At 68.5% G+C, this 57,671-nt stretch carries 45 protein-coding genes (2 of these 45 cut by a window edge); 26 read left to right on the top strand and 19 right to left on the bottom strand.

The annotated features are described in order from the left end of the window. Positions 1-2,737, top strand: the final stretch of a protein-coding gene (locus tag ACWEO7_RS01125) for a non-ribosomal peptide synthase/polyketide synthase (RefSeq protein ID WP_452419959.1). 22,628 nt of this gene lie to the left of the window's left edge; only the last 2,737 of its 25,365 coding nucleotides appear in the window; its start codon lies off the left edge, out of view; it ends in the stop codon at positions 2,735-2,737. Positions 2,738-2,776: 39 nt separating this feature from the next. Next, positions 2,777-2,995 (top strand): MbtH family protein, encoded by a 219-nt coding sequence (locus tag ACWEO7_RS01120; RefSeq protein WP_355074840.1) that lies wholly within the window; start codon positions 2,777-2,779, stop codon positions 2,993-2,995. Positions 2,996-3,066: 71 nt separating this feature from the next. Here ACWEO7_RS01120 and ACWEO7_RS01115 read toward each other — a convergent pair whose 3' ends face one another. Then, entirely contained in the window at positions 3,067-4,518 is a 1,452-nt protein-coding gene (locus tag ACWEO7_RS01115) for a helix-turn-helix domain-containing protein (RefSeq protein WP_452419958.1), read from the bottom strand. A gap of 151 nt (positions 4,519-4,669) precedes the next feature. On the opposite strand from ACWEO7_RS01115, the gene ACWEO7_RS01110 reads away from it, so the two are divergent. Continuing rightward, entirely contained in the window at positions 4,670-4,858 is a 189-nt protein-coding gene (locus ACWEO7_RS01110) for a hypothetical protein (protein WP_452419957.1), read from the top strand. Positions 4,859-4,864: 6 nt separating this feature from the next. Next, a complete protein-coding gene (locus ACWEO7_RS01105) occupies positions 4,865-5,131 on the top strand; it encodes a hypothetical protein (RefSeq protein ID WP_452419956.1) in 267 nt (88 codons plus the stop codon). A 211-nt stretch (positions 5,132-5,342) separates the two neighbouring features. On the opposite strand, the gene ACWEO7_RS01100 is transcribed toward ACWEO7_RS01105, so the two are convergent. The 4 genes from ACWEO7_RS01100 to ACWEO7_RS01085 all read right to left on the bottom strand — a co-directional run bounded on the left by ACWEO7_RS01100 (position 5,343) and on the right by ACWEO7_RS01085 (position 10,868). Beyond that, a complete protein-coding gene (locus tag ACWEO7_RS01100; RefSeq protein ID WP_452419955.1) occupies positions 5,343-6,230 on the bottom strand; it encodes an aldo/keto reductase in 888 nt (295 codons plus the stop codon). A 377-nt stretch (positions 6,231-6,607) separates the two neighbouring features. Next, complete coding sequence (locus ACWEO7_RS01095; RefSeq protein ID WP_452419954.1) at positions 6,608-7,852, bottom strand: TetR/AcrR family transcriptional regulator; 1,245 nt, start codon at positions 7,850-7,852, stop codon at positions 6,608-6,610. A 149-nt stretch (positions 7,853-8,001) separates the two neighbouring features. Continuing rightward, entirely contained in the window at positions 8,002-9,243 is a 1,242-nt protein-coding gene (locus ACWEO7_RS01090; RefSeq protein WP_452419953.1) for a TetR/AcrR family transcriptional regulator, read from the bottom strand. Between the two features lie 278 nt (positions 9,244-9,521). After that, positions 9,522-10,868 (bottom strand): cytochrome P450, encoded by a 1,347-nt coding sequence (locus ACWEO7_RS01085; protein WP_452419952.1) that lies wholly within the window; start codon positions 10,866-10,868, stop codon positions 9,522-9,524. 374 nt (positions 10,869-11,242) lie between these two features. On the opposite strand from ACWEO7_RS01085, the gene ACWEO7_RS01080 reads away from it, so the two are divergent. Further along, the gene (locus ACWEO7_RS01080; protein ID WP_355074821.1) at positions 11,243-11,452 is read left to right on the top strand and encodes a type II toxin-antitoxin system VapB family antitoxin; all 210 of its coding nucleotides are present in this window, start codon (positions 11,243-11,245) and stop codon (positions 11,450-11,452) included. Beyond that, positions 11,449-11,883 carry a PIN domain-containing protein gene (locus tag ACWEO7_RS01075; RefSeq protein ID WP_452419951.1) on the top strand — a complete coding sequence of 145 codons (435 nt, stop codon included), beginning with the start codon at positions 11,449-11,451 and terminating at the stop codon, positions 11,881-11,883. The genes ACWEO7_RS01080 and ACWEO7_RS01075 overlap by 4 nt, the downstream gene beginning before the upstream one ends. Positions 11,884-11,937: 54 nt before the next feature. Here ACWEO7_RS01075 and ACWEO7_RS01070 read toward each other — a convergent pair whose 3' ends face one another. From ACWEO7_RS01070 to ACWEO7_RS01045, 6 genes are read right to left on the bottom strand one after another with little or no spacing between them, the layout of a single operon-like run. After that, entirely contained in the window at positions 11,938-13,887 is a 1,950-nt protein-coding gene (locus ACWEO7_RS01070) for an acetoacetate--CoA ligase (RefSeq protein ID WP_452419950.1), read from the bottom strand. A gap of 31 nt (positions 13,888-13,918) precedes the next feature. Then, positions 13,919-14,731 (bottom strand): HpcH/HpaI aldolase/citrate lyase family protein, encoded by an 813-nt coding sequence (locus ACWEO7_RS01065; protein ID WP_452419949.1) that lies wholly within the window; start codon positions 14,729-14,731, stop codon positions 13,919-13,921. Positions 14,732-14,783: 52 nt separating this feature from the next. Further along, entirely contained in the window at positions 14,784-15,269 is a 486-nt protein-coding gene (locus ACWEO7_RS01060) for a MaoC family dehydratase (protein ID WP_450025554.1), read from the bottom strand. Continuing rightward, positions 15,266-16,426 (bottom strand): acyl-CoA dehydrogenase family protein, encoded by a 1,161-nt coding sequence (locus ACWEO7_RS01055; RefSeq protein ID WP_450025552.1) that lies wholly within the window; start codon positions 16,424-16,426, stop codon positions 15,266-15,268. Before ACWEO7_RS01055 ends, ACWEO7_RS01060 begins: the two co-directional genes overlap by 4 nt. Then, on the bottom strand, positions 16,423-18,471 hold the full coding sequence (locus tag ACWEO7_RS01050; protein WP_452419948.1) for an ATP-binding protein: 2,049 nt from the start codon (positions 18,469-18,471) through the stop codon (positions 16,423-16,425). Before ACWEO7_RS01050 ends, ACWEO7_RS01055 begins: the two co-directional genes overlap by 4 nt. Positions 18,472-18,476: 5 nt before the next feature. Further along, positions 18,477-20,075 carry a carboxyl transferase domain-containing protein gene (locus ACWEO7_RS01045; RefSeq protein WP_452419947.1) on the bottom strand — a complete coding sequence of 533 codons (1,599 nt, stop codon included), beginning with the start codon at positions 20,073-20,075 and terminating at the stop codon, positions 18,477-18,479. 93 nt (positions 20,076-20,168) lie between these two features. Here ACWEO7_RS01045 and ACWEO7_RS01040 point away from each other — a divergent pair, with 93 nt between their 5' ends. Beyond that, a complete protein-coding gene (locus tag ACWEO7_RS01040; RefSeq protein WP_450023420.1) occupies positions 20,169-20,762 on the top strand; it encodes an SACE_7040 family transcriptional regulator in 594 nt (197 codons plus the stop codon). Positions 20,763-20,770: 8 nt separating this feature from the next. On the opposite strand, the gene ACWEO7_RS01035 is transcribed toward ACWEO7_RS01040, so the two are convergent. Continuing rightward, positions 20,771-21,517, bottom strand: coding sequence for a 3-hydroxybutyrate dehydrogenase (locus tag ACWEO7_RS01035; protein WP_452419946.1), 747 nt, complete (start codon positions 21,515-21,517; stop codon positions 20,771-20,773). After that, complete coding sequence (locus ACWEO7_RS01030) at positions 21,514-22,890, bottom strand: MFS transporter (protein WP_452419945.1); 1,377 nt, start codon at positions 22,888-22,890, stop codon at positions 21,514-21,516. Before ACWEO7_RS01030 ends, ACWEO7_RS01035 begins: the two co-directional genes overlap by 4 nt. Before the next feature lie 141 nt (positions 22,891-23,031). On the opposite strand from ACWEO7_RS01030, the gene ACWEO7_RS01025 reads away from it, so the two are divergent. The 8 genes from ACWEO7_RS01025 (at position 23,032) to ACWEO7_RS00990 (ending at position 32,033) form a co-directional block, all read left to right on the top strand. Further along, entirely contained in the window at positions 23,032-23,946 is a 915-nt protein-coding gene (locus tag ACWEO7_RS01025) for a LysR family transcriptional regulator (RefSeq protein WP_450023426.1), read from the top strand. Between the two features lie 98 nt (positions 23,947-24,044). Then, on the top strand, positions 24,045-24,986 hold the full coding sequence (locus ACWEO7_RS01020) for an alpha/beta hydrolase (protein WP_452419944.1): 942 nt from the start codon (positions 24,045-24,047) through the stop codon (positions 24,984-24,986). Between the two features lie 31 nt (positions 24,987-25,017). Next, complete coding sequence (locus ACWEO7_RS01015) at positions 25,018-25,479, top strand: GbsR/MarR family transcriptional regulator (RefSeq protein WP_452419943.1); 462 nt, start codon at positions 25,018-25,020, stop codon at positions 25,477-25,479. Positions 25,480-25,489: 10 nt separating this feature from the next. Then, a complete protein-coding gene (locus tag ACWEO7_RS01010; protein WP_452419942.1) occupies positions 25,490-26,302 on the top strand; it encodes a class I SAM-dependent methyltransferase in 813 nt (270 codons plus the stop codon). Positions 26,303-26,911: 609 nt separating this feature from the next. Further along, positions 26,912-28,129 (top strand): ATP-grasp domain-containing protein, encoded by a 1,218-nt coding sequence (locus tag ACWEO7_RS01005; protein ID WP_452419941.1) that lies wholly within the window; start codon positions 26,912-26,914, stop codon positions 28,127-28,129. 63 nt (positions 28,130-28,192) lie between these two features. Next, positions 28,193-29,380, top strand: a complete 1,188-nt coding sequence (locus ACWEO7_RS01000; protein WP_452419940.1) for an MFS transporter — start codon at positions 28,193-28,195, stop codon at positions 29,378-29,380. A gap of 41 nt (positions 29,381-29,421) precedes the next feature. After that, positions 29,422-30,396, top strand: a complete 975-nt coding sequence (egtD, locus tag ACWEO7_RS00995; RefSeq protein ID WP_452420029.1) for an L-histidine N(alpha)-methyltransferase — start codon at positions 29,422-29,424, stop codon at positions 30,394-30,396. Next, positions 30,393-32,033, top strand: coding sequence for an MFS transporter (locus ACWEO7_RS00990; protein ID WP_452419939.1), 1,641 nt, complete (start codon positions 30,393-30,395; stop codon positions 32,031-32,033). The genes egtD and ACWEO7_RS00990 overlap by 4 nt, the downstream gene beginning before the upstream one ends. An 87-nt stretch (positions 32,034-32,120) precedes the next feature. Here ACWEO7_RS00990 and ACWEO7_RS00985 read toward each other — a convergent pair whose 3' ends face one another. Beyond that, the gene (locus tag ACWEO7_RS00985) at positions 32,121-33,521 is read right to left on the bottom strand and encodes an aminotransferase-like domain-containing protein (RefSeq protein WP_452419938.1); all 1,401 of its coding nucleotides are present in this window, start codon (positions 33,519-33,521) and stop codon (positions 32,121-32,123) included. Positions 33,522-33,726: 205 nt separating this feature from the next. On the opposite strand from ACWEO7_RS00985, the gene ACWEO7_RS00980 reads away from it, so the two are divergent. After that, positions 33,727-33,903 (top strand): cupin domain-containing protein, encoded by a 177-nt coding sequence (locus ACWEO7_RS00980; RefSeq protein ID WP_452419937.1) that lies wholly within the window; start codon positions 33,727-33,729, stop codon positions 33,901-33,903. 368 nt (positions 33,904-34,271) lie between these two features. Here ACWEO7_RS00980 and ACWEO7_RS00975 read toward each other — a convergent pair whose 3' ends face one another. Both ACWEO7_RS00975 and ACWEO7_RS00970 read right to left on the bottom strand, forming a co-directional pair. Continuing rightward, positions 34,272-34,931, bottom strand: a complete 660-nt coding sequence (locus ACWEO7_RS00975) for a QsdR family transcriptional regulator (protein ID WP_452419936.1) — start codon at positions 34,929-34,931, stop codon at positions 34,272-34,274. 264 nt (positions 34,932-35,195) lie between these two features. Further along, positions 35,196-36,590, bottom strand: coding sequence for a helix-turn-helix domain-containing protein (locus tag ACWEO7_RS00970; RefSeq protein ID WP_452419935.1), 1,395 nt, complete (start codon positions 36,588-36,590; stop codon positions 35,196-35,198). A 167-nt stretch (positions 36,591-36,757) separates the two neighbouring features. Here ACWEO7_RS00970 and ACWEO7_RS00965 point away from each other — a divergent pair, with 167 nt between their 5' ends. The 3 genes from ACWEO7_RS00965 to ACWEO7_RS00955 all read left to right on the top strand — a co-directional run bounded on the left by ACWEO7_RS00965 (position 36,758) and on the right by ACWEO7_RS00955 (position 38,658). Beyond that, entirely contained in the window at positions 36,758-37,129 is a 372-nt protein-coding gene (locus ACWEO7_RS00965) for a hypothetical protein (protein ID WP_452419934.1), read from the top strand. Between the two features lie 192 nt (positions 37,130-37,321). Continuing rightward, positions 37,322-37,684: a hypothetical protein gene (locus ACWEO7_RS00960; protein ID WP_379250625.1), complete on the top strand. Its 363-nt coding sequence runs from the start codon at positions 37,322-37,324 to the stop codon at positions 37,682-37,684. Positions 37,685-37,725: 41 nt separating this feature from the next. Then, positions 37,726-38,658, top strand: coding sequence for a hypothetical protein (locus tag ACWEO7_RS00955; RefSeq protein ID WP_452419933.1), 933 nt, complete (start codon positions 37,726-37,728; stop codon positions 38,656-38,658). 930 nt (positions 38,659-39,588) lie between these two features. Here ACWEO7_RS00955 and ACWEO7_RS00950 read toward each other — a convergent pair. Both ACWEO7_RS00950 and ACWEO7_RS00945 read right to left on the bottom strand, forming a co-directional pair. Continuing rightward, positions 39,589-40,332: an ABC transporter ATP-binding protein gene (locus ACWEO7_RS00950; RefSeq protein ID WP_452419932.1), complete on the bottom strand. Its 744-nt coding sequence runs from the start codon at positions 40,330-40,332 to the stop codon at positions 39,589-39,591. Positions 40,333-40,428: 96 nt separating this feature from the next. After that, positions 40,429-41,475, bottom strand: coding sequence for an ABC transporter permease (locus tag ACWEO7_RS00945; RefSeq protein WP_452419931.1), 1,047 nt, complete (start codon positions 41,473-41,475; stop codon positions 40,429-40,431). 130 nt (positions 41,476-41,605) lie between these two features. Here ACWEO7_RS00945 and ACWEO7_RS00940 point away from each other — a divergent pair, with 130 nt between their 5' ends. After that, complete coding sequence (locus ACWEO7_RS00940) at positions 41,606-42,982, top strand: sensor histidine kinase (protein ID WP_452419930.1); 1,377 nt, start codon at positions 41,606-41,608, stop codon at positions 42,980-42,982. After that, positions 42,979-43,596, top strand: a complete 618-nt coding sequence (locus ACWEO7_RS00935) for a response regulator transcription factor (protein WP_355074768.1) — start codon at positions 42,979-42,981, stop codon at positions 43,594-43,596. The genes ACWEO7_RS00940 and ACWEO7_RS00935 overlap by 4 nt, the downstream gene beginning before the upstream one ends. Positions 43,597-43,727: 131 nt before the next feature. On the opposite strand, the gene ACWEO7_RS00930 is transcribed toward ACWEO7_RS00935, so the two are convergent. Continuing rightward, positions 43,728-43,889 (bottom strand): hypothetical protein, encoded by a 162-nt coding sequence (locus ACWEO7_RS00930; protein WP_452419929.1) that lies wholly within the window; start codon positions 43,887-43,889, stop codon positions 43,728-43,730. Between the two features lie 348 nt (positions 43,890-44,237). On the opposite strand from ACWEO7_RS00930, the gene ACWEO7_RS00925 reads away from it, so the two are divergent. The 5 genes from ACWEO7_RS00925 to ACWEO7_RS00905 all read left to right on the top strand — a co-directional run. After that, complete coding sequence (locus ACWEO7_RS00925) at positions 44,238-44,663, top strand: PPOX class F420-dependent oxidoreductase (protein WP_452419928.1); 426 nt, start codon at positions 44,238-44,240, stop codon at positions 44,661-44,663. 132 nt (positions 44,664-44,795) lie between these two features. After that, entirely contained in the window at positions 44,796-46,169 is a 1,374-nt protein-coding gene (locus ACWEO7_RS00920; RefSeq protein ID WP_452419927.1) for an AAA family ATPase, read from the top strand. Further along, entirely contained in the window at positions 46,169-46,651 is a 483-nt protein-coding gene (locus ACWEO7_RS00915; RefSeq protein WP_452419926.1) for a hypothetical protein, read from the top strand. The genes ACWEO7_RS00920 and ACWEO7_RS00915 overlap by 1 nt, the downstream gene beginning before the upstream one ends. Before the next feature lie 86 nt (positions 46,652-46,737). Next, a complete protein-coding gene (gene cobM, locus ACWEO7_RS00910; RefSeq protein ID WP_452419925.1) occupies positions 46,738-47,487 on the top strand; it encodes a precorrin-4 C(11)-methyltransferase in 750 nt (249 codons plus the stop codon). Positions 47,488-47,896: 409 nt separating this feature from the next. Next, a protein-coding gene (locus ACWEO7_RS00905) for a non-ribosomal peptide synthase/polyketide synthase (protein ID WP_452419924.1) crosses the window boundary here: on the top strand, positions 47,897-57,671 show its 5' portion. 33,965 nt of this gene lie beyond the right edge of the window; the window shows 9,775 of its 43,740 coding nt (coding positions 1-9,775); the start codon lies at positions 47,897-47,899; the stop codon falls past the right edge of the window.

Below are 57,671 nucleotides of genomic sequence, written 5' to 3'. Positions count from 1 at the left end.
CACCGCCCTGTTCGACGAGTCGACGGTGGCCGGTTTCGCGACTCGCCTGCAACGGCTGCTGGGCGCGGTGTGCGCGGACCCGCGACTGCCGGTCGGGGATCTCGCGCTGCTGGACCCGGCGGAGACCGAGCGCGTGCTGGTCACCTGGAACCAGTCCGGGCGCGCCTTCCCGCCTGCCACGCTGGCCGCCGCGTTCGAGGCGCGGGTGGCCAGGACGCCGCAGGACATAGCGATCGTCGACGACGCCGCGACGGTCACGTACCAGGAGTTCGGCGCGCGGGTCAATCGCCTGGCCCGGGTGCTCATCGCGCGCGGCATCGGCCCGGAAAAGCTGGTGGCGCTGGCTATTCCGCGCAGCGTCGACCTGCTCGTCGCGATGTACGCGGTGGTGACGGCCGGTGGCGCCTACGTGCCGCTCGACCCGGCGCATCCGCTGGAACGCACCGCGAGCGTACTGGCCGCCGCAGGGCCGCGGCTGGTGCTCACTTCGGCGCGGGAGCCGATGCTGCCCGCGACGGCGTCGGAACACGGTGTGGTGCTGGATATCTCGACCATCGCCGACACGGTGGCCGACGGTCCGGTACGCGACGACGAACGGATCGCCGCGCTCTCGCCCACGAACACCGCGTATGTCATCTTCACCTCCGGTTCCACCGGCGCGCCGAAGGGTGTGGCGATGCCGCACGCGGCTGTCGCGCACCAGCTGGATTGGATGCAGTCGGAATACGCGCTCGGCCAGGACGACGCGGTGCTGGTGCTGACCTCGGCCGCGTTCGATCTGTCGGTGTGGGAGTACTGGTGGGCGCCGCGGACCGGAGCCCGGCTCGTGCTCGCCCCCCGGGACGCACAGCGCGACCCGGCGGGGCTGCTCGACCTGGTACGCCGTGCCTCGGTGACGACGCTGACGCTGGTGCCGTCGCTGCTGGCGATGCTGGCCGAAGCGTCCGGCGAGCGCCGCCTGCCGCGTTCGCTGCGCCGGCTGCTGGTCATCGGCGAGGCGTTGCCCGCCGCGACGGTGCGGCGGGTCGAGGCGCTCACCGCGGCCAGGATCGACAACCTCTACGGACCCACCGAAGCCGCGGTGTCGGTGACCCGCTTCCGCACCGTCGCGGGCGCCAGGCAACCGCTGGTGCCCATCGGCACACCCGAAGCCGGCAACCGGGTCTACGTGCTCGACGACCGTCTGCACCCGGTGCCCGCCGGGGTGACCGGCGAGCTGTATCTCGGTGGCGCGCAGCTGGCCCGCGGCTACCACGGCAGCGCCGAGCTCACCGCGGAGCGGTTCGTGGCCGACCCGTTCGGACCCGCGGGCACTCGCCTGTACCGCACCGGCGATATGGTGCGCTGGTCCGCGGGGGGCCACCTCGAGTACGTCGAGCGGCGCGACTTCCAGGTGAAGATCCGCGGCTACCGCATCGAACTCGCCGAGATCGAGCATGCCCTGCGCTCGCGGCCCGAGATCGGCGAGGCGATCGTCGTCGCCTACGACACCGACGGCGCGAACGCCGTACTGGCGGGCTATTTCACCGCCGCCGAGCGGCTCGACCCTGGCGCGTTGCGCGCCGGGCTGGCCGAGATCCTGCCGAGCTACATGGTGCCCGCCGTGCTGCGGCAGTTGGCGATGTTGCCGCTCACCGCGAACGGCAAGGTCGACCGCTCCGCCTTGCCGCGACCCGAGACACAGGCCCGGGAATTCCGCGCCCCCGGCACCGACTTGGAGCATGCCGTGTGCGCCGATTTCGCCGAGATACTCGCCGCCGAGCGGGTCGGCCTGGACGACAATTTCTTCGAGCGCGGCGGCAACTCGCTGCTGGCCACCCGGCTGGCCGCCCGGCTGAGCGCGGCGCTCGGCGAACAGATTCCCGTGTTGTGGCTGTTCGCCGCGCCGACACCGGCCCGCCTGATCGCCCAGCTGGAGCAGCGCCGGTCCGGTCGCGGCCGGGTGGACGCGACCGCCGCGTTCGACGTCGTGCTTCCGCTGCGCACCGGCGGCGCGCGGGAGCCGCTGTTCTGCCTCCACCCGGCCGGCGGCGTCGCGTGGTCGTTCGCGGGCCTCGCGGCGCACTTGGACCCGGAGCGCGACGTGTACGGCATCCAGTCGCCGGTGCTCAACTCGGAGGCCATGCCGGAGTCCATCGACGACTGGGCGAGCCGCTACGTGCGCGAGATCCGCGCCGTGCAGCCCGAGGGCCCGTATCACCTGCTCGGCTGGTCGCTCGGCGGTGTACTCGCGCACGCGGTCGCGGTGCGACTCCAGGAGCAGGGTCAGCGGGTCGCGGTATTGGCCATGATGGACAGCTCGCTGCGGGTCGCCGCGCACGCGGCCATCGCGCTGCCGGTCGCCGATCTGCTCGGCGGGTTGCTCGGCGAAGCGGCCGACGACGAGGACGCCGAACTCGACCCGCCCCGGCTCGCGCGGCTGCTCGCGGACCTGCCCGAGCCGTTCGCCTCGTTCGGCGCCGACCGCATTGATCGTGTGCTCGGCGCGGGCGCCGGGTCACTGGAGTTGATCCGGCGCTACCGCCCCCGCCCCTTCAAGGGCAACCTCGTGTACTTCACCGCCGCGCTGGACGATCCGACCGGCGCCGCGGGCGCCGCGACCTGGGCGGACGCCGTGGACGGCACCGTACACAACCACGCGGTACACGCCTCGCACTGGCGGATGACCTCCGAATCCGCGCTGGCACGGATCGGCCACGTCCTCACCGCGGCGCTGGCCGACACCGACCGCCCTTAGACCCCCCACCTGATCTGACCAGGAAGAAGGAAATCCGAAATGACCAACCCGTTCGACGACGACAACGCCAAGTTCTACGTCCTGATCAACCAGGAGGGCGAACACTCCCTCTGGCCGGTCTTCGCCGCCGTTCCCGGCGGCTGGTCCATCGCCTACGGCGCCGCCAACCGCAAGTCCTGCCTGGAGTACGTCGAGACGCACTGGGTGGACATGCGTCCCAAATCGCTCATCGAAGCCATGTCCACCGAGGCGAACTGACCACTTGAATACGCGGGGCGCGCCGGTCCACATCCCCCTGCCGACCGGTGCGCCCCGCCTCGTCTGCGGGCTCAGACCTCGGCGTGCGCCGCGTCGATCACCGCGTGCGCGTGCTGCCGCCATTCCGCGACGGCTCTGGTGCGCAGGCCGCCGAGCGCCGAGTCGAACTGTTTCGCGCGCTTGGTGACCGTGAGTCCCACGTAGGTGTGCGCGTTCGTGATGGCGCTGGTGGCCACCGCGCAGGCCTCCTCGACCTCGCCCGAGGCCAGCAGCGCCGTGGCGTGCTCGAAGCGGACCAAGGCGGGCTCCATGGTCTCCGACGGGTCGTACAAGGCCATCGCGCGGGCGGCCGCCACGGCGGTCTCCTCGGCGCGGCCGAGCCGGGAATATCCGATGGCCTGATAAAAAGCGAGTTTCTCCGGGCGGAAAGAAAAAATACCGACCGAAAGGTCTTCCGACCCGACATCTTCCAAAGCCGATGCCGATCGTGCGATACACCGCGCGAATTCATCGGCGTGCCCGAGACTGGCGTGCGCACGCGCCGCCATTCCCCATAACCATGCGGCGGCCGGGCCGTATGACGGATTTTCTTGCAAGCGGCCGTCGAGTAACTGCAAAACTTCCTTCGGTTTATCGCTATACGTCGGCAAATACGCGAGCCCGGCCAAGGCGATGTCCTCCGAATAGCGGTCGCCGATGTCCTGCGCGGCGTGGATCGCGGTGGCATACCACATGCGCGCCTGACCGAAATGCCCCTCGTTGAAGAGGATCTCGCCCACCACGTTCGCCAGCCGTCCGGCCGTGCGCACCAATCGGACCTGCTGATGGGTGGGCTGCCGTTCGCCGAGACAGCCACGCACCAGCCGGAATTGCTCGAGCCCCGTCTGCAACAGCTCGTGGGGCGGAACCTGGACCACCCGCGTGCCCAGGACCTCGGCCGACTGCTCCAGGAACGCCAGTCGCCGTTCGCTGATCGACCCCGCGTCGAGGGTTGCCAGCATCCTCTCCGGTTCGCTCGCCACCAGGTCCGCCGCCTGGCCTGCCATGCCCGCGCCGATGCAGGCCAGCAGTTCTCGCCTTCTCACGTCGTCTTCCTCGACTTCCTTGTCGAGCCCGATTTCCCTACCGAGCTTGGTGTGCCTTTCGGGCGCCGAATCGGCGCGTTCGTAGTCGGGGGTCGGCTCCTGGCGCGTGGTGACAGCGCGCTCGAATCGTTCGGCGACGACTGAATCGACGCCCGACAGGACCCTGTCCAGGAGACGCTGGCTAGCGGCGTGCATCCGGGTTGTCCGGCCGTTCTCCCACAGGACCACGGTGCGCGGTGTGACGCCCACCAGACGCGCGAATTCGTAACGGCTTCGCTTCATCGCCGTGCGAAGCGCATGTACAGCTTCGCCCGTCCAGTCGACCTCCACCATAGGTCTCTCTTCCTCACTCCAGGCCGCTACAAACGGAAAGTACTCGCAATTACCGCATTCGGGTCTGTTATCTACCGAATCGCAACGCGCACTGTTGAATCGCACCCGGCATCGGGGGTCCGCCCAAACCCTGTCGAGGGCGCCCGTTGTCCGGAACCCGGCGCACGGTCCCGACACGGCCCGATCCATCCGTGTCGAGCGCGGCTCCGGCGGCGCCTTCTCGGTGCCGGGTGCACTGCGCTTATGGAGGTGAACGATGGACGTGTTGCACTCGGATGTCCGAGAGCTGTGGTTGATTCAGAGCCGCGACTGCACGCAGGAACCGCTCGGCCTGACCTATGACCGCGCGCGGTTCCTGTGCGCCGTCCATGGCGGGCACGGCGCGCACTGCAGGCAATACCTAGCCGCTTCGGCGTTCTGTTCCCGGCAGGCCGCCGACCAGTGAGCGGCCGTGAATCCGCTGCTGAGCATGCTCGGCGCGTGCACCTTGCTGGTGGCCGCGATCGTCGGCGTCGGCTCCTGCCTGCCGCGCGGCGGCGCGGAGGACGCGCACCGACCGCCCGATGAGCCGTTCACCGTCGAGCAGGCGCACCGCGTGATGCAGGGCCACCGCCCCTGCCGCGCCGACGCCTGCCCCCGCAAACAAGCGGCCTTCCGCACCTTGGTCGCATCCGGCCGCGTCGTCCCCGACAGCAGGGCCGACGGATACTCGCGCTGACCGACTGTCAGCGCACCGAACTCGTTGCCGGCAGCGCGATCCGCCCGCCAACGACGTTCACCCCCTGCACGGGACTACGGCGAGGGAGCCCCGGCAGCGCTGAAGTCCTCGTATCTCCGTACGACGGAGGTACGAGGACTTCCCGGCGTCCGCTCACGCGTCGCGTTCGATCGGTCGCCGCCGCGGGGCGCTCAGCCGACAGCCGTAACGGTCAGTTTCCGGTCGACCCGGCGGCGTCCGACAGTTCCTCGAATTCCTTGTCCGTCAGCTCGATTCGCGCGGCGGCGATGTTCTCCTCGACGTGCGCGACGCTGGAGGTGCCCGGGATCGGCAGCATGACGGGGGAGCGGCGCAGCAGCCAGGCCAGGGCGAGCTGGGCGGGGCTCGCGCCGTGCTTGGCGGCGATGGACGCCAGCGGCCCGCCGGGGGCGGCGAGTTCACCCGTGGCGATGGGGAACCACGGGATGAAGCCGATGTTCTCCTGCTCGGCGTAGTTCAGCACGTCCTCGTCGGCGCGGTTGGCGAGGTTGTACAGGTTCTGCACCGAGACGATGGTGGCGAGTTCGCGCACCTGGCGCAGCTGCTCGACGGTCACCTGCGAGACGCCGATGTGCCGGATCTTGCCCTCCTGCTGGAGCGCGACCAGCTCGCCGATCTGGTCGGCCAGCGGCACCTTCGGGTCGATGCGATGCAGCTGGTACAAATCGATCCGGTCGAGGCCGAGATGGCGCAGGCTGAGTTCGGCTTGCTGGCGCAGGTATTCGGGCCGGCCGACCGCACTCCACTCGTTGGGGCCCTGCCGCGTGAGACCGGCCTTGGTGGCGATGACCAGGCCCTCCGGATACGGATGCAGGGCCTTGCGGATCAGTTTCTCGCTGACGAACGGACCGTAGGAGTCGGCGGTATCGATGAAGTTCACGCCGAGCTCTACCGCCCGGCGCAGCACCCGTACCGCCTCGTCCGGGTCCTTGGGGTCACCCCAGACGCCGGGGCCGGTCAACTGCATCGCGCCGTATCCCAGCCGATGCACCGGAAGATCGCCGCCGATGGCGAAGGTTCCGGATGCCGCGGCGGGTTGCGCGTCGAGATCTGTGCTCATGAGAATCGTCCTTCCGAAGTCGGAAACCGTGCCGATGCTCCACAAGCGTCGCGCTGCGCGGGCTCTTCCTGCCGCAACAGCGCTGCCCCGAGGTCGATTCCCCCCGCGCTGTTCGCCGGTGGCGTAAACCCGGCCGTGCCCCTCGAACCGACCCACGACCTACTCCCGAGGCCCCGGCGCATCGGCAATGCCCAGGCAACTGGCACGCCACCCACCGTACCCGGACCCGCCACCACCGCGAAGAAGTCCGTGAGTGGCACACCACCGGGGGCATACTCGCGAAATGCCGTAACCATGTGCCACTCGTGCACATGATGTCCGTGTGGTGCTGAGCCCGATGGGGTGGATCGCGGTGCGCGATACGGCGGCGGTGGTGGCTAGTTCGTTGGGCGGCCGAAGAGGATGACTTGCATCAGACGGATGACGCGCCGGGGGGAGCAGGCCGGGTCGGCGGAGCCGAAGCGTTCGCCCAGGTCGACTACCAGGGCGAAGGCGGCGTGGACAAGCAGCCGCGCTTCGGCGGCGGACAGCTCGGGCCGCACGCCGACCAACAGTTTGGCCCATTCCTCGACGTTGAGGCGCTGGATATTGCGCAGTACCGTGCGCTCCTCCGGCGGCACGTTGCTGATCTCGGCGTAGTAGACGAAAGTCAGCTCGCGCTCGGCGAACGAGCCGGCCACATACAACTCGATCAGGGTGTGAAGCGCTTGTTCGGGTGTCTCGGCCGCGGAGACGGCGGGCCCGATGGCGGCCGACACCCGATCCGCGGCCCGGCGGAACGCCGCCGTGAGGATGTCGCCCTTGCCGCGGTAGAACCGGTACACCGCCGAGGATGCGGGCAGTCCGGCGGCGTTGGCGATGTCCTCCACGCTGACGTTCGGGTATCCGCGCCGGTGGAACAGTTCGACCGCGCGCATCAGCAGCAACTCGTGTTTGAAGGTCAGCGGGATCTCGGTCGCGGTGAAGGACTCGGCCTCGGCGCTGCCGGGCGGCGGCAGCTCGCACGCGGCGAGTGCGTGGCAGGCCGCGGTGAGGCGCGCGGTGAGCGTCCGCACCGGGATCGACACGTGGTGATCACCGACGCTGCTCAGCACGCTCAGTTCCGCCGCGGCCAGCACGGCGCGATCGGCGTTCGACAGCGCGGGCCTGGTCTCGGCGAACAGTGCGGTGAGCGTCGAGTTCACGCCCGCGAGCTGATCGTCGAGCGTGGCCGCGTCGTCTTTCTCCAGGTAGCGCCGCTGCCAGCGCAACAGCGCCGCGCTGCGCCGGTTGACGATGGCAGCCTCGATCAGGGCGTCGAGCACACGCGCGAGCCGTTGCTCGGCGGACAGGTCCGTGGCGTCGGGCAGCCGGACCGCTTCGGCGCTGACCGCGCCCAACCGCAACACTTCCTCGCGGAACAGCGCATATTTGCTCGGATAGTGGCGGTACAGCGCCGCGGAGCTGATGTCGAGCCGAGAGGCGATGTCGTCCATGCTGACGCCGTGGTAGCCGAGCGCCCCGAACGCCTCGGCCGACGCCGCCGCGATCTGGGCGCGGCGGTTACGTGGTCGGCGCCGGATCACCCGTGCCGGTGTCCCGTCGGCCGCCTTGTCCGCGGCATGGCGGTCCTGGGCACCCATGCCGCGATGGTAGTCCAATACAACGTTCGGTACAGCAACGCTACCCGGTCCCGGGAAGAAATGAATGGTAGATCACAAAAATATGGTGATCAGCCTTGCATGTCGCACTATGCGCCCATCGAACTGAGAATCTAGGCTAACTTATCCGACTATCGCGCGGGCCGTCCGAAGAGCACCAGCTGCATCAGCAGGCGCACCCGGTCCTGGGCGGCCAGCGGTTCGTTGCCGAAGGCGCGGCCCAGGTCGACGACCACCGCGAAAGCCGCGTGGACGAGGATGCGCGCCTCCGCCGGAGCGAGTTCCGGACGCACCTCGCGCAGCAGCCGGGCCCACTCCTCGACGCTGAGTCGCTGGATATTGCGCAGTACCGTGCGGTCCTCGGTGGGGACGTGCTGGAACTCGGTGTAGTACACGAAGGTGAGGGCGCGTTCGGCGAACGATCCGGCGACGTACTGCGTGATCAACGCGGTGAGCGCGTCCTCGGAATCGCCGGCCGCCGCCACGGCCGGGCCGACGGCGCCGGAAACCCGTTCGGCGGCACGGCGAAACGCGGCGGCCAGGATGTCGCTCTTGCCGCGGTAGAAGCGGTACACCGCCGAGGCCGCCGAAAGCCCTGCGGCGGTGGCGATGTCCTCCACGCTGACGTTGGGGTAGCCGCGCTCGTGGAACAGCTCGACCGCTTTGCGCAGTAGCAGTTCGTGTTTGAACGAATCCGGGATCTCCACCACCGCGACCGGCTCGACCGCGCGCATCGCGGGCAGCTTCGCGTGGGCGACCGCCCAGCACGCCGAATGCAGCAGGCGGGCAAGGGGTTTCGCCGGGAGGGCGGCGTGATGGTCGGCGATGCTGGTGATCGTGCTGAGCAAGGCGGCGCGCAGCACGCGCACGTCCTCCTCGATGAGTTCCGGGCGCAGCGCGGCCAGCTGGCTGCCCAGCGCGCCGAGTACCGTGGCCTGCTGGTCGTTGAGCGTGGTCTGGTCGTCGGGCTCGAGGTACCTGACTTCCCAGCGCACCAGCGTGACGGTGGGGCGGTTGTCGATGGTGACCGCGATGAGCGCGTCGAGCACGTGCCGCAGCCGCTGCTCGGCGGGCCAGTCGGCCGCCTCATCGGGCAGCTCGACCGATTCGGTCATCGCCTGGCCGACGCGCAGCAGTTCCTCCCGGAACAGCGCGTATTTGCTCGGATAGTGCCGGTACAGCGCCGCCGAACTGATGCCGAGCCCGGAGGCGATGTCGTCCATGCTGACGCCGTGGTAGCCGAGCGCGCCGAACGCGGCGGCCGACGCGGCGGCGATCTGGGCACGGCGGTTCTTCGGTCTGCGCCGGATCTCGCGAGGTGCCGAGTCGCCGCTGCTCGCCTTCCGCGCCGTACGGCGATTGTCGACACTCATGACGAACATCGTAACGACCTGGCCGTATGGCCTGGCTGGCCGTGTCAGGGGATACGACTCCCGGGGATGAGCGGCCCCCGGGAGCCGTACCTGTTCTCCGGTGCGCGCCGGCATGCGACGAGGCGGGATGTGCGCGCCGGTGCGTCCGGAAGTCGACAACCGGACTCGGCCGAAGCGCGGGGCACCATGCGCGCCGTGCCGAGAGTAGCTGTCGAACAGAGACAAACTTACACCAATATAAATCCAGTACAAGGGCTAATCGAACACAGAATCATTGTTCACATACTGGTTGACCGCCGGTCGACCACCACCCGCGCCCGGCCGCGCGGCACCGTGGTGATGTTGCGGATCTTGCCGCGCTCGGGCGCGCTGCCCGCCGGGAGCGAAAGGGTGTCGCGGACGAGGATTTCGCGCAGCACCGTGGTGCCCTCGAGCAGTGAGAACCCCGCGCCGATGCATCGCCGCACACCGCCGCCGAACGGCAGCCAGGTGTTCGGCGCCACTTCGCCGTCGAGGAAGCGGGCCGGGCGGAACACGGCGACGTCGGGGTAGGCCTCGGTACGGTGGTGTGCGAGGACGATCGACGTGGCGACCACGGTGCCCGCGGGCAGCCGCTGTCCGCCGATCGTCATGTCCCTGGTCAGTTTTCGATTGGTGCCGGAGATGATGGTGTGCAACCGCATGGCCTCCTTGAGCACCGCGTCCAGGTATCGGTCGTCGCCGGTGCGCGCGGCCTCCGCGGCCTGCCGCTGGATCTCGGGGTCGGCGGCGAGTTCGTAGAGTGCCCAGGACAGCGCCGAGGCGGTGGTCTCGTGCCCGGCCAGCAGCAGCGTGATGAGCTGGTCGCGCAGTTCGGCATCGGTGAGCGGCGCGTCGCCGTCGCCCGCGCCGACCTCGAGCAGGCGCGACAGCACGTCGGTGCGCCCGGCCAGATCGGTCGCCCTCCGCCGCTCGGCGATCTCCGCGTAGAGCAAGGCGTCGACCGCGGCGAGGTTCTCGGCGAAGTTCTTCCACGGGCCGACCCGCCGCAATCGGCCGCTTTTCAAACCTAGGAAGACCAGCGGATTCAGGTGGACGATCCGATTCAGGCGCGGGTTCAGCTCGGCCCTGGTCCGCGTATCGGTGACGCCGAAGACCACCCGCGTGATCACCTCGAGGGTGAGCGCGTTCATCCGGTCCAGCATGCGCACGGTGGATCCGGGCGCCCAACCGCCGATCTCCGCGGCCGCGATCTCGGAGATCAGCGCCCGGTAGCCGCGCAGCGCGGCGCCGTTGAACGCGGGCATGAGCAGCCTGCGCGCCCGCGCGTGCTCGGCCTCGTCGGTCAGCAGCAGCGAGTGCGGGCCCATGATCGCACCGAGGATCTGGTTGCCCTCGCCCGCGTGCAGGTCGTGCGGATCGCCCGCGAAGATCTCCTTGATGTGCTCGGGGCGGGAGTACACCACGACGCGGTCGGCGAACGGCGGGATCCGCAGGGTGAAGACGTCACCGTAACGGCGCGCCATCGCGGTGAGGAACCGGGCCCGGTCCCGCTGGAACAACGCGCTCTGCACGAGCGGCGGCAGCGCGGGCCCAGGCGGAAAACCCACGGGGTCGGTACGTTCTCGGACGTCCTGTGCGGCCACGATGCCACCTCCACGCGCATGTCGAACCGGCTGTCGCCTCCACGCTAGGAGAAACCCGGACGCCGGTCCACGACGAATCGCGGTCGCCCACGGAAACCGGATCGCCATTCGGCACTCCGATTGCCCGAAACCGACTGTCCCCGTGCGTCTTCCCTCAGCCTCGCCCGCCGGGCCGGATCGTGCCGTACCAGTCGAGCAGGTCCGGGTTGTCCACGGCGCTGCGTTCGACGACGCGGCTCGGGTCGGGCGCTGTGGAATAGTCTCTCGAGCGGAACCTCGGGTTCTCGCCGGTGCGGGATGTCGGGTCGTGGCTGGCTCCGACGGTGGAGATGCGGTATTGCTGCGAAGGTTTATTGCGGCATATCCTTATATATATGAAGACGATGATCGATCTAAACGACGAAGCCCTGGCCCTGGCTGCCAAGGAGCTGGGAACCACCACCAAGAAAGACACGGTGAACGCGGCGCTGGAATTCGTTGCCGAACGGCGACGCCGGATCGAACAGGTCTTGACCGATCCGTACGGGTTCGGGGTCGGCCCCGATATCGGTGAGGCCGAGATCATGCGCGAGGCTCGCCGTTGAGCGAGGCCACTCCTCTTCGACTGCATCTCGTCGACACCTCCGCGAGCGCCAGACTCGGGCACGAGCCGGTGCGCGCGGTGATCGCGGGGCTGATCGCCGATCGTGCGGCCGCGACATGCGTCACGGTGGATCTGGAAGCCGGTTACTCCTGGCGGAACCTCGCCGACGTGCAGAACATTGCACAGCGCCGTCGCGCTCTATACGTCAACCTGCCGATCAATGAGTCGATCGCCGATCGTGCGCGAGAAGTCCAGCAATTGATGGCACGCAAAGGTCACCACCGAGCGGCGGGGATAGTGGACCTGCTCACCGCGGCCGTCGCCGAGTTCCACGGGGCAGTACTGGTCCACTACGACGCGGATTTCGAACATATCGCCGCGGTGACGAGGCAGCCCCAAGTCTGGGTCGCGCCGCAGGGCAGCCTCAACTGAGTCAGCCGCGTCACGCGTGAAACACACCGCATCGCAGCGAGGCCAGCGGCGCCCTCAGCCTCGCCCGCCGGGCCGGATCGTGCCGTACCAGTCGAGCAGGTCCGGGTTGTCCACGGCGCTGCGTTCGACGACGCGGCTCGGGTCGGCGCCCTGGAACAGCTTCTTGATCGGTACCTCGAGCTTCTTCCCGGTGCGGGTGTGCGGGATGCCGGGGGCCAGGATGATCTCGTCGGGCACGTGGCGGGGGGAGACCTCGGTGCGGATGGTGCTGTTGACGCGTGCTTTCAGCTCGTCGGTGAGTTCCGCGCCGGGCGCGAGGGTCACGAACAGCGGCATCCAGTATCCGCCGTCGGGCTGCTCGGCGCCGATCACCAGCGCTTCGGCGATCTCCGGGAGCCGTTCGACGGATTGGTAGATGTCGGCGCTGCCCATCCGGATGCCGTGCCGGTTCAGCGTGGAGTCCGACCGCCCGTGCACGACCACGCTGTGGTGGTCGGTGATGGTGATCCAGTCGCCGTGCCGCCACACGCCGGGGAACATGTCGAAATACGCATCGTGATAACGCTTCCCGTCCTCGTCGCGCCAGAAGTAGACCGGCATGGACGGCATCGGCGCGGTGATGACGAGCTCGCCGACTTCGCCACGCACCGGCTGCCCCGCCGGGTCGTAGGCGTCCAGCGCGACGCCGAGGAAGGGCGCCGACAGCTCACCCGGCCACACGGGCACGGTGCGCGCGCCCCCGATGAACGCGGACACCACGTCGGTGCCGCCGCTGATCGAGGAGACCTGGACGTGCTCGCCGACGTTCTCGCCCAGCCACAGCGCCGAGGAGGTGGGCAGCGAGGAGCCGGTGATGCCGACGGTGCGCAGGGCCGACAGGTCGTGCTCGGTGCGCGGCACCGAGCCCGCTTTGATGCAGGCCAGCACATAGCCGGGGCTGGCGCCCAGCACGGTGGCGCCGACCTCGGCGGCGATCCGCCACAGCGCGTCGGGGGTCGGCGCGGTAGGGCTGCCGTCGTAGGTGACGATGGTCGCCCCGGCCAGCAGGCCCGCGATCTGGAAGTTCCACATCATCCAGCTCGGGCTGGTGTACCAGAAGAAGGTGTCCTCGGGTCCGATGTCCGATTGCAGGGCAACGGCTTTGAGGTGTTCGAGCAGCACGCCGCCGTGGCCGTGCACGATGCCCTTGGGCAGGCCGGTGGTGCCGGAGGAGAACACGATCCACAGCGGATGGTCGAAATCCACCGACTCCGTGGTGATCACCGGAGGCAGCGCGTCGGTGGTGGTCACCGCCTCGTCCCACGAGGTCGCGTCCGGCACGTCCAGCCCGAGCCGGGAGATCGCGATCGTGCCCTTCAGCGAGTCCAGGCCCGCACGCAACGCGGCGATGTCGTCGCGCTTGTCGTGCGCCTTGCCGCCGAAGCGGTAGCCGTCGGCGGTGACCAGGACAGTCGGCTCCAGTTGCCCGAGCCGGTCCAGCGCGGCTTTCGGCGAGTAGTCCTGTCCGCAGGCGCTCCAGATCGCGCCGATGCTCGCGGTGGCAAGGAACGCGATCACCGCTTCCGGGATGTTCGGCAGATACCCGGCCACCCGGTCGCCGGGCCGCACACCCAGTGACCGCAGCGTCTGTGCGAAAGCGGCGGTGTGGTCGATCAGTTCGGCCCAGGACACCTCGCGGATCGGAGCGTCCTCACTGACCGCCTTGATCGCGGGCCGGTCGGTGCGCAGCTGCCGGATCACCTGGTCCACATAGTTCAACCGGGTACCGGGGAACCACTGCGCGCCCGGCATCTCCGCGCTCGCCAACACTTCGCCCGCGATGTCACCGAGTTCGAAGTAGTCCCAGACCGCGTGCCAGAACCCGGCGAGATCGTCGACCGACCACTGCCACAGCGCGTGATAGTCGGTCGCGTGCACACCGGTGCGTTCCGCGACGAATCGGGCGAAGTCGGTGATCCTCGCCTCGGCGATGTCTTCTTCGGTCGGCACCCATTGTGGTTGCATCGCGGTCCTCTCGACTGTGGGAACTCTGCGTTCAGGCGCGGTCGGCGCGCCGCACGATCTGCTCGGCGTGCCGGAACACGGGGCCATCGACCATCCTGCCCTCGAAGGCGAAGACGCCGCGGTGGTTCGGCGCTTCCGCCAGCACCCGCCGGGCCCAGGTGAGCTCTGCCTCCGAGGGCGCGTAGGCGGCGCGCAGCACCGGCACCTGGCTCGGGTGGATCGCCACCTTGGCGTCGAAACCCACCGCGACCGCGTCCTCGGCCTCGGCCCGCAGCCCGTCCAGATCGCGAATGTCCAGGTACACCGAGTCGAGCGCGAACTTGCCGTACGCCTTGGCGGCCAGCAGCGCGGTGGAGCGGACGTGGCGGGCCACGTCGCGATAGCCGCCGTCGGCGTGCCTGCTCGCGGTGCCGCCGAGCCCGGCGACCAGATCCTCCGCCCCCCACATGACGCCGATCGCGTTGTGCGCCGTCATCGCCGCGCCGACGGTGAGCGCGCCGACCGGCGACTCGATCAGCGCGATCACCTCGTAGTCCGCCAGCGCGGTGACCTGTTCGGCCGACTCGCATTTCGGCAGCATGAGCCTGCGGTAGGCGGTCGCTTTCAGCGCCGCGAGATCGAGCGCGTGGTCCTCGGTACCCGCCGCGTTGACGCGCACCACCGTGGTCGCCGGATCGAGCGGTGTATCCAGCAGCGCCTTGCGCGCCGCCGCTTTGTCGTGCGCGGCGACGCCGTCCTCGAGGTCGAGAATCACGACGTCGGCCGCAGCCGCCGCCTTCGCGAAGCGCTCGGGACGATCGGCCGGGCAGAACAACCAGGCCGGCCCCGCCATCTGCCAATTCATGCGGCATCGCCTCCGGCATGAACGCGACCCCGCCGACTCCGGGCCGGACGCCTCATGCCACGCCCTCCGGAGCTTTGCGCACCAGCGTCTTGCGCACCGCCGTCGCGACGACCTCGCCGTGCTGATTGCGCGCCGTGTGCGCGAAGGTCACGATGCCCTCGCCCGGACGGCTCTTCGATTCACGCTTGTCGGTGACCACGGTTTCGGCGTACATGGTGTCGCCGTGGAACAGCGGCTTGGGGAAAGCGACCTCCGAGAAGCCGAGGTTGGCCACGATGGTGCCCTGGGTCAGCTGCGCCACCGACAGTCCGATCAACGTGGACAGGGTGAACATCGAGTTCACCAACCGCTGATTGAACGGAGGCAATTGTTCGCTGAACGCCGCGTCCAGGTGCAGCGCCTGGGTGTTCATGGTGAGCGTGGTGAACAGGACGTTGTCCGCCTCGGTGATGGTGCGGCCGGGGCGGTGCTCGTAGACCACCTCGGTGTCGAACTCCTCGAACCACAGGCCGCGCTGCACGACCGTCCGCCGGGTCACAGACCCAGCTCCCGTCCGATCAGCATCAGCTGCACCTCCGTCGTCCCCTCGCCGATTTCCAGGATCTTGCTGTCGCGATAGTGCCGGGCGACGGCGTACTCGTTCATGAAGCCGTAGCCGCCGAAGATCTGTGTCGCGTCGCGAGCGTTGTCCATGGCGGCCTCGCTGGCCACCAGCTTGGCGATGGACGCCTGCTTCTTGAACGGCTTGCCCGCCAGCATCAGCGCCGCCGCGTCGTAGTAGGCCGTGCGCGCGGCGTGCGCCCGCGTCTCCATCCTGGCGATCTTGAACGCGATGGCCTGATTGCGCCCGATCGCCTGGCCGAACGCCTCGCGCTCCTTGGCGTAGCGCACGCTCTCCTCCACACAGCCCTGCGCGGCGCCGACCGCGAGCGCGGCGATGGCGATGCGGCCCTCGTCGAGGATGCGCAGGAAGTTCGCGTAACCGCGCCCGCGCTCGCCGAGCAGATTCTCCTCGGGGACGCGGACGTCGGTGAAGCTGAGCGGATGGGTGTCGGAGGCGTTCCAGCCGACCTTGTTGTACGCGGGCTCGGCGACGAAACCGGGCGTGTCGGTCGGCACCAGGATCGTCGAGATCTCCTTCTTGCCGCCGGTGTTCCCGGTCACCGCGGTCACCGTGACGAGCTTGGTGATGTCGGTGCCGGAATTGGTGATGAACTGCTTGCTGCCGTTGATGATCCATTCGCCGCCGTCGATGACCGCGGTGGTCCTGGTGCCGCCCGCGTCGCTGCCCGCGCCCGGTTCGGTGAGGCCGAACGCGGCGAGGTTGCGGCCGCTGGTCAGCTGCGGCAGCCATTCCTGCTTCTGCTTGTCGTCGCCGAAGCGGTAGATCGGCATCGCGCCCAGCGAGACGCCCGCCTCCAGCGTGATCGCCACGCTCTGGTCGACCTTGCCCAGTTCCTCGAGCGCCAGGCACAGCGCGAAGTAGTCGCCGCCCATGCCGCCGTACTCCTCCGGGAACGGCAGGCCGAACAGGCCCATCTCGGCCATCCCCGCGACCACTTCGTACGGGAAGGTGTGGTTCGCGTCGTGCTCGGCCGCCACCGGAGCGACCACCGACCGCGCGAAGTCGCGCACGGTCAGCGCGAGATCGCGATACTCCTCCGGCAGCGTGCCGGTGGACAGGAAGTCGGTCATGCGGGGATTCCTTCTCGTTCGGTGGGATTCGTTACGTCCTGCGCGACGACGCGCGCCAGCACTTGGTCCAGGCGCACCTGCGCGCCGGGTTCGACCAGTAGTTCGACGGTTCCGGCGACCGGTGCGGTGAGCGAGTGCTCCATCTTCATCGCCTCCACGATGACCACCGGATCGCCCGCGGCGACGGCGGCGCCGGAGGCGACCGGCACCGCGATCACCGAGCCGGGCATGGGAGAGCGGATCTCGGCGTCGCCCACGTGCTCGTCGCCGCCGCGCACGTTGACCTCGGCCACTTCGCGCAGCACCGCGATGCCGGACGGTCCGGCCACCCACAACAAGCCGTCCTGCTCGGCGACCCGGTAGGTGCGGCGCAGGCCGTCCAGGGTGAGGGCGAGTTCGCCCGCGCATCGATCGCCGGAGGCGGTGAATACCGCGGTCAGTGCGCGGCTTTCGCCCCCGTCGACCCGCACCGTGCCGTCGTCCGGCGTGCCGGACAGGTAGACGTGCTCGACCCGCTCGCCGCCCGCGAGCCGGATCGGCGTTGGCGCGTCGGCCCCGATCCGCCAGCCGGAGGGCACCTCCCAGGGGTCGCGCGGCGCGGCGGGCCACCGGCGCACCCAGTGCCAGGCCGCCGCGGCGACGAACTCGTCGTCGCCGACGGCGGCGGGCCGGAAGTCGGCGACCCGCCGGTCCAGCAGGGCGGTGTCCAGCCGTCCTTCGGCCACGTCCGGGTCGGCGAGCAGGAAGCGCAGGAATTCGATATTGCTGGTCACGCCGAGCAGCACGGTGTCGGCCAGCGCCCGATCGAGTTTCGCGAGCGCGGCGGCGCGATCACCGGCGTGCGCGATGACCTTCGACAGCATCGGGTCGTAGTCGCTGCCGACGCGCGTGCCGATCCGCAGGCCCGAGTCGACCCGGACACCGGGGCCCTCCGGCTCGTCGAGGTCGAGCACCGTGCCGCCGGTGGGCAGGAACCCGCGCCCGGGATCCTCGGCGTACACCCTGGCCTCGATCGCGTGCCCGACCATGCGAATGTCGTCCTGCGCCACCGCCAGCTTCTGCCCGGCCGCCACCCGGACCTGGCATTCCACCAAGTCGACGCCGGTGACCAGCTCGGTGACCGGATGCTCGACCTGCAGGCGGGTGTTCATCTCCATGAAGAAGAACTCGTCGGGCTGGTCGGCGGAGACGATGAACTCCACCGTGCCCGCGCCCACATAGTCCACGCTGCGCGCGGTGTTGCAGGCCGCCGCGCCGATCCTGGCCCTGGTGGCCGCGTCCAGCAGCGGTGAGGGCGCCTCCTCGATCACCTTCTGGTGGCGGCGCTGCAAACTGCATTCACGCTCGCCCAGATGCAGCACGTTGCCGAACTGGTCGGCGAGCACTTGCACCTCGATGTGCCGCGGCCGGGTGACGAACCGTTCCAGGAACAGCGTGTCGTCGCCGAACGCGGCGGCGGCCTCGCGCCGGGCGCTGCGCAGCGCCTCCGGCAGGCGGGCCGGATCGTCCACCCGGCGCATGCCCTTGCCTCCACCGCCCGCGGACGGCTTGACCAGCACCGGATAGCCGACTTCGGCGGCCGCGGCGATCAGCTCGTCATCGGTCAGGCCGGGCGTGGCGATGCCGGGCACCACGGGGACCCCGAAGGCGGCCACGGTGTTCTTCGCGGTGATCTTGTCGCCCATCACCTCGATGGCGCGGGCCGGCGGTCCGAGGAAGACGATGTCCGCCTCCGCCAGCGCGGCGGCGAAAGCGGCGTTCTCCGAGAGGAACCCGTAGCCGGGGTGGACCGCTTGCGCGCCGGTGCGCACGGCGGCGGCAACCACGCGGTCGATGGCGAGGTAGCTCTCCCGGGCGGGAGCCGGGCCGAGACGCACCGCCGTGTCGGCTTCGTGGACGTGGCGGGCGTCGGCGTCGGCGTCGCTGTAGACGGCCACCGAGCGAATCCCCAAGGCGCGCAGCGTGCGGATCACCCGCACCGCGATCTCGCCGCGGTTGGCGACGAGCACGGTGTCGAATCCGACGGGAACGGAGCTGTTCAACATCGTCATCACATCCGGAAAACGCCGTAGGAGACGGGTTCGAGGGGGGCCTGCGCGCACACCGACAGCGCCAGCCCGAGCACGGTTCTGGTGTCGGCGGGATCGATCACGCCGTCATCCCACAGCCTGGCCGTCGAGTAATAGGGGTTGCCTTGGCTCTCGTACTGGTCTCGGATCGGGGCCTTGAACGCCTCCTCGTCCGCCACCGACCAGGGCTGCCCGCTGCTGTCGAGCTGGTCGCCGCGCACCGTCGCCAGCACCGACGCCGCCTGCTCGCCGCCCATCACCGAGATCCGGGCGTTCGGCCACATCCACAGGAACCGCGGCGAATACGCGCGCCCGCACATCGAGTAGTTGCCCGCGCCGTAGGAACCGCCGATGACGACGGTGAGCTTCGGCACGCGGGCGCAGGCCACCGCGGTGACCATCTTCGCGCCGTGCTTGGCGATGCCGCCCGCCTCGTAGTCGCGGCCGACCATGAAGCCGGTGATGTTCTGCAGGAACAGCAGCGGGATGCTGCGCTTGTCGCACAGCTCGATGAAATGCGCGCCCTTCATGGCGGATTCGCTGAACAGCACGCCGTTGTTGGCGACGATGCCCACCGGATGTCCATGGATGTGCGCGAACCCGGTGACCAAGGTCTTGCCGTATTCGGCCTTGAACTCGTGGAACCCGCTCTCGCCCTCGACGGTCCCGTCGACGAGGCGATGGATCACCTCGCGCACGTCGTAGGGAGTGCGCAGGTCGGTCGGCACCACGTCGTAGAGCTCGGATTCCGGCGCGGCGGGCGCGATGACGGGTCGCACGTCCCACGGGACCGGCGTGCGCGGGCCGAGCGTGGCCACGATACGGCGCACGATGCGCAGCGCGTCCTGGTCGTCCTCGGCCAAGTGGTCGGTGACGCCGGAGGTGCGCGAGTGCAGCTCGCCGCCGCCGAGTTCCTCGGCCGTGACCACCTCACCGGTCGCGGCCTTCACCAGCGGCGGGCCACCGAGGAAGATGGTGCCCTGGTTGCGCACGATCACGGCCTCGTCGCTCATCGCGGGCACGTAGGCGCCGCCCGCGGTGCAGGAGCCGAGCACCGCGGCGATCTGCGGAATCCCTTTGGCGCTCATGGTCGCCTGGTTGTAGAAGATGCGCCCGAAATGCTCCCGGTCGGGGAACACCTCGTCCTGGTGCGGCAGGTACGCGCCACCGGAATCGACCAGGTAGACGCACGGCAGCTGGTTCTGCAACGCGATCTCCTGCGCGCGCAGATGCTTCTTCACCGTCATGGGGTAGTAGGTGCCACCCTTGACCGTCGCGTCGTTGGCCACGATCACGCATTCCCGGCCGGACACCCGGCCGATCCCGGTGATGATCCCGGCGCCGGGGGAGTCGTCGCCGTACATTCCGGTCGCGGCCAGCGGGGACAGCTCGAGGAACGGGCTCCCCGGGTCCAGCAGCTGGTCCACGCGCTGCCTGGGCAGCAGTTTGCCCCGCGCGACGTGGCGATCGCGTGCCTTCTGGGGCCCGCCCAGCGCCGCGGCGGCCAGCCGGGCGCGCAGATCGTCGACCAACGCCGCGTGCGCGGCGCGGTTCCCGACGACCTCTTCGGTAACGGTCATCACGTAATCCTGTCGTCCAGTTAGTCGACGATAACTGAAATTCAGGTTAGTCTTGATTAACCGAGTTGTCCAGATCGGCCGAAAGGACCGCGTGTGACCAGTGCCGAATCCGTCGCGCCGACGCGTCGTGAGCAATTGAAGGCGCAGCGCAGGGTGCAACTGCTGGAAGCGGGAGCGCGGTTGATCGCCGATCGCGGCTTCCTCGGCATGCGCCTGGACGACCTGGGCGCCGCCGTCGGCATCAGTGGCCCCGCGGTCTACCGGCACTTCCCGAACAAGGAAGCGCTGCTGATCGAGCTGCTGGTCGGGGTGAGCCAGCGCCTGCTCGACGGCGGCAAGAAGGTGGTCGCGGGCACGAACTCCCCAGAGGAGGCGCTCGCCGGGCTGGTCGATCACCATCTGGACTTCGCGCTCGGCGAGCCGGAGCTGATCCGCATCCAGGACCGCGACCTGGACAACGTGCCCGCTGCGGCCCGCCGCGAGATCCGCCGCACCCAGCGCCAGTACGTCGAGATCTGGGTGAGCGTGTTGCGCGAGCTGCATCCCGAACTACCCGAGGAGGCGGCGCGGGTGCAGGCCCACGCCGTCTTCGGTCTGATCAACTCCACCCCGCACAGCGCGAGCGAGGCGACCGCGGCACGCGCCCGGCCGGTGCTGCGCGGGATGGCGCTGACCGCGCTCGGGTGAGCGCGCCCTCATCGCGCGCTCCACCCGCCATCCATCGTGTAGGCCGCGCCGGTGACCATGCCCGCCTCCGGCGACACCAGCCAGGCCACCAGCGACGCGACCTCCTCCGGCTCGACGAGCCGTTTGATCGCGCTCTCGGTGAGCAGGATCTTCTCCACCACCTCCTGCTCGGGCACGCCGTGCGCCCTGGCCTGATCCGCGATCTGCTTGTCCACCAGCGGAGTCCGCACATAGCCCGGGTTCACGCAATTGCTGGTGACGCCGTGCGGGCCGCCCTCCAGCGCGGTGACCTTGGACAGCCCCTCCAGGCCGTGCTTGGCCGTCACGTACGCGACCTTGTATTCGGAGGCACGCAGGCCGTGGACCGAGGAGATGTTGACGATCCGTCCCCAGCCCTGCCGGTACATGTGCGGCAGCGCCGCGCGCACCAGCAGGAACGGGGCCTCGACCATCAGCGTGAGCAGATCGCGGAAGCGCTGCGGCGCGAAGTCCTGGATCGGGCTGACGTGCTGTACCCCGGCGTTGTTGATCAGGATGTCGACGTCGAGTTCCAGCTCCTCCAGCGCCGCGACGTCGAGCAGGTCCACCGCCCACGACTTGCCGCCCAGCTCCCTGGCCACGGTCTTCGCGCCGACGTCGTCGACGTCGGCCACCGTGACCGTGGCCCCCCGCGCCGCGAGCGCGCGGGCGCACGCCGCGCCGATGCCGCTCGCGCCGCCGGTGACCAGGGCGCTGCGCCCCGCCAGATCGCTCACCGCACGGTCACTTCGGTGCGCGCGCCGAGGGTCTCGGCGTCGGCGTGATCGATGCTCTCCAAGGTCAGTCCCTTCGTCTCTCGTGCGACGAGCACGGCGATCGCGCTCACCGCCGCCGCGCCCGCCAGATACCACGCGATCGGCACCGCGGAGTGGTAGGTGTTCAGCAGCCGGACGGCGATGATCGGCGCCAGCGAACCGGCCACGATCGAGGTCACCTGGTAGCCGAGGGACACGCCGGAATAGCGCATCCGGGTGGGGAACATCTCGGCCATGATCGCGGGCTGCCCGGCGTACATGAAGGCGTGGAAGATCAAGCCGATGACGATGGCGGACATGATGACCACGTTGTGGCCGCTGTCCATCATCGGGAAGGCGAAGAAGCCCCAGGTGCCCGCGGTGAGCGCGCCGATCAGGTAGACCGGCCGCCTGCCGATGCGGTCGGACAGACTGCCCACCAGCGGGATCGCCACGAAGTGCACCGCGTGCGCGGCCAGCAGCCACCACAGGATCACTTGGGTGTCGGCGTGCACCTGCGTCTTCAGATAGGTGATGGTGAACGTGACCACCAGGTAGTACATGACGTTCTCGCCGAAACGCAGCCCCATCGCGGTGAGCACGCCGCGCGGGTAGCGGCGCAGCACCTCCACCACGCTCAGCGAGGTCGCCTTGATCTGCTCGGCCTCCCGCTGCGCCGCGACGAAGATGGGCGCGTCGGTGATCTTGGTGCGGATGTAGTAGCCGATCAGCACCACGACCGCCGACAACCAGAACGCGACCCGCCAGCCCCAGCCGAGGAACGCCTCGTCCGACAGCGTGGAGGTGAGCACCAGCAGCACGACCGTCGCCAGCAGGTTGCCCGCGGGTACGCCGGCCTGTGGCCAGCTCGCCCAGAATCCGCGGCTGCGGCTCGGGCTGTGCTCGGCGACCAGCAGCACCGCGCCGCCCCACTCTCCGCCGACCGCGAAGCCCTGGATGAAGCGCAGGGCCACCAGCAGCGCGGGCGCCCAGTATCCGATCTGCCCGAAGGTCGGCAGGCAGCCCATCAGGAACGTCGCGCTGCCCACCAGCACCAGGCTGAACTGCAGCAGCTTCTTGCGGCCGTACTTGTCGCCGAAGTGCCCGAACACCACGCCGCCCAGCGGCCGCGCCGCGAAACCGACCGCGTAGGTGATGAACGCGGCGAGGATGGCGTCCAGGTCGCTGGTGCCCTTGGCGAAGAACACCTTGCTGAACACCAGCGTGGCGGCGGTGCCGTACAGGAAGAACTCGTACCACTCCACCACCGTGCCCGCCATCGACGCGGCCACCACGCGGCGCAGGCCGCTGGTCATGCCGCCCGAATCCGCCGCTACGGCGTTGTGCTCCCTCATCGCACTTCTCCTTCGTGCCCGGGGCCACACTTCGTTCTCGATGTGACGGCCCCCACAATGCTTTGGCTGCACCGAGTATTGGTGCAGAGGAATTACGCCGCAATGACTATTTGTGCAGTGCGTCTCTGCAAAGATGCAGATATGCGCCCGGCCACCCCTGGTCGTCCCAGCGCGGACGACCTCCTCGTCCTCCTGGCTGTCGGGCGCTCCGGCCGATTCGTGACGGCGGCAGACGAACTCGGCATCAACCACACCACCATTTCCCGGCGCATCGCCGCGCTGGAGCACACCCTCGGCGGCCGGGTGCTCACCCGGGTGACCGGTGGCTGGGAGCTGACCGATCTCGGCAGGGAAGCCCTGGCCGCGGCCGAGGCGGTGGAGTCGGCGGTGAAGTCGCTGGCCGCGGACGCCGACGGCAACCGGGTGCTGGAGGGGGTGGTCCGGCTCTCGGCGACCGACGGCTTCAGCGCTTACATCGCCGCGCCCGCGGCGGCGGAGGTGCAGCGGCGGCACCCCAAGATCTCGGTGGAGATCGTGGCGATCACCCGGCGCGCCTCGCAACAGCGTTCGGGGCTGGATCTGGAGATCGTGGTGGGCGAGCCGCAAGTGCACCGCGCCACCGCCACGCATCTGGCCGACTACTGTCTCGGCCTCTACGGTTCCCGCGAATACCTATACGAGAACGGCGCGCCCGCGACGATCGACGACCTGTCCCGGTACCCGCTGGTCTACTTCATCGATTCCATGCTGCAAGTCGACGATCTCGACTTGGCCTCCAGCTTCGTGCCCGCGATGCGCGAATCGGTCACGTCGACCAATGTATTCGTGCACGTCGAGGCCACGCGCGCTTCCGCGGGCCTGGGCCTGCTGCCTTGCTTCATGGCCGATCGCCACGCGGACCTCGTTCGCGTGCTGGCCGATTCGGTGACCGTCACCCTCGGCTACTGGCTCGTCGCGCGCACCGAAACCCTTCGCCGCCCGGAAGTGGCCGCCGTCGTCGCCGCGATCCGCGCCGTGGTCGCCGATCAGCGCGACATCCTCCTCGGTCGTCAGTGATCCGAGTTGCTTCGGCTGACTCGGGATTCCAGCTGCGATCTTGACATTGCTAGTCATTTCAGTTGAGACTGAAACAACTAGCAGTGAAGGGAGCTTTAATGGATCTCGAGATCGAGCACGTGACGTTCAACAGCCTCGGCACCGCGTGTGCGGGCGATCTGTATCTGCCCGCGGCGGACGGCCGCGTCCCCGGTCTGGTGCTGGGGCACTCCGGGGTGATGGTGAAGGAGGCGTTGCGAGTTTTCGCGCCGTATTTCGTGCGGGCGGGGTTCGCGGTTTTGGCGATCGACTATCGCACGGTCGGAGCCAGCGCGGGGCAACCTCGCGGCCAGGACTACCCACAGCGACAGGCAGAAGATTTCCGTAGCGCGGTGTCGTACCTGCAAACCCGCCCGGAGGTGGACCCGGATCGGATCGGAGTCTGGGGAGTCAGCATCGGGGGCTCGGTGGCGACGCAGGCCGCGGTATCGGACCGGCGCGTGAAATGTGTTGTGGTGCAGAGCCCGAGCGTGTGGAACGGATGGCGGTATCTGGAGCGGTTGCTCGGCAGGGATGGCGTCGGCGCGCTGCGGGACCGGTTGGACGAGGACTGGCAGCGCCGATACGCCGGCCATGACAGCGCTCGGGTGCCGCACCTGACGCTGCAGGGGGAAAACGTCGAGAGCACGCCGGATCTCGCCGCCGAGATGTTCCCGAACTACCGGAACGAGAAGACCCTCGACTCCGCGGAACATCTCCTGACTTTCGCGCCGGAGGACCTCATTCATCGCCTGGCGCCGACCCCGCTGCTGATGATCGCCAACGGCGGCTGGGATCCATACCACATGCTCGAGGAGGCGCAGAGCGCCTTCGCCAAGGCAGGCGAGCCGAAACGACTCGAGGTGCTGCCTTACGACGTGCTCGGTCTCTACACCGGTCCCGGGCTGGAGGAGGCCATGGCTCTGGCCGTCGAGTGGTTCGACCGGCACCTGCGCCGTACCCGCCTCATCACTCCCACCCCGGCGCCGACCTGGGAGTCGGTGACCGCTGTGCCACAGTAATCGAGCCGAATACAGCGCAGGAGGACACAGCATGCCGGACACGGACCGACAGGACGCCACACTGAAGTGGGTGGAGCGAGTCGCTACCTTCTGCGTCGATGAATGGGGACTGCCCCCCATCACCGGACGAATCCTCGGCCTACTGATGATCTGCGATCCGCCGGAGCAATCCGCAGGCCGGATCGCCGAGGCGATCCACGCCAGCCGCGCCTCGCTGACCTCCAACATGCGCCTGCTGACCACCATCGGCCTCGTCCGCAAAGTGCGGATCCCCGGTGACCGCACCGCCTACTACCGCATCGAGGACGACGCCTGGGAGAAGGTCATCCATCGCAAGATCGCCGGCCTCGGCGCCTTCGGCGACATCGCCGAGGACGGACTCGCCTTGGTCGGCGGCGCCGATCCCGCGCTCACCGAACGCATCCGGGCTGCTCAGCAGGCATTGACCTGGCTGCGCGACATCGCCGCCCGGTCCAAGGACACCACCACATGAAGGACCGATCGTGCATCGAATCCGACCCGACCTGGACCCGATTCAGGAAACCGCGCTCCTCACCCTGCGAGCCCGAGCGCTGGACGCGACCACGCGCACCCCGATCCTGGGCGACAACCGCCAAGCCGAGCTGGCCGACCGAATCGACTACGACTTCGCCAAACTGAAGCTGAAACCCAGCCTCATCTGCGGAACGGCGCTACGCGGCAAGAAACTCGACGACGCGGTGCGCGCGTTCACCGCGACGCACCGCAATGCGGTGGTACTCGATCTCGGCTGCGGCCTGGACACCCGCATGCTCCGATGCGATCCATCCGCCGATGTCGACTGGTACGACCTCGATTACCCGGAAGTCATCGAACTGCGCGGGCAATCGCTTCCGCACAGCTCCCGTCTGCTGGGCGTCGATCTCACCCATCCGGGCTGGACCGAGCAGTTGCCCGCCGATCGCCCAGCCATGATCGTCGCCGAGGGCCTGCTGCCTTTCCTGCCCGGCGACACCTTCCACACCCTGATCCGCGAGGCGACCACACACTTCCCGGCCGGTGAACTCGCCCTCAACGGCTACACCCGTTTCGCCGCCTGGGCCATGAAATACCACCCCTCGATCAAAGCCCTCGGCATCAGCGCCGCCCAAGGATTCGACGACCCCCACGAACCCCAAACCTGGGGCGCCCACCTGACATTGATCGAAGAACAACTCCTCACCCGAGCCCCCGAAGTCGCCCTCTTCCCACAACCGCTCCGCGCCATAACCCGCGCCACAGCCCTCAGCCCCACACTGTCCCGGCAAGCCAACCGGATACTCCGATACGCCTTCTAAGGTCTCGAGTCGTTGTTCAGCGCTGTGGGGGTGTCGGCTGCACTGCGACCTCACAGGTTCGGAGCCCAAGGTCACGCCGTGCGAGCGAGTGCGTCGAAGCGGTGGCGAAAGTGTTCGGCCCCGGAGGGCGATGCGACTCGTCTTCATCCGCTCCTGGCGGCATCCTTGGCCTCACTCCTGCTCGTGCGGCATCGGTCGCTCAGCGGGCGAGGTATCCGGCCGGGCGGCGCTCTGAGATACAAATCACACGTATTCGACCGTTCGGAGAGTGCGCAGCTATCTCAAAGAAAACTCACAGCAATCGGCTGAACTGATGTTGTGTCGCTGTCGGCTCCGGCGGCGCCGGTGAGGTGAACAGGCCAGCGTACAACGTGGTCAGACATGCGGGCATTTCTCATTTCGGGGAAGAATTGCCAGTGCTGGGAAGGTGCATACTCGGCAGTATGAGGGATAGATCACGCGCTACCTGAACGCACAAACATTCTCCTGACCAGATGATTCTCCGCCGCGCTGCCGGGCGCGGGCGGAGTCGTAACTCTGTCTTCGTCTCCGGCGCCTTATTCGAGTTCAGTGAGCCGACTTCAAACGGAGGAATCTGTGCTACCACACGTGACCGTGATCCACCGCGTACGTGGTGTCGATGTTCCGTATACCGAGCGTATCGATCACGTTCGTAATCTTGTTACCTATGTTTGCGCGAGCGGCCTGCTCGACGGCATACCCGAGCAGGCGGCGGCGGTCACGGTTCTCGACGGCGCGACTCCGGTGCACGGCGCCGTGCGCGATCTCGCGGCACGGTTCGGCACGCCGGAACGCATTGTCGCACTGCACGAGTTCGACCTCTTCGCGGCGGCGGAGTTGCGCGCGGAATTCGGCATCCCCGGCGACCGGGCGGAATACGTCACCCGGTTCCGCGACAAGCTGACGATGGCCAAGGCGGTCGCCGCGCGGAACGTCTCCGTTCCCGCTTTCCGCGCCGCACCCGACCTGTCCTCGGTCGCCGAATTCGCCGCGGCGTCCGGATTTCCGCTCATCGTCAAGCCGAGATTCGGCGCCGGCAGCCGCGATGTGGTCAAGCTGAATTCTGAAGCAGATTTCTCCGCATTGCCGGACCTCGCGTCCGAACCATTTCTGGTGCAAGAATTCTGCCCGGATGAAGTCGGCGCCATCGACGGCGTGTGGACGGGTTCCGAACTCGGACCGTGGCGCGCTTCGAAATATCTCGGAACATGCCTCGATTTCGCCAACGATGCGGAAAGCCTGGGCTATATCGAGGTCGACGATCCCGCATTGACCGGTAAATTGACAGAGTTCGCCGAATCGGTTCTTTCCGCACTCAGCTCCGGTGTCCCGACCGTATTCCATCTCGAATTCTTCGTCGGCGACGACGGCGATTCTCCCCGTGTCCAGTTTCTGGAGGTCGCCGCGCGCGCGTGCGGCGGGCAAACCACCCATATGTGGCGCGAGGTGCACCGATACGACCTGCTCGGCGCGGCGGTCGACATCCAGCTCGGCCGGACGCCCGCCACGGCGCCGCTCACCGACGGCGAGGTGGTCGCCGAACTGCTCGTCCACCCGCCGGTGACGCCGCCGTGCCGGGTGGTGGACGTGCACTGGGCGGTCCCGGAGGCCCACGCCCCGTACCACTGCTCGATTCCGCAGGTGGGGTCGGTGATCACCGAAACGTTCGGCTATGCCGATATCGGTGCGGCATTCCGCATCCGCGGAAAATCGACCGCGGAAGTGCTGGAATCGGTGCGGCGCACCGTGGCCGGGTTCCGAATGGTGTGCACGGCGCTCGATTCACCTGTGGCGGCGGTCGCCTGATCTGCTCGGACTTCTCTCGTGTCTCGGCTCTCCGTAGCTCTACCGCCGCCGGGTCCGCAGCGCATGCTGACCCTGATCACCGCGGCATCCGCTGTCTCCAGCGGAATCTATTTGTCCACCGTGGTCTTGTATTTCACCAGGATCGTGCGTATTTCGCCGATGCGTGTCGGTGTGGGGCTCAGCATCGCGGGCGCCGCGTGCGTTGTCGGCGGAGTACTCGTCGGCAAACTCTCGGATCGGCATGATCCGCTGTTGGTATTGCGTCGCAGTCTGATCGTCGCCGCCGTCGCCACGCTCGGATTCCTCGCGGTCGACGGATTCGCGATGTATTTGCTCGTCGTTCCCGCGGCGGCCGCGGGGCAGGCCTGCGTGCAATTGCTGACCACGGCGATCATCACCAAGATCGTCACCGACCGGGCCAACGAGTTCCGGGCGTACACGCGGTCGGTGCTCAACGTGGGCATCGCTGTCGGCATCGGGATGTCCGCGCTGGCGGTGCAATTCGACTCCGCCCTGCTCTATCGCGCGGCGATCGTCGTCGGCGCGATATTTCTCGCCCTGGCGGCGCTGCTGGTCGGCCGACTGCCCGCGCTGCGACCCGTCGATACCGAGTCGCCCGGCGGCCGCAGCCGGTGGGCGGCATTACGCGACCGGCCGTATCTGGCATTGACGGCGCTCGACGGTGTGCTGTCGCTGCAATACCGCGTCCAGTCGGTCGCCATTCCCTTGTGGATCATCGGCGCGACCACGGCGCCGCGCTGGTCGATCGCCACGCTCGACATGCTCAACATCGCCATCGTCGTGTTGTTCCAGGTCCGCGCCAGCAGGCGCGTCCTCGACGTCCCAGCGGCGGGCGCGGCGCTGCGGCGCTGCGGCTGGGCGTTCCTGGTCGCCTGCGTCCTGTTCGCGTCCGCGCACGGCCACGGCGGCTGGATAGCGGTGCTCATCCTGGTCGCCGGCGGCGCGATCCTGAGCGTGGGGGAGCTGTGGCAGACGGCAGGCGGCTTCGAAGCGTCGAACCTGCTCGCGCCGCCGCGGGAAATCGGCGCGTATCTGGGTGTTTTCAGCATCGGCTTACGGATGGCCGACACCGTCGGTCCGGCGCTGCTCGCCTGGCTGTGCGTCGATATCGGCGTCGCCGGCTGGTACATCACGGGATTCGTTCTGCTGGCCGCCGGGCTGGTGTCCCCCCTCGTCGTCGCTTGGGCCGAATCGACCCGCGACAGGTACGCGCTCGCTCCGGCGTCGTGAAACCGGACGCGAAACCCCTGTACTGGCATTGGAAGGGAACCATCCCGATGGAAGCGACGATCGACATCCGGATCACCGAGGCGGATCTGGCCGAAGCACTGCGCACGGATGTCCTGACCGGACTGTCCGGACCGCGGAAATGGCTGCCGCCCAAGTGGTTCTACGACACCCGTGGCAGCAAACTGTTCGAGGCGATCACCGACTTGCCCGAGTACTATCCGACCCGCACCGAGCGCGCGCTGCTGCACGCTTGTGCTCAGGAGATCGCGGTCGGGGCCTCCGACGCGACGGAGCTGATCGAACTCGGTTCGGGATCCTCGGAGAAGACCGGTCTGCTGCTGCGTTCGTTCAGTGAACACGGCTCGTTGCGTTCGTATGTGCCCTTGGACGTCTCCGAGTCCGCTCTGCGGGACGCGGTCGGGTGGATCAACGCGGAGTTCCCCCGGATCGAGGTCCATGGCCTGGTCAGTGATTTCACCAACGGGCTCGACTGGCTGCCACGCCGTGGGCGGAGGATCGTCGCGCTGCTCGGCGGCACGCTGGGCAACCTCGTCCCGGCGGAGCGGGCCGAATTCTTCGGGCGCCTGCACGACGTGCTCGAGCCGGGGGAACAGTTGCTGCTGGGCGTGGGCCTGGTGACCGATCCAGCCGTCATGGTGCCCGCCTACGACGACGCCGCGGGCGTGACGGCCGAGTTCAACCGGAACATCCTGCACGTGGTGAACAACCGGCTCGGCGCGAACTTCGAACCCGAGCGGTTCGCGCACGTCGCCGTGTGGGATCCCGGCAACCGGTGGATCGAGATGCGGTTGGAGGCCACCGCCGACATGACGGTCACCGTCGCGGACCTGGATCTGGTGATCGAGTTCGCCGCCGGTGAGCAGATGCGCACCGAGATCTCGGCGAAGTTCCGGCTGGCGGACTTCCACGCCGAGCTGGCCGCGGCCGGGCTCCCGGCGCAGCGATCCTGGACCGATCCCGCCGAGCGCTTCGCCGTGGTGCTCGCGGGCAGATGAGCGACGTCATCGCGGCGGCCGGGGCGACGTTCGCCGAACGTCCCCGGCTGCGGTCCGGCACGGGCCGGTGGATCATGGCCACCGCCGTGCTCGGTTCGGCGCTGGTCTCCCTCGACACCACCGTGGTCAATCTCGTCGTGCCGCGGATCGGGGCGGACCTCGGCGCCGACATGGTGGATCTCCAATGGGTGGTGAGCGGCTACACCCTCGCCTTGGCGTCGCTGATCCTGGTGGGCGGGGCGTTGGGTGACAGGTACGGCCGTCGCGCGGTATTCGTCTGGGGGAGTGTGGTGTTCGCGCTGGCCTCGGCGTGGTGCGGAATCGCGCCGGACGTCGCGACGCTGGTGGCGGCGCGGGTGGTGCAGGGTGTCGCGGGTGCGCTGATCACACCCGGCAGTCTCGCGCTGATCGCGGCGTCGCTGGATCCGCGTGATCAAGGCGCGGCGATCGGCATGTGGTCCGGTCTCGGGGGCGTGGCGGGTGCGGTGGGGCCGATCGTCGGCGGCTGGCTGGTGGAACTGGCCGGATGGCGCTCGGTGTTCCTGATCAATGTCCCTTTGGCCGTGGCCGTGGCCATCGTGTCGATGCGCCGCGTCCCGGAGTCACGGGATCCGTACGCGCCGCGGCGGCCGGATCTGCTCGGCACGGCGGTGGTTGTCACGGGCTTGGTGGCGCTGACCTACGGCTTCATCGCGGGGCAGGTGGGGATGCAGGCGGCTGGTGCGGTGCTGGTGGCCGTCTTCGCGATCGTGCAGACCCGCGTCCGCAACCCGCTGGTGCCGCCCGCGCTGTTCCGGTCGCGGCAATTCACCGCGGTCAATCTGGTGACGTTGCCGGTGTATGCCGCCCTGGGATGTGTGCTGTTCCTGCTGCTGCTCCAGTTGCAGATCGTCGCCGGGTATTCGCCTCTCGTCGCCGGAACCGCGACGATCCCGATCACCGCGATCATGCTGCTGTCGTCGGGCTGCATCGGGCGGTGGGCGCAGCGGCACGGTGCGCGCCTGCCGATGACGATCGGGCTGCTGCTGTCGGCTGCCGGATCGGTGTCACTGGCCGGAATCCATGCGAACGGTTCATATGCCACCGCAGTGCTGCCCGGCGTCGTCCTGCTCGGCGCGGGCATGGCGGTGTTCGTGGCCCCGCTGACCGAATCCGTGTTCGCGTCGGTGCCGATCGAGGAGGCGGGCATCGCCTCCGGCGTCAACAACGCGATCGCCCGCATCGCCCAGTTACTCGCCATCGCCGCGATCCCCGGCCTGGTCGGCATCTCCCGTACGCCGCTCACCGACGGCGTCGCGTTCGGCGCGGGCTACCGCGCGGCCATGTGGATCTGCTCGGCCCTGTTCGCCTCGGGCGCCACACTCGCCGCGACCCTCATGCCCAGACCGGCAAGGGACACGGTGGCCGCCCCACCTGCGGCGCGATGGCCGAGCGACATGCTTCCCTTTTCGGCGGACGCGGTGGACATCGGCGAGTCGCGGACCACCCCGTCGCGAGGTCGTCGGCTGGGCTGCGGCCGGGGTCCGCGTCGGCAACCGGGCGGCGGCCCGTCGGACCACGACGCTCGCCGCCCGCGACCTGCCCACCCGACCGCGCGGCCGGAAAACCGCTCCGGTCAACGTATGCGGAACGAGTGAGTGCGGGTCGGCGCTTACGCCGTGCGTGCGAGTCGGCACGCGTTCGCGCGACTCGGACGGTGCAGCGCAGCCGGAACGGAAGTCCGTTCAAATAGCGAGCGGCGGTGACACCGCGACGGGCTGGTCAGGTGGTTCGTAGGTCCGCCATGCCTCGGCTAATCGGCGTGCGGCTTCGCGCAGGTCGTGGGGTTCGGCGACGAAACTGATCCGTATGCGGTCGATGCTGCCGCCGGAGGCATCCAGCCCGGCACCGGGCAAGATCGCGACCCCGTGTCGCAGTGCGCGCTGAGCGAAGGAGGCGCCGTCCCCATGGGGCAGTCGGATCCACAACGTCTGGCCACCGGACACCGTGGGGATCTCCCATTCCGGTAGACGCGCGGCCAGTTCGGCCACCAGCAGGTCGTGACCTTCTCTGCGCTGGCGCGAGATTCGTTCCCGCAATCGGTCGAGATCGCGGAGCAGCCAGGTGGCGGCCAACTGTGCTGGGATGTTGCCGCCGAGATCGTGCACCGCGCGCAGCCGAGACAACCGGGCGATCACCGGGACCGGTGCCCGCACCCAACCGACACGCAACCCGCCCCAGACGACCTTGCTGAGCGAACCGAGGGATATTACCGATTCGTCATAGTGGGCCAACGGCGGCGGTGGCGGATCGGTGCCAGGGAATCCGAGATCGGCCAGCACCTCGTCATCGACCAAAGGCACCGCGGCCCTTCTCGCCGACTCGACCAGGGCCCGCCGTCCCGACGCGGGAAGCACCGTACCTGTGGGGTTGTGGCATGTCGCAACGACATACGCGAGCGCCGCCGAGGCTACCGTGCCCAAGCCGACCGGGCCCGTCCGCAGTACCGTCGCGGCCTCGCGAAACGCCTCGAGCGCGCCCGGGTACGTCGGCGCCTCGACCAGGACGTGGTCACCGGGCCGGAGCAGTGCGCGGGCGAGTAGCGACAGCGCGTGTTGTCCGCCGCCGGTGACGAGAATCTGCTCCGGATCGGTTGGCACGCCACGCGCTCGGTATCGGTCGGCAATCGCCCGGCGCAGCCGCGGATGTCCGGTTGGGTGATAACCGATGTCGCCCTCGACCGCGGCGAGCTCGGGCGCGATGTGCCGATATGCCTGGGCCAACTCGGGCGGCGGTTTCCCCGGAGCGGCACAAGCGAGCGCGATGACATCGGCGCTCGGCTCGAGCAGTTGCAGAAAGGCCGAGGAATGGGTGGTCTCGCGAGCCGGGACCGTCTCGGGTCCCGCGACCCGGGTGCCACTGCCCTGTCGGCGCACCACGCGACCTTCCGCGCCGAGCAGATCGTATGCCGCTACCACCGTACTGCGCCCGACCGCGAGAGCCTTCGCCAGTTTGCGCTCGGGCGGCAGCCGCATGCCCGACCGCAGCTCACCGTCATCGATCAACACCCGCAGTCGCCGCGCCAGCAGGACATAGAGCGGACCTCGGTCGGTCGACCAGCGACCGAGCCGATCAGCAAGTTCCATTGGCTCCATATGCAAACCAATTCTGCCTGATCGGCTCTAGGGTCCCGACCTCGCCGCGGCGAGGATGAACCCATGAGCAAGATCTCCATTACCGATGTCGTCGACGATCTGAGCGGTCCCTGGCAGCCGCGCGACCTGGCCACCGCCAACGACGCCGTGGTGCGCATCGGGCGCATTCCCCTGGCATCACCACGACGAAGACGAGTTGTTCCTCTGCTGGAACGGCACCTTCCGCATCGAATTGCAGGACCATGCGGCGGTAACACTCGGTCCCGGCGAGATCTTCGTGGTTCCTCGCGGAGTCGAGCACCGACCGGTGGCCGAGGAACCAGCTCACGCGATCATGATCGAACGGCCGGAAACCAAGCAATACGGCAACTAGCCGAGGACGCACGCGACAGCGGTAGAAGCTGCGACGCGCTGAATGGCTTCGACACACTCGCCCGCACGGCATGACCTGAGCGCCCGGCGAGGATCAGGCTTCATATCCGTGGCAGTCAGGGAAGTAGCCACAGTCGTTCACAAGGCAGCCGATCGTATTCAGTGCTTTGATCGCCGACTTCGAATGCCGATACTTCCGGACAGTGACTCTCGGACCACTTTCGCAACAGGTTTCGGACTGCTGTTCGGCAAGCTATGTAGTCGAATACGCCGGCAGGTCCGGTAAACCTGATGTGGACGTCGGGTTCGCGGGGAAGCGGGGATTCCGCTGAAGAGGTATACACCTGTCGTCACGCAGCTTCCGGTGGCCTACTCCGCATCCGGACCGCTGGTCTTCCCGCAGGGTAGGAGTGCGTTGACAACCCTGGCAGAACGATCATGGTCGGGCTGCTGGCCGGTGATGAGCCCGAGGTAGGTATAGGACTCCATGACGCGGACCAGTACGTACGGCAGATCTTCGGAAGGAATCGACGACCGGAGGCGACCGGCGGCGGTCTCCTCGCGGACGATCTCGGCGATCAGCTCGATCAGTCGAGCCTCGAAACCGGACGCCTTGGTTGTCAGCAGGCGCAGGGCCAGGTCGCCCTCGCGGTCGATGAAGCGCTGCATGCCCGGATTCGTGTTGACGGCGCGCATGGCCTCGTTCATGACGGCTGCGGCCGGGGACTGACCGGGCGCGGCGGGGGGTCCGGAGTGGCAGTGGGCCTTCCGCGAGCGGGCGAGGGTCGGTTCGATCAGTGACCAGAGAATCTCGGTGAGCAATTGGTCGCGGGAGCCGACCCAGCGATACAGGGTGGCGCGGTCCACGGCGAGACCCTTGGCCAGCGCTTGCATGTCCACACGGTCGCCGGCGAGGAAGGTTTTGCGGGCTTCGCGGAAGGCGTCGAGAGCGGTCGGACGCGACGTCGCGGAGCCGTCGAGATGGCGCCGCAACGGTGTGTCGGCGGAGCGAGGGGCCTGCCTTGCCATGCTGCGCACCTCCCTGCGGTTGTCTCGGAATACATGCCGACCGGCACAGTATGCTACATTTCGGAGAAACATTGCAATGCAGCCACGGATGATTATTTTGGTGCAACACTGAACCGCTATCCGCGACTTCGGCCTCCTGACCCGAACGCTGTGTCATAAGCGGTCTTTGCGCACGATCGTGCAGGTGTGAAGGGGCAACCGCCGATCTGACGCATTTGGTCTCGGCGGTTGCGCTGCGCAGTTACATGTCTTGTCGAGCCCAGGTCACGCCGTGCGGGCGAGTGTGTCGAAGCGGTGGCGGAGGTGTTCGGCGTTGTCGCCTCGGGTGTGGGTGGCGGCGGCGCGGACAGGGCGTAATTCGGCCAGGAGGCGTGGGGAGTTGACGGGTCCTTCGAGGAGGGTGAGGGCGGTGTGTGCTTCGGCGATGGCGGAGGTGGTGTCGCCGAGGCCGGCGAGGGCTGCGGCGTAGTAGGCGCGGTACGACGCTTCGTCGCGCGGACGCTGAGTGCCGCGGGTACCGATAGTTTCCCGGTAGATGCCCACCGCCCGGTCGTGCTGGCCCAGATAGACCCGGCCTCTGGCCTCGATGGATCGGATCTCGAACGGCGTCACGTGGTGCAGCCATACCGGCTCGTCGACATCGTCGAGCCCTCGATCGACCTCGCGCCAGGCGCGCGTCATCGCCCGATCGAAGTCCTGTCGTTCGCCGATCGCCGCATGCGCCACGGCCTCCCGCGCGGAGCGAACGGCATTCAGCCGAGCCGATGGGATCCGGCGAGCAAGGTGACTGGCCCGCTGTGCCAGCCGCACCGGTTCTCGGCTGGTCGGCCGGTCTGTGGTCAGAAACGTCAAGCTGGCCAGCGCATTGGCGAGCAGTTCGTCGTTGTCGGCCTGCTCGGCCATCAGCACCGCTTCGACGTAGCACCGCCGGGCGACGGCTGGGCGACCGGCGTCCAGGCAAAGCCAGCCCGCGCACCGAGCGAGTCGGCTCGTCTCGGCCAACAGCCGCACGCCGGTTTCCCGGCCGTAGGTGCCGTGGTCGAGCAGGCGACGAGCCAAACCGTATTGGCGAAGCGCGAATTCGGCGATGTCTCCGCCTCCGAAGTGATTGTCGTGCTGCCACATGCGTCGCGTCAGCGTCTGCAAGTAGTCGACATGGCTGGACCCGACTCGCGTCGGCGCCGTGGCCGCCGGAGCGGTTGCCGCCAAGGTTGTGATCGTCGCAGCGAGGCCGAATTGTCTGCGGTCCATGTCGTCGGCTCCTTCACCCCCATCTTCGATGGTCCTCGGATCGGCCGGACCCAGCAAGATTGGCAGCAACGCGGTGCGCGGCACGCCAAGCGCGTCGGCGGCGCGGACGAGCTCGCGGATGTCGAAGATGGTTCCCACTTCTCCGCGCTCGACTCGTCCCGCGTGGGTGCGGTCCCAGTGCAGCAGCGCGCCGAAATCGGCTTGAGACAGGCCCATTTCTTTGCGGACGAGGGCCAGGGCCTGACCGGGCCGTCCTTCGGCGAGCAACTTGCGGAATTGCGGCGACTCCCATACGCCGTCGATCTCGTTGTCCCTCACCTTCGGCCCCCTGACCCCGAAATTTGCTGTGATGGAGCGACTTAAGCACGATCGCGCAGGTGGGGAGCGACAACCGCAGATATCGCGCACCTGGTCTCGTGCGCTTGACAGCGTGGCTATCCGCCTCTCGTTCCTCGAGGCTCGGGATGCGCGCGCCGTCGGGGTGATGCCGTGCGGGGCAAGGCACTCCGGACGCGGTGAGCCGCGAATGGTGGCGAAAGCCCCCGGCGGCGGGCGTTCCCATCGAACGAGAGGTGATGATGAAGCCGAAAGTGATCGGGTACCTGCGCCGCGACATCTCCGGGCAGCGCACGCGCAGGCACGAGATGGAAATTCGCGCTATGGCGAAGTCGTCGGGTTTCGATCTGGCGCGAACGCTGGTCGCCGGTCCGACCGCGCCCGCTTCGCTCGCGGCGCTGCTCACCGTGGTCGGCCGCGTCGGCGCGGTCGCGGTGATAACGCCCGCGCTCGACCATGTGCAATTCCGCGCGGACGAGATCATGGCGGTGTGCGCGCTGATCACGCTCGATTCCCGGTACCTCCCGCCGCCCGGCATGGTCGGTCGGCGTCCGGCCGCATCGCCGCACCCGGGTTTCCGGGGCCCGGGCTGCCTGCCCTGGCAGCGCTGATCCGCGAACTCACCCGGCCCGTGGGCACGGCCGCCGTTCGATCGCGCTGAGCGCGCGGGACCTTGCCGCGATAAACAGACCGTTCGGTAGTAAATTCCCTCATGAGACGTCGACATTTCGCTCCGGCAGCTTCGCTCCGGTCGGATGTTGGACCGCTGCCGGGCGGTTCGTCGCAGGTGAAGGTGAGGGTTCATGGCCGAGTACACGCCGACTCTGGTCGCGATCTACGACGTGGGTTATTCGCGGACGCGCCGCGTAGCCGAGTTCAGGTTGGATCCCGGCGGTGGCGTGACGCTCGCGGTGACCGATCGGAACGGATGCCCGCTCGCTGAAAGGCTGTACGAGCGCGGTATCAAAGTCTTCGATTCGCCTGCGCGAATAACGCCGGACGAAGGTCCGCGTTTCCTGCGCGCGCTGCTCGATGCGCAGGCGATGAGCTATTACCGCGTCATCGATGAAACCCCGGACGAGCCGGAGCGGCCCGGCGTGCGCACGCCTTGGTCCGCGATCCCGGCACCGGGCTCGGACGGCGCGGCCCCGCCGCCCGCTCGGTGAGAGACGCTGTCACCCCTCTACTTCGCAATATCACCCGGCGCTTGACCAGAACCCTCGATCTGGGGACCCGGACCGCGGCGGGCACCTACCGGCGCACCAGCAGCACCCTGGATCTCGGTGCTCGCGAGTTCCGGGCAGTCGACGAGCGGTCCGCGCGTCTGGTGGAAGAAGCGCGCACCCAGGTGCGGTCGCACCCGGCGCAGGCGGCTCGGCAGAGGTGGAATTACCAGCCCAGTGCCGCCGAATCCGCCATGCGTGCGCGCCGGTTGACGACCGATGTCGGCTTCGACGGCGATATGAGAGAAGCCGTGGCGAAAAGCTCCACCACAGTGCGGAAGATGCTCTCCGACGACGGGCAATTGAACGTCTACAAACCGATTGATGGCGAGAGATACGACGCGGGATTACCTTTCGTGCACGCGCCTGGTGCGCTCACGAGCCGGGAGATCGCGGCATACCGTGTGGACGAACTGCTCGGCTTCGGCAGAGTGCCGCCGACCGCACGGACCGACGGCGTGATAGGACCCGACGGCCGTCCCAGGCCGGGCATGATTCAGCAATTCGTCGAGTCCGAGCCGTTCAGGCCGGTGGGCGAGTATTCGAGAACTCAGCAACAGCAGGTCGGAGTACTCGACTACATCATCGGGGCCATGGATCGCCATCCCGGCAACTACCGCACTGTCGAACGCGGTGGGCAGTTGGAAGTGGTGGCCATCGATCACGGTCGATCGTTCCCGCTGTCGCCTCGGCCGCTCGAAATCGAGATCGATTCCGACTTCGTCACGGCGCAGAAGGGTGAACGTCTCGAAGACGATGTCTTTCGCGCGGTGCAGAATGTGGACATGGACCGCTTTCGGGCGGCGCTCGGCGACGCGGGTCTGCACGACAACGCCATCAGCGGCGCGGTGACCCGGCTGGAGAAGATACGTGAGCTCGGCATGATCCCGGCCGACGCCAACGTGCTGCCACCCTGATCCGCTGAGTCATCCGGCCTGCGGGTGCGGGCGCCGTTCGATCGTGTCGCGCGCCCGGCCCACACTTCTTGTTTCTCGAACGTGGCGGCCTGCCACGAGTCGGTGGCGAGACCGACCCGGCCGCGCCACTTCCGCATGATGTCGGCGTGCACCGGCCAGCGCACGAACCGCCGCATGTCCTGCTCGGTTTCCCACACCGAGATCGAGCCGCCGCGTGACTCCGACGGCCGAGCCCACAGCCACAGGCCGACCGCGCCGTGCATCACCGGCCAGTTCCGGCCCAGTCGCATTCCCGTCTTGTAGATCGCCTGAACATCCTCTTCGGAGGCGGCCAGAAAGTCGGTCACGCTGACGAACACCGGGCCCCGGCTGTCGTGCAGCGGCCCGGCCTGCCAGGGCATCAGCACGGTTTCGTCGGAAAACGGCTGTTCATCCGTGCCGCTGTGCCGGTCGCCGGAACGGTTCTCGCTAGAGTTAGTAAGCATGAGCAGATGATATGCACACGCTTATTGAATACCAACCCGACAGCCTCGACGTCTATCCGTCGGTGACGCATTGGGCGCCCAGTTCTTCGTGCCCGACCGTTCCCTATCCGACCTTCTCGCCGGGCGCCCGCCGGCGTGCGGGTCGCCCCACTCGGGGCGCACTTCGCCGGGAACCTGGACCGGGCCGCAGCGCAGGCCGCGCTCTCCACCGAAGTCACCCGTAGGCATCCCGAGCGATCATCGGCGCCATGGCAACCGCCGTCGCGGCGAGCCATGCCGCAGCCACTCGCGAAACTGGCTGTACACCAATGGGATTGCTATCCGCCGTAGCCATACCTGGTCGACGGACTAACCGCGACAGGTGTCCGCCGAGCTCGAAAGGGTCAGAGGCGCGAGGAGTCCGCTGCGTTCTGTTGTCAACCCGGGCGGTCCGTCAGCTGTCGACCTATGGCGTCACTGGGGCCGCGGCCGCTGCGGTCTCCGGGGTGAGGCGTCCGTCGACCATGCGGTAGACGGCGTTCATGCGGTGTAGGTGGGAGCGGTCGTGGGTGACCAGGAGGGTGGCGGCCTCGTGTTCGTGGGCGACGGACAGGATCAGGTCGATCACCGCGGCGCCGCGTTCGGTGTCCAGTGCGCTGGTGGGTTCATCGATCACCAGGAGGGACGGTGCGTTCATCAGGGCGCGGGCGATGTTCACTCGTTGCCGTTGACCGCCGGACAGTTGCGCGGGGCGCTTGTCTCGCTGGTCGGCGAGCCCGACCGAGTCCAGTAGTGCCAGTGCGCGGTCGCGGGTCGTTCGGCGGTGTCGGCGTGACGTGATGATCCGCTGTCCGAGATGCGCCATCGCCTCGAGTTGCTCGACGGCGGTGAGTGCCGGAATCAGGTTCGGTTGTTGGAAGACGATGCCGATCGACGAGCGACGCAGCGCGGCGGCTTCGCGACGGGTCACGTCAGCGAGATCGGTTGTTTCCTGGGGGGTTACGAGACGGATGCGCCCGGACTCCGGGCGGATCAGGGTGGCTGTCACAGCCAGCAGGCTGGACTTGCCGGAGCCGGAAGGGCCGGTGATGGCGGCGATCTCGCCGCCGGAGACCCGCAGGTTCACTCGGTCCAGGGCGGTGAGCCGGCCGGTGCCGTCGGGGTAGGTGAGCGTCACATCCGCGAGGGTGAGCGTGGTGGTGGGTGTCATCGAAACTCCGTGCTGAGGGCGGTCGGGCGGTTCGGGTGCGCTGATGAGGCGATCCGGGTGCAGCGGTTGGCGATCGTGCCGTGCGGACGCCTGCGTTCAGCGGCCCGCGCCGAGCGCGGTGAGCGGGTCGGCGGTGAACAGGAAGCGCAGGGCGAACGCCGCGCCGAGTAAGCCGAGCAGGATCAGCGCGAGCGAGGGAAGCAGCGTGGTGGCCGGGCTCAGCACGAACGGCACCGCATCGCCGAGCAATGTCGCCGCGGCGACGGTGATCCCGAGGCCGGTCGCGATACCGGCCGTGAGCACGGTGGCGGCTTGGACGAGTGCGTCGCGGACGAGTGACCCCGAAGTCGCCCCCAGCGCTTTCAGTGTGGCGATGTCGGGCATCCGCTGAATCGTCCACACGGTGAAGAACGCGCCGATCACCAGCGCGGAGATGGCGAACAGCAGGGCGGTCATCAGGGTGAGCGAGCCGTTCTCGGCCTGGTAGGAGCCGATCGCCGAGCGCGCTCCGGACAAGTCGGTGGTCCTGGTGTGCGCGGTGGCGTTCACCGCGTCCGGATCGGTCGTCCCCGACACCGCGAGCACGGTGGCCGCGCCGGAACGGGGGTTGAGCGCCTGCCAGTCGGCGAGCGTCAGCCAGACCACGGGCGTATGGCTGTACCAGTCGTCGCCACGAACGGCGGACACGACGAACGCGCGGCCGCCGATCACCACGGAACCGCCGGGCACGGCACCGAGATCGGCGGCCGCGCCGGTACTGAGCAGCACCGTGCCCGCATCGGTCGCCGGACGGTTGCCGAATGCCGTGTCCGTGCCGAACAGGGCGACCTGCGCGGGGGCGGAGCCGTCACCGTTCGCTTTGCCGCGGGCGATGCCCACCGGCGTCACGCCGCGGGCGGCGGCGCGCCAAGTCGCGATCTGCTCTCCGGTCAGCATGGACCCGTCGAACGAGGGAGCGCCGCCGGTGTCGGCGAAGACGACGGTATCGCCGGGCAACGACTCGACGGCCGAGACGTTCTGGTGCGCGAGCCCGGCCGTGAGCCCGCTGAGGAAGCTCACCAGCACCGCCACCAGCGTGACGACGAGTGTGATCAGTGCGAACCGGCCGCGGGCGGCGCGCAGGTCTCGGAGTGCGACGAACATGTCTCCACCCTCGCGCCGCGCCGGGCCGTTTCCATCGCGCCGGGGGAGGAAGCGCGGATGAGCGAAAGTCGGCGGTGGTTTTCCACCTTTCGATGGATGCCCCGGCGATAGCCGTACATAAGCTGGCACCGTGCACTCGTCCCCGTTGACCCCGGTTTTCACCACGTTGCGGCTCGGCCTGCACGTGCTGATGACCGGTCTGGCGGTGGTGGTCGCCGTGCGCGCGGCGCTGCCCGGCGCGGCACATCCGGCCGCGACCGTCGGTCTCGTCGCGGCCTTCCTCGTGGCCTATTTCGCGGGTGCATGGTTCGCGGGGAAACGGCGCGCGATTCCGGTGTGGCTCAGTGCGCTGACGGCCCTGTGGCTCGGGCTGGTCGTACTCGCGCCAGACGCGGGTTATCTCGCCTTCGGCCTGTTCTTCCTGTACCTGCACCTGCTGCCGCGTCCATGGAACCTCTGCGCCGTGGCCGCCGCGACCGCCGTGGCGGTAGTCGGCTTCGGCCTGCATCGGGGCTGGTCGGTAGCCGGTGTGGTCGGCCCGGTCATCGGAGCCGCCGTCGCGGTCGGGATCGGGCTCGGTTATCAGGCGTTGTTCCGCGAGGCCGCGGAACGACAGCGACTGATCGACGAATTGCTCAGCACCAGAGCGATACTGGCCGAACAGGAACGCACGGCGGGCAAGCTCGCCGAGCGGGAGCGGCTGGCCGCCGAGATCCACGACACGGTCGCGCAGGGGCTGAGTTCCATTCAACTGCTGCTGCACGCGGCCGAGCGGGAAGCGCCGGATCACCCCGCGCTGCAAAGGATCCGGCTGGCCAGGGAGGCGGCCGCGGAGAACCTCGCCGAGACCAGGCGACTGATCGCCGAACTGGCTCCCGCCGCGCTGGAGGGACAGTCACTGGCCGAGGCGCTGGAGCGGATCACTCGGCGCGCCGCCGCGCCCGGGTTGAATGCCAGGTTCGTGGTGGAGGGTCCGCCGGAGCGACTGCCCATGCCGATCGAGGCCGCGCTGGTCCGGATCGCGCAAGGCGCGGTCTCGAACGTGATCCGGCACGCCGGTGCGGGCCGGATGCGCGTGACGCTCACCTATGCGGACGACGCGATCCATCTCGACGTGGTGGACGACGGCGTCGGCATCGCTCCCGAACTGCTGGAGCGCAGCCCGGCGGGATCGTTCGGGCTGGCCGCCATGCGATCGCGGGTACATGAGCAGGGCGGCGTCATGGCGGTCGAGTCGGAGCCGGGGCACACGGCAGTCACCGTGTCCTTTCCGCTCGACACTGTCTCAGGTTGCGCCGAACCCGAAGCGGGCGAACATGGCGCGGTGCCACTCGGCATGGCACATCCGCCGCGCACGGAATCGGCCCGGACGGAATCAACTGCCTCGGACCCGGTCGGGCCGGTCTCCGGCAGCCACGGCCGGCCCGAGACCGGTCCGCCCGACCAGGGCAGAACGGACACCCGAGGCACGGACTCGCGCGACCTCGGCGCGGAGGATTCCGAGTGATCCGCCTGCTGCTCGCCGATGACCACGCGATCGTCCGCGCCGGTTTGCGCGCGCTGCTGGACGTCGCCGACGACATCACCGTCGTGGGCGAGGCGGCCACCGCGGAGGCCGCCGTCGCGTTCTGCGCGACCACGCCGGTCGACCTCGTGCTGATGGACCTGAGTTTCGGGTCCGGCCGGTCGGGAGTCGAGGCGACCGCGCGGCTGCGTGAGTTGCCGAGCCCGCCGAACGTCCTCGTGGTCACCAACTACGACACCGACGCCGACATCCTCGGCGCGGTCGAGGCCGGCGCGTGCGGCTACATCCTCAAGGACACACCGCCCGGCGAATTGCTCTCCGCGGTGCGGTCGGCCGCGGCGGGAGACAGCGTGCTCTCGCCCGCGGTCGCGTCCAAGCTGATGACCAGGGTGCGCCGCGCCGACACCACGCTGAGCAGGCGCGAGATCGAGGTGTTGCGGCTGGTGTCCGACGGCCGGTCCAACCGCGAGATCGCCAAGCAGTTGTTCCTCAGCGAGACCACCGTCAAGTCCCACTTGGTGCATATATACGGAAAACTCGGCGTGCGTTCGCGCACCTCCGCGGTGGCGCGGGCTCGCGAGCGCGGCATGCTGTGACGCGGACGCGCGACCGCCACTGCCCGGATGACTGCACCCTTGTGACCGCGGGAACGGCCGCTCTTCACTGGAGCCGAGGCCGCGCCGATCGACTACTGTGACCGGCATCGGATTTTCTATCTTCGGGGGTTTCACATGCTGATCTGGGGCTGGCAGAAGCGTATCCACACGCTCGCCATGATCACCTTGATCTGCGGCCGCTGCGGCAATCCCGCCGCGCACGCGCTGCGCAGCTCGTCACCAAGTTCACGCTCTTCTTCATTCCGCTCTTCCCGCTCAGCACCAAGCATCACCTGGAGTGCACCTGGTGCGGCGCATCGTCACCGGTCGCCGGACCGCAGGTGGCCGACCTGCTCGCCCGCGCGAACGCCGAGACCATGGGCCCCGCCCAGTACCAGCGGCCTGCCGCGGGCGGCCCCAACGCCCAGTGGCCCCAACAGCCCGCTCCCAACCCCGACACCAACTGGCAGCGCTGACGAAAGTCCACCGCAGACAGCCAGTGGGTCGGCAGTCCGGCACGGTGCGCGCTGATCGCCTTCCACCGCGGTCGATACCGACGCAACGAGTGAATCGCGCGGCCGAACCCAGCCGAACGAACCAACCGAGCCGAGCTGTCGGCAGTCACCACCTAGGGTGAGCGGATGGCCTCTCTTTCCGATCCCGAAGTGCGCGAGTTTCTGACCCATGGCACCCGCACCGGCAAGGTGGCGTTCGTGACGGCTGACGGCAGGCCGATGGTGACGCCGGTGTGGTTCATCGTCGACGGCGACGAACTGGTGTTCAACACCGGCAAGTCCACCGCGAAGGGCAAGGCGTTCGCCCGGGACGGCCGCGTCTCGGTGTGCGTCGACTTGGAGGAACCGCCCTACGCGTCGGTCCAGCTGCGCGGCACGGTGACGCTCTCGGAAGACCCGGAGGAACTGCTGCGCACCGCCACCGAGATCGCCGGCCGTTACATGGGCGCCGACCGTGCCGAGGAATTCGGCAAGCGCAACGGCGTCCCCGGCGAACTCGTCGTCCGCCTCCGCCCCGAGAAGGTGATCGCCCACTTCGACGCCACCGCCTGAGCGCGCACGCTGATCGGAGTGGCTCGACCGGCGAGTCCGCCTCCTTCGGTGGCCGGTCAAGTTGCTGTGCGAGCATCGGACTCGGCGACAAGTAGCGGGCCTCGGAGAACACTGGCCGCATATGCTGACGTTGTGATCCCATCTCGCCTCATCGAGTTGCGTCTAACCGCGTTCAAGTCTTTTCGCGGTGCGACTCTGCCGCTGAAGGGCACGACGATTCTGATCGGCCGCAACAGCTCTGGAAAGTCGAACGCCTTCGACGGGTTGGAGGTACTGGCGCGTCTCGCCGAAGGTGAGGACTTGGCGGACGCGCTCGACGGCCGCAGGCGTGAGGGAGGAACGGTCAGGGGCGGATCAGCGGGTTGTCCACCGCATGGGACGCAGCGCTTCGAACTCGGGTGCTCCGTCGAACTCGATGGCGATCGATACGACTACGACCTCGCGGTCGAGGTGCGGCCCGATCTGCGTGTGGTGGCGGAGAAACTGTGCGGTCCGGCAAAGGCGGTGCGAAGCGGCAAGGTCACCTACGGATCGCTCGTCGAGACTCGCGAACCTGGTGCGCCCGGCACCGGGATCGTGGCAGAGGTACACAACGGTAAGCGCGGCCCGAACACGCCATTTACTTTTCGGGACAGTCGGCTGATCATCGGTCAGGTACCGCTCGCGCTTGCTGGGACAAACGGCGCTGAGCTATCTGTCATAAGAGGAGTGGAGGCGGTGCTACTAGCGCTGAGGGGAATATTCCACCTCGATCCCGTGCCTCATCTTATGCGAGGGTTCGTTCCTGAGCGAGATGCGGAGTTGCGACGGACGGGTGAGAATCTTTCGGCCGCACTGCAAACGTTGATGATTCGTGATCCAGCCGCATTCGATCGTGTCCAGGATCTGGTTCGAGCGGTTGCCGACGATGAGGGTGTCCAAAGTATAAGTTTCGTTTCGTCGGAGTTGGGTGACGTGATGCTTGCCCTCGACGAAAAACATGGGAAAGTGGGAATAATCGAACGGACTCCGGCGCGCGAGATGAGTGACGGCCTCTTGCGATTCACCGCGATTGCGACCGCACTACTGTCGTCTCGATACGGCTTGGATGTCGATTCTTTGGTCCGGGCGCGCACGGAATCGGCCGACGACGAAGAACCCGGTGGCGGTGTGCTCATCGTCATCGAAGAACTCGAGAACGGCCTGCATCCGTCGCAAGCTCGGCGCGTGCTCGACCTCGTCAGGACGAGCAGTGCGACGCCGGGAACAAGTGTGCTCGTGACCACGCACAGCCCGGCGATCCTCGATGCCGCCGAAGGGTCCCTCAACGAAAATGTCGTCGTTTGCCATCGAGATCCGGAAACCGGCCATAGCCTCTTGACGCGATTAATGGAAGTTCCGGGGTACACCACAGCGCTTGCCGAAGGGTCGCTTGGAAATGCGGTAAGCGCCGGGAAGCTGGTCGGTGGACCCGAAGACGACGCGGGTGACTTCGGTGAATTCGAGAGATTGCTGGGTATCCGTTGATGCGGCAAGTCGTCTTCATAGATACCACTATTTTGTGCAATCTCGTTCCAGTGCCCGGGCGTGATCAGCACGCGGAGTCGGTCCGCGAAGAACTGAAAAAGCGCATCGATCTGGACCAACGATTCATCTTGCCGATTACCGCTGTAATAGAGACAGGTAACTTCATTGCGCAATTGTCCAATGGCGGGCTGCGTAGGAAAACCGCCCAGAGGCTGGAAGGCATCCTGAAACTGATCTGCGCTGGGAAGGCGCCGTGGGTGCTGCACGATGTGCCTTGGAATCGGGGATTTCTGGAGAGACTTCTTGAAGGCGCTGATTCCGGGGCGGATTACGTTACACACGCCCAGAATGGTGTCGGATTGGGGGATCTGTGCGTGCTGGCAGAACGCCAGAGTTTCGAGATGCGTTCGCGAATACCGACCACCATATGGACCCTCGATCATGGGCTGAGCGCCTACAGTCCCCAGGCGGGGACGGACTGACAGCGCTGGGTTGGAGGTGGAGGCGTTCGCCGCGCAGCACCCGTAGCCGGACATCTGGCGATAGGCGTCGGCCTACACTCGCGCGCATGACCGTGCACTTCATCGGGGCCGGGCCGGGCGCGGCCGATTTGTTGACGGTGCGCGCGGTCGAGTTGCTCCGCGCGTCGCCGGTGTGCCTGTACGCGGGGACCTATCTGGATCCCGGCGTGCTGGCGTACTGCGCGCCGGACGCCGAACTGGTCGATACCCAGCGCTTGGATCTCGACCAGATCACCGAGCGTCTGTTGCGCGCGGACCGGGCCGGACAGGACGTGGCCCGCCTGTGCTCGGGCGACCCGTCGCTGTATTCGGCGCTGACCGAGCAGACCCGCAGGTTGGACGCGCACGGGGTGCGGTGGGATGTCACGCCGGGCGTGCCCGCCTATGCGGCCGCGGCGGCGGTGCTGGGTGCGGAGTTGACCGTGCCGGAGCTGGTCCAGTCGGTGGTGCTGACCCGGGCGCAGGCCCGCTCCACCGCGATGCCCGAGTCGGAAGCGCTGGCGAACTTCGCCGCCACCGGCGCCACTCTCGCGCTGCACCTGGCCGTCACCCGCACCCGCGCATCGGTCGCCGAACTGGCCGCCGAGTACGGCCCGGACTGCCCGGTCGCTGTCGTCTACCGCGCCAGCCAGCCCGAGCAATTGATCCTGCGTGGGACCCTGGCCGACATCGCCGACCAGGTCGAGGCCGCCGGACTGCGGCAGGCCGCGGTGATCCTGGTGGGCCGCGCGCTCACGCCGGCGGTGTCGTGCGCGGAATCCCATCTCTATGACCCGGCGCGGGTGCGCGGGTCGTGACGGCGGGTGCCATAGGCGCCCGCCTCCAGCGGCGCGAAAGCGCCGGTTTGGGGCGGGGGTGACGCATGTGAGAACCGCAACATCCTCCTGGCAAACCTCTTACGGCCCGACTACCTGCGTTGATGTGTAGCTGCTATGACGATTGGTTGGTCGGCTGCCGGGGGCGACGGTAGATTGATCCGGTGATTCGCAAAGAAGGTCCCGGCGGAGCCGGTCGGTGGGTTCTGGGCACGGGCGGGCCCATGTAACGTGCCCGGCCGGTTGGACAGATAGTTCAATTGAACATTTTTGCCTGATTTGATGTGAGAACTGAACCTGGAGACGCAGGCGCCACGCTCGGATAGGTGGAGCGCCCTCTCCGGGTGTGGTCGGGGAGCGCTTGCGTGGTGTTCCGGAAGCGAGGTTACGGTTGGACCGGCTGGATTTCGGCGGAAACGGCGAAACTGGTGGCGAACGGGCACACGCTGCGTCTGGGGTAGCACCCGACCTGTCGGGTGCGTTCCCGTTGTCTCCCGCTCAGCTGGGCATCTGGTACGCGCAGCACGTCGACCCGCAGGTGCCGGTCACGATCGCGCAGTACGTCGACCTGCACGGTGAGCTGGATGTCGATGTGCTCGAGCGGGCCAGCATCGACGCGTCGCACGAGTTGGGTTCCGGGTTCCTGCGGATCGTCGAGCGCGATGGTGAGCCGCTGCAGTTCGTCGACCATTCGATCGCCGATTACGACAAGGTCGTGTACGTCGATCTGCGCGGCGAGGCCGATCCGGCCGCCGCAGCGATGGCGTGGATGCGCGCGGAGTACAGCCGTCCGCTCGACCTGCTGAACGACCGATTGATCAAGGTCGCGGCGCTGCAGTTGGCCGACGATCACTGGTACTGGTACTCCCGCGCTCACCACATCGCGCTCGACGGCTTCGGCGCGATGACCAACCTCAACCGCATCGCCGAGCTCTACACCGCCTACGTCAACGGCACCGAACCGGCTGTTTCCAAAGCCACCGACCTGCACACGCTGTACGAGCAGGAGATCGCCTATCGGGAGAGTTCCCGCTTCGCCTCCGACAAGGAGTATTGGGCGCAGCGGGTGGCGGGGCTGGAGGAAGGCACCAGCCTGACCGGCCGTTCCGCGCCGCCCGCGGCGATCAACGGCATCGCCAGCGCCGCGCTGTCGGATGAGCAGAACAGTTTGCTGGACGCGGCGGTCGCGCGGCACGATTCCTCGCCCGCCGGTCTGCTGCTGGCCGGTTTCGCCGCGTATCTGGCGCAGTGGAACGGCGTCGAGGACGTCATTCTCAGCCTGCCGGTGACCGCGCGCACTACCGCGGCGATGCGCCGCTCGGGTGGTGTGTCGTCGAACATCGTGCCGCTGCGGCTGCACGTGGGCCACGACACGACGGTGTCGGAGCTGCTCAAGCAGGTGGCGGTCGAGGTGTCGGGCGCGTTGCGGCACCAGCGGTACCGGCACGAGGACATCCGCCGCGACGCGGCCGGTGACGGTGTGGTGACCACGGAGTTCTTCGGGCCGTGGGTCAACATCATGCTGTTCGGTGACGAGATCGTGCTCGGCCCGATGGTCGGCCAGCTCAGCGTGCTGTCGACCGGCAGCATCGAGGATCTGGGCGTCAACTTCTATCAATCGGTCGCGGGCACGCGTTCGCATATCGACTTCGAGACCAATCCCAACCTCTATACCGAGGACGAGGCGCGCAGCCACCACGGCCGCTTCCTGGAGTTCTTCGATCGTTTCCTGGCCGCCGAGGCGGACGCCACCGTGTGGGGCCTTCCGGTCGCCACCGTCGAGGAGCGCGAGCGGACGCTGCTGGAGTGGAACGACTCGGAGCAGGACGTTCCGCAGACCACGCTCGCGGCGCTGCTGGACGCGCAGATGTCGCGGACGCCGGACAACATCGCGCTCGATTTCGAGGGCGCTACCTTGGCCCACCCGTCGCCCGACCACCACCCCTCATCGAGTCGCTCCGCGACGCTGACGTATCGGGAGTTCGACGCGCGGGTCAACCGGTTGGCCCGTTTCCTGATCGCCGACGGCGTGGGCCCGGAGTCGCTGGTCGCGCTGGGCATGCGCCGCTCGCTCGAGCTGGTGATCGGCATGCACGCGGTGCTGAAGGCCGGTGGCGCGTACGTGCCGATCGATCCGGACCATCCGGCCGAGCGCACCGCCTACATCCTCGACAGCGCCGCGCCGGTGTGCGTGCTGACGCTGTCGGCCGACGAGCTGGAGCTGCCGGAGTCGGTGCGGCGGGTGGAGATCGACACCCTGGACACCTCGGCGTACTCCGCCGACCCGGTGACCGACGCCGACCGCCTGGCGCCGCTGCGTCCGGACAACACCGCCTACGTCATCTACACCTCGGGTTCGACCGGCCGCCCCAAGGGCGTGGCGGTCACCCACCACGCGATCGTCAACCAGCAGCTGTGGATGCTCGACGAGTACCGGCTGACCGCGGAAGACGTGTACCTGCAGAAGACCGCGACCACGTTCGACGTGTCGCTGTGGGGCTACTTCCTGCCGCTGATGGTGGGCGCGAAGTTGGTCATCGCGTCGCCGGACGGGCACCGCGACCCGCTGTACGTGGCGGAGATGATCTCCCGGCACGGCGTCACCGTGACCGACTTCGTCCCGTCCATGTTGACGGTGTTCGTCGCGCACGCCACGCAGGCCCAATGCGCGACGCTGCGTGCGGTTTTCGTGATCGGCGAGGCGTTGCCGCCGGAGACCGCGGCGGGCTTCCGCGCCATCACCGACGCGGGGCTGCACAACCTGTACGGCCCGACCGAGGCCGCGGTCTCGGTGACCTACTGGGAGGCGACGGCCGCCGACACGGTGACCGTGCCGATCGGTATCCCGGAGTGGAACGTCCAGGTCTACGTGCTGGATTCGCGGTTGCGCCCGGCCGCGATCGGCGCGCCCGGTGAGCTGTACCTGGGCGGGCGTCAGCTCGCCCGCGGCTACCGCGGCCGTCCCGACCTGACCTCGGATCGCTTCGTCGCGAACCCGCTGTCGAGCACAGGTGAGCGGATGTATCGCACCGGCGACCTCGTGCGCTGGAACGAAGCGGGCACGCTGGAATACATCGGCCGCACCGACTTCCAGGTGAAGTTCCGCGGCCAGCGCATCGAGCTGGGGGAGATCGAGACCGATCTGCTCGCCCACCCCGCGGTCAGCCAGGCCGTCGTGCTGGTGGTGGACACCGCGACCGGTCAGCAGTTGGTGGCCTACGTCGTGCCCGCTCCCGGCCACAGCGTGGAACCGGTGGAGCTGACCAGGTTCGCCGCCGAGCAGCTGCCCAGCTACATGGTGCCCGCGTCGATCATGGTGCTGGACGCCTTCCCGCTCAACACCAGCGGCAAGCTCGACCGCAAGGCGCTGCCGGAGCCGGTGTTCAGCGCCGACGCAGGCGACTTCCGCGCGCCGCGTACCCAGGCCGAGCAGATCGTGGCGGGCATCTTCGCCGACGTGCTCAGCCAGGACCGCATCGGCATCGACGACAACTTCTTCGACCTGGGCGGCAACTCGCTGGTCGCCACTCAGGTGGTGGCGCGCATCGGCGCCGCGTTCGGCACCCAGATCGGGGTGCGCGCGCTGTTCGAGACCCCGACCGTCGCCGGTATCGCCGCGCGCGCGGAAAACGCCGCGCCCGTGGGCGAATCGCGTCCGCCGCTGGTGGCCCAGCAGTTGCCGGAGCGGGTGCCGCTGTCGCTGGCACAGCAGCGCATGTGGTTCATCAACCAGTTCGACCCGACCGTGCCGACCTACAACCTGCCGTTCGTGGTGCGGTTGCGCGGCCAGGTGGACCTGGAAGCGTTGCAGTCGGCGCTGCTGGACGTGGTCGAGCGGCAGCAGTCGCTGCGCACGATCTTCCCCGAGTCCGGCGACGGCGGCTACCAGCAGGTGCTTCCCGTCGATCAGGTCGATCTCGGCATCGAGGTGCAGCCGATCGACGAGGCCGAATTGCACGGCGCGCTGGCCGAATTCGCCGCGCGCGGCTTCGACGTCTCGACCGAGCTGCCGATCCGGGTTCGGGTCTTCGCGGTCACCGGCGGGCGTGGCAACGGCGCGGCCGACTACGCGTTGGCGTTCGTCGTGCACCACATCGCGGCCGACGGCTTCTCCTTCGGCCCGCTGGCGCGCGATGTGGCCGCCGCCTACCTGTCCCGCAGCGCGGGCGAGGCGCCGAGCTGGGCGCCGTTGCCGGTGCAGTACCAGGACTTCAGCGTCTGGCAGCGCGAGCTGCTCGGCGCGGAATCCGATCCCGCGTCCATGGCGGCGCGCGAGATCGCCTATTGGCGCAGGGCATTGGCGGGCCTGCCGGATCAGCTCGACCTGCCCGCGGACCGCCCGCGCCCGCCGGTGCAGAGCTTCCACGGCAGCCGGGTGAGTTTCGACATCGACGCCGAGTTGCACCAGCGGCTGGTCGCGCTGGCCCGCGCGCAGGGCGTGAGCCTCTTCATGGTCATGCACGCCTCGCTGGCCGTGCTGTTGGCCCGGTTGTCGGGCACCAGCGACATCGCGATCGGCACCCCGGTGGCCGGGCGTGGCGAGCAGGCGCTCGACGACCTGATCGGCATGTTCGTCAACACCCTCGTGCTGCGTTCGGAAGTGGACGGCAGCGAGTCGTTCGCCGAATTCCTCGGCCGCACCAGGGAAACCGATCTCGCCGCGTTCGCGTTCGCGGACGTGCCGTTCGAGCGGCTGGTCGAGGTGCTCAACCCGACCCGTTCCCAGGCGCGGCACCCGCTGTTCCAGGTGATGCTGTCGTTCCAGGAGATGTCGCACGCGACCCTGGAACTGCCCGGGCTCTCGGTCACCGCCGACGAGCTCGAGGTCGACATCGCCAAGTTCGACCTGCAATGGACGGTCACCGAGGAACGCGGCGCGAACGGTGAGCCCGCCGGCATGGGCGCGGTCATCTCCTTCGCCACCGACCTGTTCGACGCGCCCACCGTCGCCGAGTTCGGCCGCCGCTACCTGCGCGTGCTGGAAGCCGCCGTCGCCGCGCCGGGAACCACGGTGCGCGACATCGAGATCCTCGACGAGGCCGAGCGCGCCCGGGTGCTGACCGAGTGGAACCACACCGGGCACGACGTGCCCGCCGCCACCGTGCTCGAGCTGTTCGAAGAGCAGGTGCGGGGCAGGCCGGACGACCCGGCCGTGGTGTTCGACGGCGGCACGCGCGGCGCGGAGGAGTTCGGCGCGCCGATCGAGCTGACCTACGCCGAGTTCGCCGCGCGGGTGAACCGCTTGGCGCGCAAGCTGATCGAGGCGGGTGTCGGCCCGGAGACATTGGTCGCGGTCGGCATCCGCCGCTCGGTGGACATGCTGGTGGCGATCTACGCCACGCTGACCGCCGGTGGCGGCTACGTGCCGATCGACCCCGACCACCCGGCCGAGCGCACCGAATACGTGCTCGACAGCTCGTCTCCGGTGTGCGTGCTCACCACCACCGGCGACAACGTCACCGCCGCCGACATCCCGGTGCTGACGCTGGACACCCTGGACCTGAGCGGATTCGGCGACGAGCCCGTCACCGACGCCGAGCGCCGCGCCCCGCTGCGCGCCGCGAACACCGCCTACGTGCTCTACACCTCCGGCTCGACCGGCCGCCCCAAGGGCGTCGCGGTCAGCCACGCGTCGGTGGTCAACCAGATCGCCTGGATCACCGCCGAATACCGGATCGGCCCGGCCGATGTGATCCTGCAGAAGACGCCGGTCACCTTCGACGTGTCGGTGTGGGAGCTGTTCGGCACGCTGGCCGTCGGCGCCCGCATGCTGATCGCCGCGCCCGACGGCCACCGCGATCCGATCTACCTGTCGGAGATCATCGGACGGCACGGGGTCACCATGACCTCGTTCGTGCCGTCCATGCTCTCGGTGTTCGCCGGATCGGCGGACACCGCCGAATGCGCCTCGCTGCGCGCGGTTCTGGTCGCCGGTGAGGCGCTGCCGCCCGCGACCGTCACCGCGTTCCGGCAGTTCTCCACCGCCGCGGTGCACAACCTGTACGGCCCGACCGAGTTCACCGTGCACGCCACCGCCTGGCAGCTCAACGAGGTCGCGCCCACGTCGGTGCCGATCGGCCGGCCGGTGTGGAACGCGCAGACCTACGTGCTGGACGAGGGCCTGGCCCCGGTTCCGGTCGGCGTGCCCGGCGAGCTGTACCTCGGCGGCGTGCAGACCGCCCGCGGCTACCACGGCCGTCCCGACCTGTCCGCCGAGCGCTTCGTCGCCGACCCGTTCGGCCCGCCCGGCTCCCGCTTGTACCGCACCGGCGACCTGGTGCGGTGGGTGCGTCCGCGCGATCCGGAGGTGGGCAGCGCGGGCGTGCTGGAGTACATCGGCCGCACCGACTTCCAGGTGAAGTTCCGCGGTCAGCGCATCGAGCTCGGCGAGATCGAGACCGCCCTGCTCGACCATCCGGCCGTCACCCAGGCCGTGGTGCTGGTCATGGACACCGTCGCGGGCGACCAGCTGGTCGCCTACGTGGTCACCGGCGGCGGTCCCGTCGACCTGGACAGCATCAAGAACGCGCTGCACCGCACGTTGCCCGCGTACATGGTGCCCTCGGCGATCGTGGTGCTCGAGGCGTTCCCGCTGAACGCCTCCGGCAAGCTGGACCGCAAGGCGCTGCCTGCGCCGGTGTTCGAGGTGCGCGAATTCCGCGCTCCGACCACGCCGATCGAGGAGATCGTCGCGCAGATCTTCGGTGAGGTGCTCGGCATCTCCCGCGTCGGCGTGGACGACGACTTCTTCGAGCTGGGCGGCAACTCGCTGATCGCCACCCAGGTGGCCTCCCGCCTCGGCATCGCGCTGGACACCAGGGTGCCGGTACGCATGCTGTTCGAGGCGTCCACGGTCGCGGCGCTGGCCGCGCGGGTGGAGTCGCACGCCGGTGACGGCGCGCGCAAGGCGCTGGTGGCCAGGCATCGTCCGGAGCAGGTGCCGTTGTCGCTGGCGCAGCAGCGCATGTGGTTCCTCAACCGGTTCGACACCTCCTCGGCGGTGAACAACATCCCGGTCGCGATCCGGTTGTCCGGCGATCTGGACATCGCCGCGTTGCAGGTCGCGGTCATCGACGTGATCGACCGGCACGAGTCGCTGCGGACGGTGTTCCCGGAGACCAAGACCGGCCCGGTGCAGGTGGTGCTGGACGCGGCGCAGATCGTGCCGGACCTGACCCCCGTGCGGGTGACCGAGCACAACCTGATCGATCACCTGGTCGAGCTGGCGTCGATGGCGTTCGACGTGACCAGCGAAGTGCCGTTGCACGCGCGGCTGTTCGAGATCAGCGAGACCGAGTACGTGCTGGGCATGGTGGTGCACCACATCTCGGCCGACGGCTGGTCGATGGGTCCGCTGGCCCGCGACGTGATGGTGGCCTACGCCGCGCGCACGTCGTGGGAGGCGCCCGCGTGGTCGGCGCTGCCGGTGCAGTACGCCGACTACGCGCTGTGGCAGCGGGAGGTGCTCGGCTCGGAGGACGACCCGAGTTCGCTGATAGCCAACCAGATCCGGTACTGGACGCGCGAACTGGCCGATCTGCCCGACGAATTGACGCTGCCGTCGGACCGGCCGCGCCCGGCCGTCGCGTCCTACCGCGGCGGCACCTACCCGTTCGTGATCTCCGGCGAGACCCAGCGCGCCCTGATCGAGCTGGGCCGCAGGCACAACGCGTCGCTGTTCATGGTGCTGCACAGCGCGCTGGCGGTCCTGCTCGCCCGTGCCAGCGGCACCAGCGACATCGCCATCGGCACCCCGGTCGCGGGCCGCGGTGAAGCCGCGCTGGACGACCTGATCGGCATGTTCGTCAACACCCTGGTGCTGCGCACCGAGGTGGACGGCGCGATGAGCTTCGCCGATCTGCTCGCCCGCGCCCGCGAGACCGACCTGCACGCCTTCGCGCACGCCGATGTGCCGTTCGAGCGCCTGGTCGAGGTGCTCAACCCGGCGCGTTCACAGGCGCGGCATCCGCTGTTCCAGGTGATGCTGACCTTCCAGAACACCCGGCAGGCCAGCTTGGAACTGCCCGGACTTTCGGTCAACGGCATCGACTACGACGCCCGGCTGGCCAAGTTCGACCTGCAGCTGACCCTCTCGGAGACCCAGGACGACCACGGCGATTCGGCGGGCATGTCGGCCGAATTCTCCTACGCCCTGGATCTTTTCGACGAGCCGACCGTCGCGGCGTTCGCCCGGCGCCTCGACCGCATCCTCGCGGCCGTGACCGCCGACCCGGACGTCCCGATCGGCGACATCGACCTGCTCGCGTCCGAGGAACGCGCGCGGGTGCTGATCGATTGGAACGACACCGGACATCCGGTGGACCAGGTCGCGACGCTGGTCTCGCTGTTCGACGCGCAGGCGGCGGCGACGCCGGACGCGATCGCGCTGGACTTCGAAGGCGAGCGGCTGACCTACCGCCAGTTCCAGGAGCGGGCCAACCGCATCGCCCGCCAGCTCATCGGCGCGGGCGTGGGCCCGGAATCGCTGGTGGCGCTGGCGCTGCGGCGTTCCACCGAACTGGTCGTCGCGATGTACGCGGTGGTGCAGACCGGCGCGGCCTACGTGCCGCTGGACCCGGATCAACCCGCCGACCGGATCAACTACATCATCGAGACCGCCCGCCCGCGGATGATCCTGTACCGCTCGGCGGACGGATTCGGCCTGGACCCGCAGCCCGCGGTGACCGCGCTGTCGGTGGAGGGCATCGAGGGCGTGCCCGGTTTCGCCGAGACCAGCGGCGCGCCGATCACGGATGCCGAGCGCACGCGCCCGCTGCGGCCGGAGAACACCGCGTACGTCATCTTCACCTCCGGTTCGACCGGACGCCCGAAGGGTGTCGCGGTCAGCCACGAAGCGATCGTGAACCGGTTGCTGTGGATGCAGCACGAGTACCCGATCGGTCGCGATGACGCGGTGTTGCAGAAGACGCCCGCCACGTTCGACGTGTCGGTGTGGGAGTTCTTCTGGCCGTTGCAGACCGGGGCCAGGCTGGTCGTGGCGCGCCCGGACGGGCACCGCGACCCGGTGTACCTGTCCCAGATCATCGCCGAGAAGCAGATCACCACGGCGCATTTCGTGCCGTCGATGCTCTCGGTCTTCGTCTCCACGCTGGGCAACGAGAACGGCGACGGATTGCCCGCGCCGCGTCTGCGGCAGGTCTTCGCCTCCGGTGAGGCGCTGCCCGCGCAGACGGCGCAGCGGCTGCGCGAGCTGACCGGCGCACGGCTGCACAACTTGTACGGCCCGACCGAGGCCGCCGTCGACGTGACCTACCACGAGGCGACCGAGGCCGACACGGTGTCGGTGCCGATCGGACGCCCGGTGTGGAACACCCGCGTCTTCGTGCTGGACAGCCGCCTGCACCCGGTCGCGCCGGGTGTCGCGGGTGAGCTGTATCTCGCGGGCGATCAGCTGGCGCTCGGCTACCTGGGCCGCTCGGACCTGACGGCCGACCGGTTCGTGGCCAACCCGTACGGCGCGCCGGGCGACCGGATGTACCGCACCGGTGACCTGGTGGCCTGGACTCCGGACGGCGAGCTGGAGTACTTGGGCCGCACGGACTTCCAGGTGAAGCTGCGCGGCCTGCGTATCGAGCTGGGCGAGATCGAGTCCGCGTTGCTGGCGCAGCCCGGGATCGCGCAGTCGGTGGTCGTACTGCGTTCCGACGCGCACGCGGGCGACCAGCTGGTGGGCTACCTGGTCTGCGAACCGTATGTGGCCGTGGACATCGACGAGGTGAAGACCGCGCTGGCCGCGGCGCTGCCGGGCTACATGGTCCCGGCCGCGCTGGTCGTGCTGGACGCCTTCCCGGTGAACGCCTCCGGCAAGCTGGACCGCAGAGCGCTGCCCGCTCCGGTGTTCGAGGCCAGGGTGTTCCGCGCTCCCTCGACTCCGATCGAGGAGATCGTCGCGGAGATCTTCGCCGACCTGCTCGGCGTGCCGCGCGTGGGCGTGGACGACGACTTCTTCGAGCTCGGCGGCAACTCGCTGGTCGCCACGCAGGTGACCGCCCGCGTCAGCGCCGCGCTGAACACCGAGGTCGGCGTGCGTGTGTTGTTCGAGGCCCCGACCGTGGGCGCGCTCGCCGCGCGGATCGAGTCACACGCGGGAAGCGGTGCGCGCCAGGCGCTCACGGCACAGGTGCGTCCCGAGCACCCGCCGCTGT

It is taken from the genome of Nocardia sp. NPDC004260 (genome assembly GCF_053603155.1).
This window is presented reverse-complemented; position numbering and strand designations above follow the sequence as displayed.

What these genes read in the sequence shown, in the direction of transcription:
- ACWEO7_RS01120 (WP_355074840.1), top strand. Translation starts at nt 2,777, where the DNA reads ATGACCAACCCGTTCGACGACGACAACGCCAAGTTCTACGTCCTGATC.
- ACWEO7_RS01110 (WP_452419957.1), top strand. Translation starts at nt 4,670, where the DNA reads ATGGACGTGTTGCACTCGGATGTCCGAGAGCTGTGGTTGATTCAGAGC.
- ACWEO7_RS01100 (WP_452419955.1), bottom strand. Translation starts at nt 6,230, where the DNA reads ATGAGCACAGATCTCGACGCGCAACCCGCCGCGGCATCCGGAACCTTC.
- ACWEO7_RS01095 (WP_452419954.1), bottom strand. Translation starts at nt 7,852, where the DNA reads ATGGGTGCCCAGGACCGCCATGCCGCGGACAAGGCGGCCGACGGGACA.
- ACWEO7_RS01090 (WP_452419953.1), bottom strand. Translation starts at nt 9,243, where the DNA reads ATGAGTGTCGACAATCGCCGTACGGCGCGGAAGGCGAGCAGCGGCGAC.
- ACWEO7_RS01080 (WP_355074821.1), top strand. Translation starts at nt 11,243, where the DNA reads ATGAAGACGATGATCGATCTAAACGACGAAGCCCTGGCCCTGGCTGCC.
- ACWEO7_RS01070 (WP_452419950.1), bottom strand. Translation starts at nt 13,887, where the DNA reads ATGCAACCACAATGGGTGCCGACCGAAGAAGACATCGCCGAGGCGAGG.
- ACWEO7_RS01065 (WP_452419949.1), bottom strand. Translation starts at nt 14,731, where the DNA reads ATGAATTGGCAGATGGCGGGGCCGGCCTGGTTGTTCTGCCCGGCCGAT.
- ACWEO7_RS01055 (WP_450025552.1), bottom strand. Translation starts at nt 16,426, where the DNA reads ATGACCGACTTCCTGTCCACCGGCACGCTGCCGGAGGAGTATCGCGAT.
- ACWEO7_RS01050 (WP_452419948.1), bottom strand. Translation starts at nt 18,471, where the DNA reads ATGTTGAACAGCTCCGTTCCCGTCGGATTCGACACCGTGCTCGTCGCC.
- ACWEO7_RS01045 (WP_452419947.1), bottom strand. Translation starts at nt 20,075, where the DNA reads ATGACCGTTACCGAAGAGGTCGTCGGGAACCGCGCCGCGCACGCGGCG.
- ACWEO7_RS01030 (WP_452419945.1), bottom strand. Translation starts at nt 22,890, where the DNA reads ATGAGGGAGCACAACGCCGTAGCGGCGGATTCGGGCGGCATGACCAGC.
- ACWEO7_RS01025 (WP_450023426.1), top strand. Translation starts at nt 23,032, where the DNA reads ATGCGCCCGGCCACCCCTGGTCGTCCCAGCGCGGACGACCTCCTCGTC.
- ACWEO7_RS01020 (WP_452419944.1), top strand. Translation starts at nt 24,045, where the DNA reads ATGGATCTCGAGATCGAGCACGTGACGTTCAACAGCCTCGGCACCGCG.
- ACWEO7_RS01015 (WP_452419943.1), top strand. Translation starts at nt 25,018, where the DNA reads ATGCCGGACACGGACCGACAGGACGCCACACTGAAGTGGGTGGAGCGA.
- ACWEO7_RS01000 (WP_452419940.1), top strand. Translation starts at nt 28,193, where the DNA reads ATGCTGACCCTGATCACCGCGGCATCCGCTGTCTCCAGCGGAATCTAT.
- ACWEO7_RS00990 (WP_452419939.1), top strand. Translation starts at nt 30,393, where the DNA reads ATGAGCGACGTCATCGCGGCGGCCGGGGCGACGTTCGCCGAACGTCCC.
- ACWEO7_RS00985 (WP_452419938.1), bottom strand. Translation starts at nt 33,521, where the DNA reads ATGGAACTTGCTGATCGGCTCGGTCGCTGGTCGACCGACCGAGGTCCG.
- ACWEO7_RS00975 (WP_452419936.1), bottom strand. Translation starts at nt 34,931, where the DNA reads ATGGCAAGGCAGGCCCCTCGCTCCGCCGACACACCGTTGCGGCGCCAT.
- ACWEO7_RS00965 (WP_452419934.1), top strand. Translation starts at nt 36,758, where the DNA reads ATGATGAAGCCGAAAGTGATCGGGTACCTGCGCCGCGACATCTCCGGG.
- ACWEO7_RS00960 (WP_379250625.1), top strand. Translation starts at nt 37,322, where the DNA reads ATGGCCGAGTACACGCCGACTCTGGTCGCGATCTACGACGTGGGTTAT.
- ACWEO7_RS00950 (WP_452419932.1), bottom strand. Translation starts at nt 40,332, where the DNA reads ATGACACCCACCACCACGCTCACCCTCGCGGATGTGACGCTCACCTAC.
- ACWEO7_RS00945 (WP_452419931.1), bottom strand. Translation starts at nt 41,475, where the DNA reads ATGTTCGTCGCACTCCGAGACCTGCGCGCCGCCCGCGGCCGGTTCGCA.
- ACWEO7_RS00925 (WP_452419928.1), top strand. Translation starts at nt 44,238, where the DNA reads ATGGCCTCTCTTTCCGATCCCGAAGTGCGCGAGTTTCTGACCCATGGC.
- ACWEO7_RS00915 (WP_452419926.1), top strand. Translation starts at nt 46,169, where the DNA reads ATGCGGCAAGTCGTCTTCATAGATACCACTATTTTGTGCAATCTCGTT.
- cobM (WP_452419925.1), top strand. Translation starts at nt 46,738, where the DNA reads ATGACCGTGCACTTCATCGGGGCCGGGCCGGGCGCGGCCGATTTGTTG.